Consider the following 57671-nt stretch of genomic DNA (forward strand, 5'->3'; position numbering starts at 1 on the left):
AGTAGGGCTTTTTCTACGACTTTTTCTGTTAAAAATGGGCTTAGCTAGTCTAAATATGCGGTTTCTTTTAATTGTAAACCGTTTAAAACATCGCTAGTTTTCATTCTTCGCTTACCAGAAAGTTGTATTTCTAGTAGTTTTAGGTAGCCATTAGGTACAGCAACTTTTATTGTTTTTTTATCAAAAATTAATTTTCCCGGTTTTAAATTGTGAGCTTCTTCTTCTAATTCTGTAGCGTAAATTTTTAAATCAGTTTTGTTGTCATCATTATATAAGGTTGTCCAAGCTGCCGGGTAAGGACTAAGTCCTCTTATTAGATTGTAGGTTTTTGTGGCATCAGCTGTCCAGTCTATTTTACAAGTGTCTTTGTGTATTTTGTAAGCTAACTTTAAATTACTATGATCTTCTTGTTTTTTAGTAGTTACATTTCCTTTTTCAATTAGTTCTACGGTTTCTATAACAAGTTCTGCCCCTAAATGCATTAATCTGTCGTGTAAAGTACCTGCATTTTCTGTAGAAGAGATGTTTGTTTTTTTATGAAGAATAGTTTCTCCTGTATCAATCTTATCATCAATAAAAAAAGTAGTAGCACCTGTTTCTGTTTCTCCGTTTATAATAGCCCAGTTAATAGGAGCAGCACCACGGTATTGTGGTAATAAAGAAGCATGCAGGTTAAATGTACCGTATTTAGGCATTTGCCAAACTACTTTGGGTAACATTCTAAAAGCAACCACAATTTGCAGGTTAGCATCTAATGCTTTTAGTTCTGCTACAAAATCTGGATTTTTTAAGTTTGTTGGTTGTAATATATTAAGGTTGTTTTTTTCTGCATATTGTTTTACGGCAGAAGTGTGTATTTTTCTGCCACGACCCGCTGGCTTGTCTGGAGCAGTAATAACACCAACTACGTTATATTTATGTTGTACTAAACTATCTAAAATGGTAACGGCAAAGTCTGGCGTTCCCATAAAAACAATGCGTAAATTGCTCATATTATTGTAGGGTATATTTATTTTGTGTGTTTATATCTATTTTTTGATCTTCTAGTAAAGACTGCAGTGTTTCTAAAACAACTTCTTGTTTATAGGGTAGTAGTTGTATTAACTCTCTAGAGCTTAAATTAGTAGATTTTAATTTTGTGATTATTTCTGTAGAAACAAGATCTATAATACTACTATTGGTAGATGGGCCTTTGCTTAGGCAAACATCACACTTACCACACCTTTTCTTTTTTTCTCCAAAATAAGCAAGGAGTTGTACGTTTCTGCAAATGCTATCATTATTAATGTATTGTAGTATTGCTTCTATATTATTTACCTTAACTTGTTGTAGCTCTTTTACTTTTTTAGAGAACGAATTAATAGTTTGGTCATCTTCTCTAGGTACAAGAAAAGTTATTTCTAAATCGCTATTTTGAGCAGTGTAATTAATTATTTCATCTTTTTGTAATTTTTCTAACGCTTGTAAAATAGTGTTTTCATCAATATTTATTTTATTAGATAAAAGTGCTGTGTTAATTTTTATTGGAAACTCAAAAATACCACCATATGTTCTTAGTAGGGTTTGTATAATTGGCACTAGTTTATGGTGTGTACTTAAATATTGATTTAAAGTTGGTTTTGTTGCTGTAAATTGTACAGTTGCCTGCTTGTTATAATTTTCTGTTAATGTTAATACAGAATGCTGATCTAAAACTTTTAGAGCATTATATGTTAACATTCCTTTTAACTTATAGGTGTTGCAAAAATTATTAAAATTTAGTTGAAACGTTTCCTGAGTATCTTCACCATAAGATATCTGGAAATAATTATTTAACTTATTGTACAATAATTTTAAAAACTTAACATCTGGTAAAACACTTAAAAACTGTTGTTTTACTTGGTTTTCATCTTCTTTGTTTAAAATTAAAACGGCGCTAGACTCTTGTTGGTCTCTACCGGCTCTACCAGCTTCTTGGTAGTAGTTTTCTATACTATCTGGAATTTGATAATGCACAACCAAACGCACATCTGGTTTATCTATACCCATACCAAAAGCATTGGTTGCTACAATAATTTTAGTTTTGTTTTTAAGCCAATTTGTGAGTAATGTTTTTTTGTCTTTTTTGGGTACTCCTCCGTGAAAAAATGTAGTAGAAAAACCGTTTGTGTTAAGGTAGTTAGATATTTGTTCTGCCAAACGTCTTGTTCTAACGTATACTATTGCACTGTTGTTACTGTCTTTACAAAGTTGTTTTAATTGATAAAGTTTATCCTCTGTCCATATAACCTTGTAGGTAATATTATCTCTAGAAAAAGAATCTTTTATAATTAAGGAGTCTCTAAATTGAAGATTTTCTACAATGTCTGATGCTACTTTTTTTGTAGCTGTAGCGGTTAAAGCAATTACAGGTACAATAGGAAAAATATCTCTTAAAACACTACAGTTTTGGTAAGCAGGTCTAAAATCGTTTCCCCATTGAGATATACAGTGAGCCTCATCAATAGCAATAAGGTTTACATTCATTTGTAATAGGCGTTCTTTAACCAAATCTTGTTGTAAGCGTTCTGGAGATAAGTATAAAAACTTATAATTACCAAAAACACAATTGTCTAAAAGGTTATTTACCTCCTCAAAAGAAATACCGCCAGTAAGTGCTAAAGCTTTTATGCCTTTTTCTTTAAGACTATTTACTTGGTCTTCAATTAAAGCAATTAAAGGAGACACAACTATACAAATGCCTTCTTGTAAAAGAGCAGGTACTTGGTAGCATACAGATTTTCCTCCGCCAGTAGGTAATAAAGCTAAAACATCTTTTTGCTCTAAAACAGTAGTAATAATTTTTTCTTGCGAGCCTCTAAAGCTGGCATAGCCCCAGTATTGTTGTAAAATATCTTGCGGACTTTTATGCACTAGCTAATGTTTAAAGTATTTAAAATAAAGTTAGTACGTTCCTCTACAGTTCCGGTAGGTACAATAATAGGTGTGTAGCCATAATCTCTATATGTTTGGTCTAGTAGACTGTGCAGCCGTTTTGCCTCATCAAAATCCTCATACCTTTCATTGTCATTAGAATGTATTTCTTCCCACGGTGGAAAAATAAAAATAACATCGTACTTTGTATTTGTACATGCTTGGTTGTAGTTTTCTCCATATTTAATGTCTGTGCCGTTTAAGTAGGCAACAACATCTGGTACGCCACGATCTAGAAAAACAATATCTTTTTCTAAGCTATTAGCGTTATGGTATTGATTTACACGTCCTTCTAATAATTTATCGCTAAAAAGCAAAGGATTGGTTAAAAAAAGCTGTGTAATACCTTCTTCTCTGGCAGCCAAGGTAACATCTCTAGATATCTCGTGTAAACAAGTGTACCCAAGAGCATCAATCTTATTAATAACTGTTGTTTTTCCTGTACTAGGACCGCCTGTAATAACTATTTTTTTTGGTTTCAATATACTAGATTAAAGTAACAAAGATAACTAAAATAGGAACTACACAAAAAGTAGTATAAAATATAGCATTACATTATCTTTGTAAAAAATAAAGTATGAATACAGATAACCCAGAAGAATTTTACGCAAGGCTAAAAGAGCAACTAGAGTTAAATAACAGTTGGCCATTTAATTACCTGTATAAATTTATTATTCCTACAGATGAAGAAAAGTTTAAGCAAATAGAACAGATTTTTAATAATACAGGAGCAGTTATAGAGTCTAAAAAGTCTAAAAACGGCAAATATACAAGTGTTTCTATTACTGTAAATATGAAAAATCCGGATGCTGTTATTGCTAAATATGTAGAAGTTGGTAAGGTAAAAGGAGTAATATCTTTATAAAACTACCCATAAATGGTGTTTGTTTTATTTATTTTAGTACTTTGCAGAACATAAGCGTATAACTTCACGTTTAGAATATAAATTAGCATAAATCTTTTTTAGTTTGAATTTAGTAGAAAACTTACAGTATAATACTGAGCGTGATCAGCTCATTATTCCAGAATATGGTCGTCATTTTCAAAAAATGGTAGACTACGCCGTATCTATAGAAGATGCAGAGGAGCGTAATAAAGTAGCTAAGGCTATTATTAGCGTAATGGGTAATTTGCAGCCTCATCTTAGAGATGTACCAGATTTTCAGCACAAACTTTGGGATCAGCTATTTATAATGTCAGATTTTAAATTAGATGTAGAATCTCCTTTTCCTATTACAACAAAGGAAATGTTGCAAGAACGTCCAGAGCCATTAGATTATCCTCAAAATTTTCCAAAATACAGGTTTTACGGTAATAACATTAAACGTATGATTGATGTTGCTGTAGAGTGGGAAAAAGGTGATATGAGAGATGGTTTAGAGTATGCAATTGCAAACCATATGAAAAAATGTTACTTAAACTGGAATAAAGATGTTGTAGATGATACAGCTATTTTTAAACATTTATATGAGTTGAGTGACGGAAGAATAGATTTAGCTGCAAAAAATGAAGTACTTACTGATAGTGGTCAGTTTTTAAAGAACAAAGTAGCAAAATCTAACACGAGATATACAAACTCAAAAAACAATCAAAGAAATAACAACAACCGAGGTAAAAAACGGTACTAAATAATAGAATCTTAAATGGGGACATTTAAAATTGAAGGCGGTCAACGTCTACAAGGAGAAATTACTCCGCAAGGAGCTAAAAACGAAGCTTTACAAATACTTTGCGCGGTGTTACTTACACCAGAGGAAGTGCAAATAAATAATATACCAGACATTGTAGATGTTAATAAACTTATAGCTTTATTGGAAGATTTGGGTGTAAAAATTCAAAAAAGAGGTAAAGGTTCTTATACGTTTAAAGCAGATGATGTAAACCTAGACTACTTACAGTCAGACCAGTTTAAAGAAGATGGTCGTGGTTTGCGTGGGTCTATAATGCTAGTAGGTCCACTATTAGCACGTTTTGGTAAGGGATATATTCCTAAACCAGGAGGGGATAAAATTGGGCGTCGTAGATTAGATACTCATTTTGAGGGCTTTATTAACCTAGGAGCAAAGTTTAGATACAATAAAGAAGAATACTTTTATGGTGTAGAAGCAGATAAGCTAAAAGGAACATATATGCTTTTAGATGAAGCTTCTGTAACTGGTACAGCAAACATAGTAATGGCAGCTGTTTTAGCAGAGGGTACAACTACTATATATAATGCAGCTTGTGAACCGTATTTGCAGCAATTGTGTAAAATGCTTAACCGTATGGGGGCAAAAATCACAGGTGTAGGTTCTAACCTTTTAGTAATTGAAGGAGTAGATGCACTAGGTGGCACAGAGCACAGAATGTTGCCAGATATGATAGAAATTGGTAGTTGGATTGGTCTTGCAGCTATGACAAAAAGTGAACTTACAATTAAAAATGTAAGTTGGGACGATTTGGGACAAATACCTACTGTTTTTAGAAAATTAGGTATTACACTAGAGCGTAAAGGAGATGATATTTATATACCAGAGCATAAAGATGGTTACGAGATTCAGAACTACATAGATGGTTCTATCTTAACAATATCCGATGCGCCTTGGCCAGGATTAACACCAGACTTATTAAGTATTATTTTGGTTGTTGCTACACAGGCAAGAGGAGAAGTTTTAATACATCAAAAAATGTTTGAGAGTCGCTTATTTTTTGTAGATAAGTTACTAGATATGGGGGCAAAAGTTATTTTGTGTGATCCGCACAGAGCAACAATAATTGGGCACGACTTTAAATCTACGTTAAAGGCTACAACTATGGTATCTCCAGATATTAGAGCCGGTGTATCTTTGTTAATTGCAGCATTATCTGCAAAAGGAACATCTACAATACACAATATAGAACAAATAGACAGAGGTTACGAAAATATAGACGAGCGTTTAAGAGCTATAGGAGCAAAAATTACACGAGTATAATTTTTATTATAACCACATAGTAGTACTTTGTATAGTATTATAAATAGTCCAACCTAGTAAGAATGTAATTATAACTATTCTTACTAGGTTTTGTTTTGCTATACTTTTTCTTATTTCTTCAGAAGAATCTACTCCTGCTATTATTTTACCGTGTTTTGGTTCTATAATTACAATGTGCTGAAACCACATAAAAGCAATACATAAAACGCTAACTATTGTATACATATTTTGTCTGTCTATAAGTTGTAAAACAGAGGTAATTAGGTGTCCTGGAGTTAGTATAATAGCAAATATAAATATACGGTCCCTACCAGAATGATACCATTTTATTAGTTCTTCTCTTGAATAAAACATTAAAGAAGGATAAACTATAAGCTGTAGCATACTAAATACAATTACAGCACAAAATTCAAACACTAATCTAAGTATGTCTATCATTTACACTTATTTTAAATGCAGTAGTCTTAAAAAAAGGAATACTGTTAAAATTTAAACGAAAATAAAAGATACTCAAAAAAAACAGAATAACAATTGTAATAGAAATATAATGCTACCTACTATTTGTTATACACTCCAAAAAGAGCTTCTAGTTTTTCTTTTCTATAGTTAAAAATTTCTTCAAGTTTTGGTTTAACTAAAAATGGCTGAACTAGTTGTCCTAAAATTCCAAACGGAACCTTGTAGTCTATGATATCTTCCATTTCTACGCCACCATCTATCTCTTTTATAAAATGTTTATGGTGCCATAACGCATACGGACCAAAACGTTGCTCATCTACAAAATATTTGTTCTCTACCATATGGGTAATTTCTGTAACCCATTTGGTTTTTATACCTAAAACAGGAGTAACAATATATTGTATTATTTGTCCTTGATACATTGGCCTGTCTGCACCAGATAATATAATAAATCCCATATAGTCTGGAGTTATTGTTTTTAAATTTTCTGGTTTTGATAAAAACTCCCAAGCCTGTTCTACGCTTATAGGAAGTTTTTGTTTTTTATGTAGTGTGTAAATCTTCATACTTAGTTATAAATTAAGATATAAGCGTTTAAAGATGTTGCTATAAACAGCCAAATTATGTAGGGTAAAAGTAAAAGTGATTTATATTTTAAAACGTTTTTGTATTTAGTTGATATATAAAGTATTAAAAAAGTTAAAGCTGTAATTATAACAAGGCCAATACTAATATTATGTTGATTAAAAAAAGCAAAGTTCCAACCTACGTTTAAAAACCACTGAATAACAAATAAGAAGATAAACTTAAAATTTTTACTAAGTTTTGCTAAAATTCCCAAGTAGATAGAAAAACAAACCATAATGATTGTCCAAGCTGCACCAAAAACCCATCCTGGAGGCGTCCAAGGAGCTTTATTTAGTTGTAAATACCAATTAGATTGTGCACCATTATCCATTAATAAAACACCTAGTGCAAGCGCACCAAAGTTTAGTACTAAAAATAGAATAATGTATTTAGCTAGTTTCATTGGTTTTTTTCATTAATAAAGCAATTTTATCTTGTATAGCTTCTGCTTCTGCAAATTTGGCATCACTAGCTCCACGGTTACTGGTAGAAAGAGCGTGGTACTCTTTCATTAATTGCTGATATTGCTTTTGTAGCTTTTCTATGGGTGATTTCTTTTTAAATAATCCAAACATAATTTATGGTGTTAAATGCTTTGTTATTTTTTTACTAAGCGGATTTGTAGTAGAGTAGTAGTAGTCTACAAATTTGCCTTCTTCGTCTACCAAATACTTTTGGAAATTCCATTTTACAGAGGTGCTAGAGTTTCCGTTTAATTCTTTTTTAGTTAACCAAGCGTATAAAGGGTGTTGTTGATCTCCTTTTACATTTAACTTTTCGGTCATTAAAAAAGTGACGCCATAGTTTCTCTGACAAAAAGTTTTTATTTCCTCTTCAGTTCCAGATTCTTGACTTCCAAATTGGTTACAAGGAGCGCCAATTATCATTAAATTATCTTTGTAAGTATCATAAAGCTTCTGTAGTTCTTCATACTGACCTGTGAATCCACATTTAGAAGCAACATTTACAAAAAGTATCTTTTTACCCTTAAAGTCAGATAAATTAATAGGTTTGCCCTCTAAACCAGTTACTTTAATATCGTAAATACTTGTTTTAGGTTCTGCTTTTTGCTTGGACGCACAAGAAGAAAATATAGTAAGTAATGTAATCATAGCTAATTGTTTCATTTATAATTTAAAATTTACAATTCCGCAATCTACTTCTAAAATTTGACCAGAAATGCTTCTTGCTTTTTCACTAATTAGAAAGCTAGCCATATGTGCTACATCTGTAGGATCTAAAAAACGCTTTAAAGGATGTCTGTCCTTAATGTTTTCTATCATTTTATCATTACGAAGTAACTTAGCTGCTAAATCTGTATTTGTAACTGTAGGTGCTATGGCGTTTACACGCACTGTAGGTGCTAATTCAGCTCCTAAAGACTTAACAAGGCCTTCTACACCAGATTTTGATGTTGCAACACTAGCATGGTAAGGCATTCCTAATTTTGTAGCTACAGTACTAAATAGTGTAATAGATGGTGCATTTCCCTTTTTTACAGTGTTTAAATAATGCTTGATTGTTTTTACTGCACCAATAACATTAATTTCAAAATCTTGCTTAAAGTCTTCTATGCTTAAGCGTCCTATGGGTTTTAAATTGATGCTCCCGGGACAATAAATAAGGTTGTCTACAGTCTCTAATTCTGGTAAATTGTCTGTAAGCACATCACAGGTGTAATGTTTAAGATTTTGATGTTCTAATTCTGGCGCAGTTCTGCTAATTACAACAACTTTATGGGTAGCAATAAGTTCTTTTGTAATAGCAAAACCTATTCCTTTGCTACCACCAATAATAACGGTAGTTTTCATCAATAATTATTTAAATTTGAGCAAAGGTATACCTGTTGGACAAGTAAAATTTGCCAATTATTTGTAGATATTTACGGGTGTTTTATGGTAACAACACTATGGTAGCGGCTGCATATTTAGCCTTTTTTCTACTTTACGTTTAATTGCAGTAAGGCGCTTCATTAAATCCATAATCTCTTCGTCCTTATTTTCTTTGTAAATAGTATTAAGCTCAAGAATAAGGGATTTAGCTTCGCGAGAAATTTCTACTCTTTCGCTGTTAGATAATGACTTCATCTTTCTCTTCTCAAACTCTAATGCTCTATCTATAATCTCCATATTGTTAATGTTTTAAATAGTTTTGTATTTCTGTTATTTTGGTAGCGTTATTAAACTCGCCACCGTAAAAAGCTGTTACTGTGGTAGAGGTGTCATCCTTTACACCTCTAGATGCTACACATAAATGTTTTGCATCTATTATAACAGCAACGTCTTCTGTTTTTAATATTTTTTGAAGCTCTACACCAATTTGGTTGGTTAAGCGCTCTTGTACTTGTGGTCTTTTAGCATAGTATTGTACAATTCTGTTTAATTTAGACAACCCTATTACGTTACCAGATGATTTGTAGGCAACATGCGCTTTACCTATAATTGGAACAAAATGGTGCTCACAATTAGAGTAAAAAGTAATGTTTTTTTCAACAAGTATTTGGTTATATTGGTATTTATTTTCAAATAAAGCAATTTTTGGCTTATTTTTTGGGTTTAAACCACAAAATATTTCATCAATATACATTTTTGCAACACGTTTTGGTGTTCCTTGCAGAGAATCATCTGTTAAATCTAATCCCATAACATCCATAATTTGCCCAAAAAGGTTTTCTATTTTTTCCTTTTTTTGCTCATCGGATAACGCAAAAGCATCTGATTTTAAGGGAGTTTCTAAACCTGTAAACAGGTGGTCATCTCCAATATCCTCTACAGAAACCTTATCTGTTGTACTCATTAAATTTATAGTATCTATACTCATTATAATTTATAAAATTATTTTTACAATAAACCACTTATTATTTAGATAAAACAGTTTGTTTAATATCTTTTGCTTATAGTGTTATTGGTAATTTGTTTTTGCCTGCTACATTTAAAACGTCCGCTAACAAAAGTTCTAAGTTTTGCGTGCTTGGTTTTGCGCCCTTGCACTCTTTTACGCCACATTTTAAAACTGCTAGGTTTCATTTCTGTGCGCATAATTGTTATTACTTCTTTTTCAGACAAGCCAAACTGATGTTTTATAGCATCAAAAGTAGTTCTGTCTTCCCAAGCCATTTCAATTACACGGTCTATTTGTAGTGTGGTTAAACTCATTTTTATGCTACTAATTTGTTTATCATTCCGTTAAAAATAAATATATGAAAAGGTAAAACACTGTACCAGTATAATCTACCTCCCAAACCTCTTGGTCTAAAGGTGGCTGTTTGTTTAAGTACATTATCTTCAATTTTAAACTCTAGCCAAGCTTCTCCAGGTAATTTCATTTCTGCATATAATAACAATTTTTGTTGTTCTTTATCAGCATAAATAACACGCCAAAAATCTAAAGCATCACCTGCACTTAAATCTGTAGTGCTAGTTCTTCCTCTACGCAAGCCTATACCACCAAATAACTTATCTAAATAACCTCTAAATTTCCAAAGAATAGTGCCGTAATACCATCCTGTAGATCCTCCTATAGCCCAAATTTTATTAATAGTCTTATTTTTATCTGTAACCTTACGCTCTTTATAATCTGTAAAACAACCGTATTTAGGCACATTTACATATTTATGTAAGTTACCTTTAAGTCTACCACTACTAACAAGAGAATCTTTCCAGCTAGATACTATACTATTTTGTTCTATTTTTTCAAAAGCCAATTCTACTGCCTCTTTGTAGCTAATTGGTTCTATGTTTAAAATTGAATTAATATCACTTGGTTTACCTATAATTTCTACTCCCATACTCTTTACTAGGGTAGAGGCTAGTTTGTATGATGTTGATGTTACAAAATACAACCAGTATGATGATAATTTAGGTGTCATTACAGGCACGGTAATAATGCTTCTTTTTAAGCCTCTTACTGCTGCAAATTGTAATAACATTTGTTTATATGTAAGTACATTTGGTCCAAAAATATCTATTCCTTTGTTGTAAATTTCTTTTTTTAATATGGCTTTAGATAAAAATAATAACACATCTCTTACTGCTAACGGTTGTGTTTTAGTATCTAACCATTTAGGAGCAATCATTACAGGTAATTTTTCTACTAAATCTCTAATAATTTCAAAAGAAGAACTACCAGAACCTACAATAATACCAGCTCTAAAGGTTGTTAATGCATATTTTTTAGAAGCTAAAGTTTCTTCAACCAATTTTCTTGAAGATAAATGCATAGACAATTTAGGGTCATTTGTTATTCCGCTTAAATATATTACTTGTTGCGTATTTGTACCTTCAATATACTTTTTAAAATTTATGGCGCATTGCTCCTCTAAAGATTTAAAATTATTTGAGGAATTAGACATAGAGTGTATTAAATAATAAGCAATGTCTATATCTTTAGGAATATTAGAAAGCGTATTTTCTTGTAAAAAATCTGCTTCTACAACAGTAATTAGGGGCTCGTTTTTATACCATTCTTCTGCACGTAACTTGTCTCTAACAGCGCATACAACATTATGCCCTTCTTCTATTAAAAGGGGCACTAGTCTTTTGCCTATGTAGCCTGTTGTACCTGTTACTAGTATTTTCATTTATTTATTTTGGTCTTTGGTATGTAAATCTTTTGTTTGTTTTAGGAACCGCATAGGCGTCTAGGCCATTAATTGCAGCTACTTTCCCTTTTGTTAAATCTATTAATCCATCTTTTTGTAAAAGGTCTTCATTAACATATAAATTCATTATTTCACCAATAACCAAAATAGTATTGTTAGCAGCTATAGGCATTTCTTCTATAAACTTGAGTTCTAATTGTACTGGAGCACCTTTTAAAAATGGAGCAATACAATTGTCTTTATACTCTGGTACTAATTTAGTCTTTGTAAATTCTGATACCTCTTCTGGATATTTGGCAGAAGTGTGGTGAGCATCTTCTAAAATATCCTGATGTATATGATTAATGGTGTATATTTTTGTTTCCTTAATATTTTTATAAGTATGTCTAGGTACAGTAGTTGGTCTACAAATAAAGCCTAATAAAGCAGGGTTAGAACCTAAATGAATAACAGAGCTAAATACTGCAATATTTTCTTGTCCGTTAACAGACTTAGTACCAATTAAATTGGCAGACTTATAGCCCGAGGCACTATTTATCAAATTAATTTTAAATAAATGCTCTAGCTCTTTTATATTGTCATTAGTATATTTTATCATTTACTTAAAGAGATAGATAATTATTGATTTTAATGTTTTTTGATTTTAAATCGAACATTAAATTATACAGTCCAAAAAATGTTCTGTTAATGTAAATAAAGTGCTTAGAACCTCTGTTTCCGTTCATTTTACGTAGTTCTGTACTTTTACTATATTTTTCTCCTAATTCTGCAATTTGATTAAAGAAAACTGGGTCAGAAAAATCAAACGTATCATTATGAAAAGGTTTTGTAAACAGGCTTAACATCTCATAAAAAAGATCAGAAAAGAAGGCAATTTCTTCTTTAGAGTCATCTTCTTTTAAAATTTCTAATTCGTGCATTTTCTGAGAAAATAATACAGGATTATTAATAACCTCTGGTTTAGCCAACTCAAAATAGGGTACGTAAAAGTTTGTAGGCACTTCTTTAATACATCCAAAATCTAAAGCAATTAGCTCAATCTCTTTAGAAATTAAAAAATTGCCAGGATGAGGATCTGCGTGTACTTTACGTAACACGTGCATTTGGTACATATAAAAATCCCATAATGCTTGCCCTATTTTATCTGCTTTTTCTTGGTCTGTATTATGGGCTGTAAACTCGCTCAAATGCTCACCAACCATCCAATCCATAGAAATAATACGTTCCGATGAAAATTGCTCATAATACTGCGGAAACTTTAAGTTTGGTATGTGTTCGCAAGCTTTTGCCATTTCCTTGCTTTGCTTTATTTCTAGCAAGTAATTGGTCTCTTCTATTAGTTTGTTTTCTACTTCAGCAAAATACTTATCAGAGTCTTTACCCTTTATATTAAACATTTTAATAGCTATAGGTTTTACCATAGCTAAATCTGTAGAAATGCTATCTGCTACACCAGGATACTGAATTTTAACCGCTAATTTTTTACCATTAGCTTCAGCATAATGTACTTGTCCAATACTAGCTGCATTTACAGAGTTAACATTAAAAGTGTCAAATATTTCATTTGGTGTTTTACCAAAGTATTTTTTAAATGTTTTTTGTACTAAAGGAGCAGACAAAGGGGGAACAGAAAACTGAGCTAAAGAAAATTTTTCTACATATGCCTGTGGCAATATGCTTTTTTCCATACTTAGCATCTGTGCTACTTTTAGCGCACTACCTTTTAATTGCTTTAGACTATCGTAAATATCCTCAGCATTGTTCTTATTTAGGCGTTCTTTTGCTTCTATTTCTGTTTTAGTTAGCTTATCACCATAATATTTAAGGTAATTAACACCAACTTTAGCACCAGTAGTAACTAATTTGCTGGCACGTTGTATTTTAGATGTAGGTATTTTGTCTATAGTTTTCATAGGCTACAAGTTCATATTAATTTTTTCTTTATAAATAAACTTTCCTAGATCTATAATGCTTTGTAAGGGTTTGGTATCTAGTAGGTCAAACGTAGTGTTAACGCTTTTTTCGATAAAAATATCTGTTTTTTCAAAAGATGAAGAAGTATCATCTAACCAAAATTTAATTGTAATTAACAACTGTATCCAAGCAGATTCTTTTAATGTTTTTTGCTGAATTTTCTCTAATTTTTCCTGCTTTAAATCAATTGTATCTATATCTAAACCAGTAATATAGTCGCTAAAACTATTTTTAAGATTAGACAACATACTTACAGATTTTAATTTGTTTTTGTGTTTATTTAAAGCATAAACTACATAACTTCTATTAGCAGTTAGCATTTCAAAAAAGGTATAATAAAAACTTAGAAGTTTAGTTCTACTGTCAAACTCGCTATAAGCTTGGTCTGTTTCTAAAGCTTTGATAGTATGATTATAAAAAGCGTTAAATATGTGTTTTTCTAAGGTATCAAAGGAATTAAAGAAGTTGTAAAAAATGGATTCTTCAAAATTATTAATTTTAGAAAATTTATAGACAGAAGACGGTTGCTTTTCGTTTTCTAGTACAAAATCCATATAAAAACTGATAATATCCTCTGCTGTTACATTCTTTTTCTTTGCCATAATTTCTTTATTTCTAAAACAAAGATACAAAAATGTCTAACTATTTTAGTTAAAGATTAGACAAAAATATAATTATACCTGTTTTACAGGGTTTTATTTACCTAAATGTTAGTGTTTACTTAAATATATATAATGTTTTAATTGTTACCCTTAGCTTTGCATTTTATTAAAAATTAAGTATCTACTAATGAAGATTAAAATAATACTCATATATGTGTCTGCCTTAACTGCAGGTCTAATTTTTGGACAGTTTAGTAGCTCGTTGGTAGGGGTTTTGCCAGAGGCTGTATCAGAATCTTCCGGATTAATACTATACAATGATTTATTAATTACACACAACGATTCTGGTAACACACCAACTTTATATTTTTTGAATAAAAACAGTTTTAAGGTTGAAAAAAAAGTAGAGGTAATAAACGCAAAGAATATAGACTGGGAAGACATTACACAAGATAAAGACTATGTATATGTTGGCGATTTTGGAAATTATTGGGGAGATAGAGAAGATCTTGTTATTTATAGAATAGCTAAAAAAGACCTAAAGTCATTAGATAAGGTTACTGCAGAAAAAATTTACTTTAACTATTCTGATAAAACAAGTAATACACGAAAAAGTAGAAGTAATTATGATGCGGAATCTCTTTTTTACAAAGGAGGGGAGCTGTATATTTTAACAAAGCAATGGAGGTCTAAAGGTACTGTTGCTTATAAAATACCTGCAAAACCAGGCAAACACATAGCATCTAAAGTAGGGAAATATAATACAAACGGTATGGTAACAGGAGCAACATATAACAATAGTAATAACAAGATTGTTTTAGTTGGTTACAATATGTTTATGTTGCCATTTGTAATAGAAATAGAAAATAGTACAGCATCTAATTTATTTGCAGGTACAGTTAAAAAAACACCATTAGAAATAGGTTTTGCTCAAATAGAAGGAATTACAAAGTTTAATGATGATACATATTATTTATCTTCAGAATCTTTTACAAAACTAGGGGCTAATGCAAGTATTTATAAGCTAAAATAGCTTAAACAGTATTTTTTCATCTAATTTGAGCTCTTAAAATTTAAGATTTTGTTAACATTTAAAGGAGTGTGTGTACCTTAATTTTGAGGAAACTTAATAAACTACAAACAAAATGAAAAAAATTGCATTAGTATTAATTGCAGTGTTTGCTTTAACAGGAGTACAAGCACAGATTGAAACACCACAGCCAAGTCCGTTTACTAAAATGGAACAAAAAGTAGGTTTAACAGATGTTACTTTAGAGTATTCTAGACCATCTGCAAGAGGTAGAGAAGTTTTTGGTAATCTAGTACCTTTTTCTAAATTATGGAGAACGGGAGCTAATAAAAATACTGTTATTACATTTAGTAATAATGTAACTATTGGCGGTAAAGAAGTAAAAGCTGGTTCTTACGCTATATTTACTAAGCCAGGAGAAACTTCTTGGGAAGTAATATTTTACGCAGATACAAATAACTGGGGAACACCAAGAGAGTGGGACCAGTCTAAAGTTGCTGCTACAATTAAAGCAGATGTTGTAAAAATGCCAATGAAAATAGAAACTTTTACAATGACTTTTGACGATTTAACTTCTGGTTCTGCTGTATTGGGTATTTTATGGGAAGATGTATATGTAGGTGCTAAATTTGAAGTTCCTACAGATAAAACTGTTTCTGCTGCTATTGCAAAAACTATGAATGGTCCTAGCGCACAAGATTATTATGCAGCTGCTGTATATTACAAAGAATCTGGTAAAGATATTAACCAAGCAAAAACTTGGATGGAAAAAGCTATGAGTATGATGGAGAAACCTGCATTTTACCAATTAAGACAATTATCTTTAATTTACGCTAAAGCAGGAGATAAGAAAAAAGCTATTGAGACAGCTAAAAAATCTTTAGTTGGTTCTAAAGCGGCTGGTAACGCAGACTACGTTAAAATGAATGAAGATTCTTTAAAAGAGTGGGGAGCAAAATAAGCTCTGTTTTTAAAATAGTAAAAGCCCGTAAAACAATTGTTTTACGGGCTTTTTTTATATCGTCTAGTTGTTTGTTATATTTTCATTTCATTTTCGGTTTTCATCATTCTGTCAAAACCTTCTAAAAGCATAGCAATAGATACAACTAAAGCACAGCCAAAAGCATTTAACCATAGGTAAGACATCCAGTCTAACCACCAGCCAATAATTACTATTACTTGAGTTATAATTGCAGCAACAAATACAGCATTACCCTTAACATATTTAAAAAAGAATGCCAGTAAAAATATTCCTAATACATTACCGTAAAATATAGATCCTATAATGTTTACTAGTTGTATTAAATTATCAAACAAGCTAGCAACACAGGCAATTAAAATGGCTATAATACCCCAAATTAAAGTAAGTACTTTTGAAGCTTTAACATAGTGTTCTTCTGTTTGTCCTTGTTTAATACTTCTTTTATAAATATCTAAGGCGCTTATGGTGCCTAAAGCATTTAATTCTGATGCAGTAGAAGACATAGCAGCAGATAATATTACCGCTAACAAAAGACCAATAATACCTTGTGGTAGGTAGTTTAGTATAAAATGAATAAATACATAATCTGTATCATTGGTTTCTACAGAGGCATCTGCTTGTGTAATTAATGTTTTTGCGGCATCTCTACCTAGTTTTTCTTTAGCATTTAAAGCAATAATTTTGTTTTTAGCATTAGTTTGCGCTGCTGTATTGTTATTGTCTAATGCTTCAGATAATTTGTTTTGTATAATTACTCTTTGTTCTGCAATTACCTTATGTTCTTTTTCTAATAGTTTGTAATCTTCTGCGTAAACAGAATTTTCTACTTTAGAAGTAGCTGCAGGATTAAAGTTTAGAGGTGATGAGTTGTATTGATAAAAAACAAAAACCATTACACCTACCAATAAAATAAAGAATTGCATTGGTATTTTTAAAATACCATTAAAAATTAAGCCAAGTTGACTCTCTCTTACAGATTTACCAGACAAGTAACGCTGTACCTGACTTTGGTCTGTACCAAAGTAAGACATAAACAAGAAAAATCCGCCTGTTAGCCCGCTCCAAACAGTATATCTACTTTGAGTGTCTAAACTAAAATCTAAAATATTTAATTTATCACTTGCACTAGCAACTTTTAAGGCTTTGCTAAACGTAATATCATCTGGTAGGTAATCTAAAATAAAGTAAAATGCAACAAACATTCCCAGCATTATTATAAACATTTGTTGTTTTTGGGTAACACTTACTGCTTTTGTACCACCAGAAACAGTGTATATAATTACCAAAATACCAATTAAAATATTTAATATTCTTAAATCCCAACCAAGTACAGCAGATAATATTATAGACGGAGCATAAATGGTAATACCAGCGGCCAAACCACGCTGAATTAAAAATAAAAATGCTGCTAACGTTCTAGTTTTAACATCAAACCTGTTTTCTAGAAACTCATAAGCTGTATAAACTTTTAATTTGTGGTATAATGGTACAAATACCATACATATAACCACCATAGCTAAAGGCAAACCAAAGTAAAACTGAACAAAGCCCATACCGTCGTGGTATGCTTGTCCTGGTGTAGATAAAAATGTAATTGCACTGGCTTGTGTAGCCATTACAGAGAGTCCAATTGTCCACCATTTTGACTGGTTTCCTCCTAAAACGTAATCGTTTACATTTTTACTTCCTTTTGTTTTATATACCCCAAAGCCAACAATAAATAATAATGTTCCTATAAGTAAGTACCAATCTATACTAGCCATATTAATTGTAAGTTTTCATTATAATAAAAAATACAATCGCATACATTAAATTTAAAAGTAAGACCCAAGAATATTCCTTTTTCCAAACAAATTTATCTTCCATAGTGTCTTAGTTGTTTTTAGGTAATGATAATAAGTTAGCAAACAGTTTGTAAGCACCAGGAACACCGGCAGGTAACTCTCTAAAAAAGCTTATGCCTGTATATACGTAGTTTCCTTTGCCATAAGGAGCAATTAAAAGACTACCTTTTTTAGCATCTTCTCCTTTATCTGCCATAGATAAAATAGGTGTAAACTCTTTTCCCCATTTATTAGGAAAGTATAAGCCGCGTTCTTGTACCCAATTATTAAAGTCAGTAGGTACAATTTTATTAGGAGTATTAACTACAGGATGGTTTTTTGCTAAAATGCTAACCTCTGCAAATTCATTTGTAACCCTATCTCTAGATAGCTCTAGAGAATAAGGAGCAAGGTTATCTAAATCTAAACCTCTACGGCCAGCAGTATTATATTGTATAACTAAGTTGCCTCCGTTTTTTACGTAATCTAATAAAAAATGTTGTTTAAATTTTAATTGATTAACAACATTGTAGGCTCTAATACCAACTACAATAGCATCAAAACCTTTTAAAGATTCTGTAGTAATATTGTCTGGATCTATGGTAGACACATTGTAGCCTATTTGTGTTAAGCTTTCTGGTATTTTGTCGCCAGCACCAGTAATATAACCAATATTTTTTCCTGTTTTTTTAATGTCCAAACGTACCACTTTAGCTTCAGATGGTAGTAAAACAGACTGTGTTGGGATATGGTCATAAGAAATAACAACCAACTCTTTACTAAGTTTTTTACCGTTAATTGTTACAGATGGTGAAATGGTACTCTGTGCTTCAGTGGCAGGAGGAGTAACAGTAAACATAAATGTTTTTGTGTCTCCTCTTTTAGCAATAGTAAAAGGCAGTTTTGCATTATTAACTTTCCACCCTTTAGAAAAGCCTAATTCTAATTCTCCTGTAATATCATCTTTTAAAGCTTTAATAGTAACAGGAATTTGCTTAGCAGATCCGTCAGAGAAAATAAAAACCTTGTCCTTTATGCTAACACTAGCTTCTGGTAAAACCTCAAAAGGTCTGTATAGTTCTCCTTTATCTGGTTTAGAGTAGTGGTAAACTACAGGTTTAGTAATGGTTAATGTATAATTATTAATACTAAGTTTAAAATCAGCATTAAAAGCTCTAGGAGTTTCTGGTTTGCCAATTAATTTTTTATCTGCAACAGTGTACATACCTAATGTACCTTTTTTCATAAGCCAATAAGGACTTGTGTAATTTGTATTTGCAGGTACTGCAATATCTAAAACTAGGTTTTCTTTAGTGTTGTTTTTTAAAGAAATATTAGGAGATAGGCTAGTAGTCGCAACTCTTACAGATTTTAATATAATGTTTGTATTACTTCTATTTAAAGCTTCTATAGATACTTTAAAACTGCCAGATGGTGTACTATTTGTGATGCTTGCATTAGCCTCTAAATATAAACCAGCTACAGCAGAAATCATATTTTCTAGTTCTTTAGACTTAATATTTTTCCAGTGTGTATCTGTAGATTTTTGTAATAACTTATAAGCTTCTATAAGTTCTGGTAAGTGCAAAGAAGGATTTTTAAAATTGAAGTTTTCTTCAACCTTATTTAATATTTTTCCAATAGCAACACCACCATCTATTCTAGACCACGTAGTATTTATGCCTTCAAAAATATCATCACCTTTAGGCATATCACCTTTTAAAAGCTCAATATACTCATCTTGGCTTCCTCTTGTAGATATACGGCCAAAACCTTGACATAAATGCTGACTACTGGCAAGTGATGCAATCTCGTTGTTAGAAACACCTAGCATTGGGTAAAAAACACCAACATCTAACTTCATTAGTTTACTTTTATCTGCTTTGTTAAAAGCTTCCTCACTACCATAAAACCACCAAGAAGTGTTAAGAAACATACGTTTTGGTTGCCAGGTTTCTGTTAGTTTTAGTTGTTCTGGGTATGCTTTTGGGTCGTTAACCAAGTCAAAAGCTTCTACACTTAACATTGCAGAGGCAGTATGGTGACCGTGTGTAGTTCCTGGTGTTCTGTGGTTAAATCTGTTTATAATAACATCTGGCTTGTACTGTCTTATAATTTGTACAACATCTGCTAAAACCTCTTTTTTGTCCCAAATATCTAATGTTTCATCTGGGTGTTTAGAGTAGCCAAAATCGTTTGCTCTAGAAAAAAATTGTTCTCCACCATCTTTGCTACGTGCACCAAGTAATTCTTGTGTACGTAATACACCTAATTGCTCTCTAATTTCTGGTCCAATTAAATTTTGTCCTCCGTCTCCACGGGTTAAAGACAAGTAAGCAGTTTTAGCTTTTACATTATTAGATAAGTAAGATATTAACCTTGTGTTTTCGTCATCTGGATGTGCTGCAATGTATAATGCAGAACCTAAGAAGTTTAACTTTTGTAAAGAATGGTAAATTTCTGCAGATGAACTTTTTTTAGGAGCTTGTGAAAACCCTAAGTTGATGCATAATGCAGAAATTATGCAAGATACCAGTAGTTGGCGCATAAATGTTAATTTTGGTTGATGCTCAAATATAACAAGTTCTACGCTTTAGAATGTCAATTTTAAAGGTTCTTTAACAACGTTTTTAAGCGGGTTATTAACATTTGATGATTTTAAAGAAGAATTGTTAGAACCATTTTTTTCTGTTGATAAAAAATATGGACACCAGAGAAATTAAAACCATTACGCCTAAAAGTATAAAATAACCATATTCCGTATGTAATTCGGGCATATTTTTAAAGTTCATACCGTAAATACCTGCTAAAAAAGTAAGCGGTATAAAAATCACAGAAAATATAGTCAAGGTTTTCATTACCTCGTTTAATCTGTGGTTTTGAATACTAAACATTAAGTTTAAAGAACTCTCTAGTTGACTAAGGTTAAAATCAATTTCATCTCCCATTAAACCAATTTGTTCTTTAATTTCAATAAAATACTTTATGTCAAAGTCAAAACAATCTATATTTTCTAATTGGTTAATAGCATCTTTTATGCTTATAGTCATTCTTTTAATTTGGTTAAGTTGCCTTTTCTTGTTTTCAACTTTAATTGCAAATTCGGGAGTTGGTTTAGTCTCATTTAAGTTATCTAAACCAATATTAGCCTTTGTTAACTTATCATAAGCAATGTAATAATTATCTATAATAGCTTCCATTAGTAAGTAAAACAGGTAATCTGCTCCTTTTTTTCTTATAACACCTAAGTTTTTTTCTATTCGTTCTCTTAAATGTTGAAAATGATCGCCTGCAACCTCTTGTATACTCCAAACGTAAGTTTCACCAACAATAAAAACCATTTGTTCAAATTTTGTTTCACTGCTTTCTGCAGAGTAATAAGGAGATTTTAAGGTTAAAAAGAAACAATCGTCTAGTTCTATTACTTTATTTCTGTGATTGTTGTCTATAACAAGGTTTATTAAAAACTCATCCATATTATTGTTCGCAATTATTTTGCGTACAGCTTGTGAATGCTGAAAACCATAAATGTTTAACCAAGAAATAACCGAAGTATCTTTTGTTATAGATATTTCATTTAATTCTTCTCCTTTTAATAAATGACAACTTTCTTTAGAGTAGGTTATTAAAGATGAATTAGCTTTAAATTCTTCAATATTAAAAGTTTTTTTATCAGAATACGGGTTTACTTTACGTCTGTTTTTTCTTTTCATACAATTACTTTTAAATGTAATCTCCTTCTGTAGTATCGTCGTTATCTTCTTTATTAATAAGTACAACACCTTTTTGTAAAAGTAAATTGTTTGGGTAGGTAAGTAGTTCTCCGTTGTCTTTTTTTAGATAAATATGATAAGCTTTTATGTCTAAAATATCAACTTCCTCAGCAAAATCGCCATCTAATATTTTTATACGATCACCTATTTTAAAAGGGAATGAAAAAAATAAAATTACACCAGCAGTAACATTACTTAAAATAGACCAAGAAGCAAATAGAGCCACACCTAACACAGCAAATACAGATGAAAATATAATGCCTAAATCCTCAAAATTTACCTGCCAAATGTAAACAAGAACTATAAAACTTATTGCCATAATTAATATGGTAACATATCTAATTATAAGCTTTGTGCGTACTTTATTTATGTCGCTAATTCTTCCTATTTTACTAATTGCTTTTGCAGTAACAAAACGCAGTACTATAAAGCCCAAAATACAAATTAAGCTGTTTATTAATTGATTTTGATGTGTGTCTATAAATTCATTCATAATCCTAAGCTATCTCTAAAATGTAAATCTTTATTTCCGTTTTGTTGCCAATAGGCTGTTTGTATTCTTTTATTTAAAGTTGCAGTAGTTGTTAGTGTTTTTTTATTTGACCCAAAACCACTTTTATGTGTTTCTGTAAAACTTTCTATAGTGTGCGGAAAAGCTGTAGAGAACGTTATTGTTAAGTTGCGCTGCAAATCAGGATAATCTAAACTATAAATGGTTACATTATCTTTAGTGGTTTTAGTAACCTTTGCTGCATATGCTTTTAATTTTTTATGAGAAAACCTAATGTATGTAAAAGACGGAATAATTTGTAAATTGCCCGTTGGTAAACTATCTGGGTTAATTCTAATTTTTGCCCAAAGATCGTTCTCTAAAATATTTTTTTCAAGGGTGAAATTTTCATCTCCTTCGCTTTCAAAATAAGAAAAAGAAGAAACCTCAAATTTTTCTTTATTGTTTAGCTGAGAAAATACTTGTCCGCACCATTCTTGTACAGAGTTTGTAATTTTTAATGAAGCAGAATTATCACCAACAGGATAAAAAGTGCTAGACATTACAGAATAGGGGTAAATACCAGTTAAAAATTTCTTGGTACTATTTAATTTTAAAACAGGAATGTTTGTATTACTAGGTAGATCTGCTTTTACCTGTTTTTTAGCGCTAAAAGGCTCTGTTACAAAAACCAAAACAGCAGAACCTTTCCTTAATTCGCCATACCTAGCTTGTTCTAAATTGTATGATGTTATTTCTGCAGTGCCATTATACCAATATTTTTTAAATTGGTTAGATACTGGCTTTGGCTTTTCTTTTTTTATAACTTTTTTAGGAGTAGTAACAGCTATATCTTGGTTGTGTACTTTTTCTTTACAGGCATTAGACATTAATAGCGTAATTGCTATTATACCCAATTCAGCTAATTTTTTCATAACAAATACATTTTAAGTAAAATTACTTAAAATGTTATGCATTAGCTATAGTTAGCAAAGTTTTATAAACTAAATGCGTAGGTAGGCCAACAACGTTAGGGTAGGAGCCAATAATTTCTTCAATGGCAATTAAGCCAATCCACTCTTGTATACCATAAGCTCCAGCTTTATCTAGTGGTTTGTAGTTTTCTACATAATACGTAATTTCATCCAAGCTAAGCTCTTTAAATTTTACTTTTGTAATATGACTTTCTGTAATTTGCTTATTTTTAGATGTAAAACAGACAGATGTAGCTACTTGGTGCCAAGAGTTAGATAGTTTTGTAAGCATAGCAATAGCATCTGCAGTGCTTTTGGGTTTGCCTAGCTGCTCATTATTGTGCCAAACAATAGTATCAGATGTTATTAAAATATCTTTCTCTTGGAGTGATTTTTTAAAAGGTTCTGCTTTTAAAGCAGCTAAATAATCTGTAATTTCTTCAGCTTGTAAATGATTAGGAAAAACCTCTTCAATAGGTCTAACATCAACCTTAAAGTTAATATCTAATTCTTTAAAAAACTGATGCCTTCTTGGGGAACCAGAAGCCAATATAATGTTGTAATCTTTTAATTTTTCAGAAAGCATTTAGTCGTTTTTAGCGCTGTAATTATCATTCCATTTACCTTGTGCTTTTAAAACTTGCTCAATAACATCTCTAGCGCAGCCTTTACCGCCATTTTTTTGAGAAATATACTTGCTTACAGCTTTTATTTCAGGTATAGCATCTTGCGGACAAGTAGGCATACCAACTAATTGCATAGGTGGCACGTCTGGCATATCATCACCCATATATAAAACATTTTTTGGGTCTATATTGTTGGTAGATAAATACTCTTTTATAGGTTCTATTTTTAAGTGAGCGCCTAAATAAATATCCTTTACGCCTAAACCTTTAAATCTAGTGCGTACACCTTCACTAGTGCCACCAGATATTATACAAACATTAAAACCTTTTTGTATAGCAGTTTTAAGGGCGTAACCATCTTTAACATTCATTTTACGTAGTAATTCTCCGTTTTCGGTAATAAGTACATTTCCGTCTGTAAAAACACCGTCTACATCAAAAACAAAAGTGGTAATATTATGTAAGTATTCTTTATAACTTTTTTCCATAAGTGTTGGTAATAGATTTGCTAATAACGCTATATATTTCTTTATGCGTATTGTTTGTTAATTGGGTTAAGTGACGTTGCATTGTACCTATGTCATTACGTTTTGCTGGTCCTGTTTGTGCATCGTAAGGAGATAGTTTGTGTAGCTTTGTAACGGTTTCTTGTATTAAGGGTGATAAAATTGAAAAAGGAACCTTATTTTCTTCACAAATTTCTTGTCCAATTTGGTACATATGATTGCTAAAATTATTGACAAAAACGGCAGCCAAATGTATAGATTTTCTTTGTTCTGATGATATTTTATGCACACTGTTAGAGACACTTTCTGCTAGTTGAAGTAGTAATGTTTCATCAGTTTTGTTTTCTGCTTCAATACAAATAGGAATTTCTTTAAAATTTACAGTAGCTCCTTTGCTAAACGTCTGTAGTGGATAAAAAGATCCTTTTCGGTTTTTATCATTTAAAGCAGCAATAGCAACACTGCCAGAGGTATGCACTACTAATTTATTTTCTAAGACTAATTGTGAAGATATATTGGCAATACTATCATCTGTGGTAGCAATAATATATATATCTGCATTAGGTAAATCATTAATGTCAGTAGTTGTATTTATACTATTTTTTAAAGGGAGTAATGCTGTTTCTGTACGGTTGTATACCATTGCAATAGATACATTTTTTAGCTCACTAAATGCATTATATAAATGTGTGCCAATATTCCCTAATCCTATAATTACTACACTAATCATATTGCAAAAGTACAGTTAATCTGTCAAAAAAAATTATTCTTTACAACCAATTGTTATAGCGTGTGTGTGTCCTGCATTTGTACTTGCAGCTATAGTTATAGCATTATTAGTTTTTAAGGTTGCAAAATTTTCTGTTGTAACGGTAAGCATATGCTCGTGTCCTGTAGCGCCAATTAATGGGTATACTTTTGTGGAGCCACTAATTATGTCTTGCGTAGGAATTTCTAAGGTATGATTGTGATTGCCTGTAATAGTAATTTCAGCTCCATTTTCTATGCAATTTCCTTTTGGCCCCTCTTCTGCATCAGTGCCAGAATTATCATCACTAGAACAACTAAAATTTACAAGAATGGGAAGAGCAATAAGAGCAAAACAAAGAATTTTTTTTAAGGGTGTAATGCTAATCATAATAATACTTTTTTTGTCTTTTATTAATACTTTGTTGCTTAATTTTGTGACTAATGCATTCATAATTATTTGCTAATGTATTAAATAGAATTTGTAATATGAAAAAACTAGAGCTCACAACAAAAGAGAATGTACATACATTAGTCTCTGCATTCTATGATAAAATACGAAAGGATGAAACTTTAGGTCCAATTTTTAACGGTATAATTACAGATTGGGACCATCATTTACAACACCTTACTAATTTTTGGAGCAATCAGTTATTTATAGAGCGGGGTACATACAAAGGTAACCCTATTGCTGTGCATAATAAAGTAGATAATTTTACAGGTAATACCATAAACGAAATGCATTTTGGTATTTGGCTTAATCATTGGTTTGCAACTTTAGATGAACTTTTTGAAGGCGATAATGTAAATATTGCTAAAAACAGGGCTCGTAATATGGGGTCTAACATTCATATTCATATTTTTAATGCTAGACCAAAGACTAGCTAATAAATAGTTAAATATTAGGGTTTCATTAACACATTTATTGTTGTTTTAGGTACAAAAAAACACAAAAAGGGCGTATTTTTGCAAACCAAATTCACATAGTATTATCCAAGATGGTAAATTTAATTAAGAAGTTCTTTTTCTCTACACGTTTAATGTCATTTCTCTTTATTGCTTTTGCAACAGCATTAGCTCTTGGGACATTTATAGAAAGCTGGTATAGCACAGATACAGCAAGGATTTGGATCTACAATACCACTTGGTTTGAAGCTATAATGGCCTTTTTTGTAATTAACTTTTTAGGAAACATTTCTAGATATAAATTATTGCGTAAAGAAAAATGGGCAGTATTGTTGTTACACCTTTCTTGGATATTTATAATAATTGGTGCATTTGTAACAAGATACATTAGTTTTGAGGGGATGATGCCTATACGTGAAGGCGAAACTGAAAATGTATTTTATTCTGATAAAACATACATTTCTACTATAGTTTATGGTGAAAAAGACGGAGTAAAAATGCAGAAAAAGCAAGAGTATCCTATTCTTGTAACAGCAGAAGGTTTAAAGTCTAGTTTGCCAATTCATACAAATTTTGATAAAACAGAATACAGTATTAAATATGCTGGTTTTATTGATGGAGCTAAAGAAGGATTAATTATTGGTGAAGAAGGAAAAAACTTTTTAAAAATAGTAGAATCTAGTAGTGGTGGTCGTCACGATCATTATCTAGAAGAAGGTGTTGTACAAAGCATACATAATATTTTATTTGCTTTAAATAAGCCAACCAAAGGTGCTATTAATATTACGGCAACAGACTCTAGTTACACTATACAATCTCCGTTTGAAGGTACTTTTATGCGAATGGCAGATAGGTTACAAGGTGGCGTTAAAAAAGATACGGTACAAAAACTGCAATTACGCTCTTTATATCAAATGGCAGATATGCAATTTGTAATGCCAGACTCTTTGGTTAAAGGTAAAAACGGAATTATACCTATACCAAAAGAGGAACGTACAAAAAATATGGCAGATGCCTTAATTTTAGATGTTACTGTAAATGGTAAAACTGTACGTAAAAAATTACTAGGGTCTAAAGGTATGTTGCAGTTTGCAGATCCTTTTAAAATTGGCGATTTAGAGTTTAGGATGGCTTATGGTTCTAAAATGTACGAATTGCCTTTTGCTATTAAGTTGAATGATTTTATAGCAGAAAAATATCCTGGTACAGAAAAAGGGTATGCGTCTTTTATGAGTAAGGTTACTATTGAAGATGAAAAGCCATTTGACTATGATATTTTTATGAATCATATATTAGATCACAAGGGATATCGTTTTTTTCAAGCAAGTTTTGATCCTGATGAAAAAGGGACGAAACTATCTGTTAATCACGACCAATGGGGAACTTGGATTACTTATATTGGTTATTTTATGTTATATGCAGGTTTAATGGGTATTATGTTTTTTGGAAAAACAAGATTTAAAGATTTAGCGGTTTCTTTGGACAAAATTAAAGCTAAAAAAGCAAAACTTACGTCTGTTTTAGTTTTAGGTGCTTTGTTGAGTTTAACTTCTCAAAGTGTAAATGCACAACAGCATAGTCCTGGCGATGGTCATAACCACGCAGCAGTACCTAGTCAAGAAGTTGTAGATTCTATTATTTTAGCAACTGCAGTATCTAAAGAACATGCAGAGGAGTTTGGTAAGCTAGTGATTCAAGATGAAGGTGGACGTATGAAGCCTTTAAACACATTTACATCAGAATTACTACGTAAATTAAGTTTAAAAGATAAATACTTAGGCTTAACATCAGATCAAGTGTTTTTATCTATGATGACTAACCAACAATTGTGGGCTAATGCACATATTATTGCTATTGATAAAAAAGGGTATAATGATAGTATACGTAAAGTTATAGGTGTGCCAGCTGGGCAACGATATGCAACTTTAATGGACTTTTTTGATGAAAAGCAAAGTTACAAGTTAGATCCGTTTTTGGTAGAAGCTACTGCAACTAATAATCCTAATAAATTTCAGCAAGATTATAAAGATGTTAACATTAGATTAGGGCTTTTAAACAGAGCTTTAAGTGGAGAAATTTTAAAGGTTTTTCCGCTATTAAATGTAGATAATAATAAATGGATATCTGCTTTAGAATATAGAAGTAACAATGGTCAGTTTCCTGTCCAAGAAGAATTGTACGATAATTTTATAAAAAATGCTATACCATATTATTTATTAGAATTGCAAAAAGCAAGAGAATCTGAAGATTATACAAAAGCTAATACAATGTTAGCTGGTTTAAAACAAAATCAAATAAACCACGGAAAAGAAGTATTACCGTCAGACAGAAAAATAAATATAGAAGTAATTTACAATAAGCTTAATATTTTTAATGTGCTATATAAGTCATACGCTGTTGTGGGCTTATTTTTATTTATTATTTTAATTTTTCAAATATTTAAAGATCGTAGTGTTTGGCGTGTAGCTGTTTACTTTTTTAAAGGGACAATTTGGTTGTTGTTTTTATGGCATACAGCAGGCTTAATATTACGTTGGTATATATCTGGACACGCACCGTGGAGTGATGCTTACGAGAGCATTATTTACGTAGCTTGGGCTACTTTAGGTATGGGCTTATTATTTGCACGTAAAAGTAATTTAACAATTGCAGCGGCTACTTTTGTTACTGCTATGTTATTGTGGATAGCACACCAAAACTGGGTAGATCCATCAATATCTAACCTAGTGCCAGTTTTAGATAGTTATTGGTTAATGATACACGTTGCGGTAATTGTGGGTAGTTATGGACCATTAACCGTTGGGATGATCCTAGGGGTTACATCATTAATACTAATTATACTAACAACCAAGAAAAACAAAGAGCGTATGGATCTTAACTTGAAAGAGTTAACCATAATTAATGAGCTTGTTTTAACAACAGGACTTGTTATGCTTACTATAGGTAACTTTTTAGGAGGTATGTGGGCTAACGAAAGTTGGGGACGTTATTGGGGTTGGGATCCAAAAGAAACTTGGGCATTAGTATCTATTATGATTTATGCTTTTGTTGTGCATATGAGAATTGTACCTGGTTTACGTAGCAAGTGGTTGTTTAACTTTGCAAGTATTGTTGCTTTTGCAAGTATTATGATGACGTATTTTGGAGTAAACTTTTACTTAGCAGGTTTGCATAGTTATGCTAGTGGAGCTCAAGTTATTACCCCTATGTTTATATGGTATACAGCAGCTGGTGTTGTGGTACTTGGTTTAATAAGTTACTGGAGATATAAAGTAAACTATTCTAAATAGTTTACTTTCCGCCATTGGCTTTTAGGTCTGCAATACATTGTGGATCTAACGTTGGTATTTGTCCTCCTGTAATAGAGTTTAAAAGTCCTTCTCCTGTTTCTGCAGTCCAGTACACTAAGCAATTGTCTACATCACAATGCTTACCGTGTGCTATGTCTTGGTGGTCTGTTTGCATTTCAGATCCAACATTAACTAAACCAAGTAAGTGTCCAAATTCGTGATTTAAAACGGTAGTAGATAATACTGTTCTGCTTGGAGCTAGTGGTTTGTTACTAAAAGTTTTTACAGTGTTTTCAAAAATAGCAAAAGATGTGTTTTGGTAGGCAATTCCTAAAACAGAGCCATTTTCTGTATTTCCGGCATATTTTGCATCTAAATAAATACCAAAAACAGCAATTTTATCATTTGTATTATACTGAGTACGCAAGTTGTTTTCCATAGCAATAATATCATCAACCGTGTAAGCAGATTTTGCGGGTACAGTAATTTCTTCAAGTCGAATTTCCCAACCTTTAGATTTATTTAATCGTTCTGTAACAAAAGTTTTAAAATTTTCTACAGTTTCATCTGTAGGTTTATAATCTTTTACGTAGAATATTTCAAAAACAGTAGATTTATATTTGTCATTAGCCAGTAAATCGTTTGCTGAGTCACCTACATTTTTTCTATTTCTGTCTTTCATTTCTTCAGTAATAACTTCGTTGTTATTATCAGTAGATGATGCGTCAGATTCGCTATCTGTAGAGCAAGCGCTAAATAAGCTAATTATTAAAAGGAAATAAACAGTTGTTTTAAGGTTCATTATGTTGTTATTTATTCAAATTATAATAGTGTTGTTAAATTTATATACGTCTAATAATGCCAAATAGTTTTGTTAGGTTGTTTAGGTTCTAAATTTGTAACTTTGGTAGAGCAACTAAATAACACTAAAACTAAAAAAATGAAGCAATCTAAAGCAGGGTTAAACACAATATGCACACATACAGGAGAGGTAGAAGATAAACAGTTTAAAGGCGCTGTATCTCCTTTATATATGAGTTCTTCCTATGCTTTTGAAGGCGTAGATGTTAAGCGTTACCCAAGGTATTTTAATACACCAAACCAAGAGGCTCTTTGCAGAAAGGTAGCAGCATTAGAACATACAGAAGCCGGATTAATTTTTGGAAGTGGAATGGCAGCTGTAAGTACATCTTTATTGGCTTTTTTGCACGCTGGAGACCACGTTGTACTCCAAAAAACATTATATGGTGGCACGTATAACTTAATACAAGAAGAGTTTACTAAGTTTGGAATAGAATACTCTTTAACAGAGGGTTTAAAGGCTGAAGATTTTGAAGCTAAAATAAAAGAAAATACAAAGGTTGTTTATATTGAAACACCATCTAATCCTTTGCTTACGATTACAGATTTAAAGGCGGTTGCAAATTTGGCTAAAAAGCACAATTTAATATCTATGATAGATAATACTTTTGCAAGTCCTGTAAATCAAAACCCAATAGATTTTGGAATAGATATAGTTATACACAGTGCTACAAAATATATGGGAGGACATTCTGATATTTGTGCAGGTGCTGTTGCATCTTCAGCAGAATATATAGATAAGATTTTTCAATTAGCAAAGAATTTTGGAGGTAGCTTAAGTGATTATACAGTTTGGTTGTTAGAACGTAGTATGAAAACGATGGGAATTAGAGTAAAAGCTCAGAATGAAAATGCACAAAAAATGGCAGAATATTTACATCAAAATAAAGATGTAGAAGTTGTGTATTATCCTGGTTTAGAGTCGCATCCAGACCACGAACTAGCAAAGTCACAAATGAAAGGTTTTGGAGGTATGTTATCTTTTGAGCTTAAGGACGACATAAATGCTATGAACTTTCAAAATGCATTAGAACTTATAAAACCATCTATGAGTTTGGCAGGGGTAGAGAGTACTGTTTTGTCTCCAACGCAAACATCTCATTCTTTATTAAGTGCAGAAGAAAGAGAAAAACAAGGCATTAAGGATGGTTTAATTCGTTTTTCTGTTGGTATAGAAGAAGTAGAAGATTTAATAGCTGATATAGAACAAGCATTAGCTAAGGTAAAATAGATTAGAATAAAATGAAGTTAGATATATTAGTTTTTGGGGCGCACCCAGATGATGCAGAGCTGGGAGCAGGAGCTACAATAGCAAAAGAAATTGCAAATGGTAAAAAAGTTGGTATTGTAGATTTAACACGAGGTGAATTAGGTACTAGAGGAACAGCACAAACTAGAGATGAGGAGGCTACAGAAGCTGCTAAAATTTTAGGTGTTTCTGTTAGAGAAAATTTAGCTTTTAAAGATGGTTTTTTTGTAAACGATAAAGCGCACCAATTAGAAGTAATTAAAATGGTACGTAAATACCAGCCAGAAATTGTATTATGCAATGCTATTGATGATAGGCATATAGATCACGGTAAAGGTAGTAAACTTGTTAGTGATGCTTGTTTTTTAAGCGGGTTGTTAAAAATAGAAACAACAATAAATGGAGAAGCTCAGGAAAAATGGAGGCCTAAAAACGTTTATCATTATATACAGTGGAAAAATATAGAGCCAGATTTTGTGGTAGATGTTACGGGCTTTATAGATACCAAAGTAAAGTCTGTTTTAGCATACAAAACTCAGTTTTACGATACAAATAGTAATGCACCACAAACACCTATTACGAGTCAGAATTTTTTACAAAGTGTAACTTATAGAGCTCAAGATTTAGGGCGTTTAATAGGGGTAGACCACGCAGAAGGTTTTACTGTAGAGCGCTTTGTAGCTGTAAATAGTTTGGATGACTTAATTTAAGGGATTAAATCTCTTCTTTTGGTAATTCAAAATAAAATGTACTACCAATACCTAAGGTGCTTTCTATCCAGATTGTGCCTTTGTTATTGGTGATCATTTCTTTACACAAAGGAAGTCCTAGTCCTGTACCTTTTTCATTATTGGTACCATAAGACACTGCTATTGCACTTTCGTTGGTAAATAGCTCTTCAATTAATTCTGGTTTAATTCCTATGCCAGAATCTTTTACGCTAACAATCCAGGTGTTTTCAGTTTCTTTAGCGTTTAAAACTATGTTGCCATCTGTTTTAGTAAACTTTATAGCATTACTAAGTAGATTGCGTATAACAACACTCGTTTGGTTTTTATCTGCCCAAACAATAGCGTTTGCAGGTATGTTATTTGTGATACTAATGTTTTTATTTTCAGCGAGCTCAGCTAATAAGTTAATATTGTTTTGAGTAAGGTTGTTTATTTTGGCTTTTGAAGGAGAAGTAGAGCCGCCGTTCATTTGTGTTCTACTCCAAGATAACAGATTTGTTAGCGTAAAAAATAAAGCATCAACATCACTCTTTAGTTTTGGTATAAAACGTATAAAATCTTCTGCTTCTACATCTTTAGAAACAAACATATCTAAAAGACTTTGTAAAGCAGCAATAGGATTTCTAAGATCGTGACCAATAATAGAAAATAGTTTATCTTTTGTTTTATTTATGTTTTCTAATTCGTTCTCTCTCTTTTTTAATATTTCGGTTTGCTCTATAAGCTGGTTGTATAATTTTTTTCTAGTATTAGCTTGTATTTTTATAAGTAGTAAAATAAAACTTAATACAACTAAAGCTGCAATTGCTATATAAAGGTAATTTTGATGTTTGTCTATTTCTTTTTTAGCATCTGCCTCTGTATCTCTTTTTTGCCTTTCGTATTCTGTTCTTGTTTTAAATGCACCTAAGCTGTTGCTGTTTTCTCTTCTTAATATAGAATCAGAAGTTTTTTTAAACAATTCCAGACTTTCTAATGCTAAATCTGTTTTATTATTTTGTTTGTGTATTTGGTAAAGTGTTTCGTAAGATTCCTCTAGTTCTTCTAGTAGTTTAAATCTTGTTCCTATTTCAATAGCTTTGTTAACGGCAGTTTCAGCTTTGTTCATCTGCTTTAGACTTAAGTAAGCTTTAGCTTTTGCGTTCTCTAAAGACATTACAGTTCTATCGTCTGTTAATTCTTTTAAAATATTTTCACTAATACTTAGCCATTTTAAAGCTAACTCCGGCTGTTTTTGTTCAATTAATATTCTTCCTTTATTTATATAGCAATAAGATAGCCATTCTTTATCCCCTTTTTTTTCAAAAGTGGCAATACTATTATCTATATATTTAGTGGCTAAGTCTAATTCATTTACTCTTATGTAAATGTCAGACATGTTGGCGTATGTTTCTGCAATGTATATAGGGTTGCCTATTTCTTTGTTTAGCTTGTCTACTTCTTTATATAAGGCAATACTTTGTTTGTAGTCTTTTTGGGAAGCATATAAACTAGCGGTGTTATCTTTTATGAAAGATAAAAGTACTTTTTCATCGTTTTCTAGAGCTAAATCTGCACCTTTTAAATAAGCTTTTAAAGCTTCTCCATTTTTTCCAATATATGCATATTCAGAACCAAGTTGATTAGATAAACTAATTTGACCATCTATATAATCAATTTTCTCTGCTATGTTTAAAGCTTCTGTAATTTGTTTTATGGCTAAATCAAAGTCTCCTTGGTAAGAGTTGTAGTATGCAAAATGAGATAAAGCATCTGTTTTACCTTTGCTGTAGTTTATAGTTTCACTTAGTTTGTATACTCTGTCAGATATAGCTTTTAAGCTATCTACGTTTTCATACCTGTAATAACTAGCTAAAGATGTAAGTAAATCTATGTAGTTTTGTTTGTCTTCTTTAGTTTTTAATTTTTCAGATGCATTTTCTACTAATGCTCTAATACTGTCTATTTTAGATTGAGAATTTGCAGATAGCACAGAAAAGCATACAAGTGTAAGTGTAATTATTTTTTTAAGTAAATTACTTTGTAAACTATTGTTCATGTGACAGTGAAAAATGTATAAAAATGCCTAGCAATATATTGATAACGAACTAGTTTAACAAGTTTTTAAGTTAAAAAATATGGTATAACTAGTAAATGTAATCCTGTATTATGAATTTAAAAATTTTAGTATTAATTATAGTGTGTATTGATAATTGTCTTCTCCCTTTGGAACAGTAAAATAAAATATAGTTCCTTTTCCTAATTTACTTTTTGCCCATAAATTACCTCCATTATTTTCTACCATTTCTTTACTTAAAGAGATGCCCAAGCCTGTTCCTTTTTCATTATCAGTGCCAAAGGTAGTGTGACTTTGGTTTGGGGTAAATACTTTACTTAAGTCTTCTTCACTCATCCCTATGCCAGTATCTTTTATGGTAACTTCAATAAATTGATATTTTTCTTGTGCGTCTATTGTTATTTTTCCTCCTTTAGGAGTAAACTTAAGTGCATTGCTAATTATGTTTCTAATAACAATATCTATTTGGTTTGGATCAGAAAATATCATAGTATTTTCTGGAATTTCATTTACTAACGTAATAGATTTCTTTTTAGCAGTTTCGCCTAATAAATTTATGTTGTTCTCTGCTAAAGTATTTAATTCTGCTAATGTAGTATTGGTAGTTGCACCATTCATCTGTGTTTGTCCCCATGATAGTAAGTTGTTTAATGTAAAAGATATATGATCTACATCTTTTATAAGTTTAGGAACAAAGTCTCTAAACTCTGTTATGGCTAAATCGCCAGACTTCATCATTTTTAAAACATCTAATAATGCACCTATTGGGCCTCTTAAATCATGTGCAATAATAGAGAATAATTTATCTTTTGTTTCATTAATCTCTTGCAGTTCTTCTTCTCTGTTTTCTAAAACAACTTGCTTTAATTGCAACTCTGTATTAAGCTTTTTATGAGCTTTTCTACTTTTAGACATCATATAGGTTATAATACCCCATATTATTAAAATAGAGATGCCTATGTAAATAGCACTCCTAATTCTGGCATTCTCCAGTTTATCTACAACTTCTTTAGTTTCTTTTAGTTTATCTCTCTCAATTTTTGTTTGAAGCATTAATAAACTACGCTTGTTCTCTTTTCTGGATAAAGAGTCTGTTACTTTTTTATATAGTTCATGAAAAAACAATGATTTTTCAAAGTCTTTTTTGTTTTTATTTATTTTATATAAGATGTCAGAAGCGCTTTCTATATTTTTAATAGAGTTAAGTTCTTTTGCGTTATTGTAAGCTGTAAGTGCGTATAATTCTGCTGTATCTGTATTTTTGTTGCCAAAATGTGCATATGCTAAACCGCTAAGTAAATTTAGCTTGTCTCTGTTGTTTTTTATTTGGTCATATAAATGAAAGCTTTGGTCATACCAACGTATAGCCCAAGTGTATTTTTTTTGTTTTAAGTAAATATCTCCCTTTACTCTATAGGCCTTTGCTATCCATCTAATGTTGTTGTATTCTTCAAAAATGCTAATACTCTTATTAATGTTAAACATAGCATTATTAATGTTGCCTATTTCACTTTGTAAATAAGCATAATTACATAACGTTTTTGCAGAGTAAAAATCATCCTTAATGATAAGGTTTAGTTTTATAGATTTTTCTAAGAACAATAATGCTTGTTTGTAATCTTTTTGAGCAGAGTAGAGGTTGGCAATATTTTCGTTCATTACAGAAAGCATTCTGTTGTTATTGCTTTTTTCTGCTAATTCTACTCCCTCTAAATATATTGCCAAAGAATTGGCGTAGTTACCAAAATAATAATAAGACTTTGCAAAATTATTCATTATAGACAATTGTAAATTACTGTCTGTTGTCTTTTTGCTTTCTTCTAGAGCTTTTATATATAATGTATTTGCTTTTTCACTATTACCGGCATCAGAATAGTAATTGGCTGTTTGTAAAAGAGCATTGCTTATACCGTAACTGTATTCTAATTCTTCGCTAAGTTTTAAAGACTCATTAGCTAAAATTAGTAAACTGTCAGAATTATAAAAACGAAGTCTTTCTGCTTTGTTTATTAAGGCATTTACATAAATTGTGTCTTTTTTAACCAAGTCACTACTAATAGTAGGAGTATTGACACCATTTGCTTTTGTAATACAGCAGAATAATAGTGTACAAAGTAAAGACAGTAGATAATACGGCCTTCTTATATTTAAACAATACACTTTATATTGTGATTTTATAACCATTAATTTTATTGCTATTCTGTATTTGTAACTAAAACGTGAATTTAATAGTAAGCATATGCATTGGCTAATTAATGTTGTGAAATAACATATTTTGTGTGTTTGAACTGCTTTTTTGTACTTGTTAACGACTGCCGAAAAATAATAAACAGGGGCTAAACTACGATAAATATTGATAATTAGTACGTTACAATCTATTTTTTAAATATATTAAAATATGATGCAAAATATTTTGATAGATAAAATAAAAAAAATTATCTTTGCATCCGCTTACAAATGGTGGATGTAGCTCAGCTGGTTAGAGTATCGGTTTGTGGTACCGAGGGTCGCCGGTTCGAACCCGGTCTTCCACCCAAAAGCAAAGCCTTATCAATTTTGATAAGGCTTTTTTGATTTTAATAGATGAATAATAAATAAAAAACCCTTTACTAATTATTTAGTAAAGGGTTTACTTGTTTTAAAAAGCTAGGTTTTTAATCTATTCTGTAGGTTTATCTACAACTAGTTTGTTTGCTCTGTTAGCAATTTCCCATGCTGTGTAAAAAACTAATCTAGTTCTGTTCTCTAATAGATCGTAGTTAATCTTATCTGGAGTATCAGATGGTTGATGATAATCATCATGAGTACCGTTAAAATAGAAAATAATAGGGATGTTGTTTTTAGCAAAGTTATAGTGATCACTTCTGTAGTAAAAACGGTTGGGATCATTTTCATCATTATAAGTATAATCTAAAACAACATTGGTGTATTTTTTATTTACTTCTTCAGATAAGTTGTGCAATTCTGTACTTAATTTATCAGATCCAATAAGGTAAATATAGTTTCTGTCTCCTTCACGCTTAGGGTCAATTCTACCAACCATATCAATATTTAAATCAGCAACAGTATTTTCTAAAGGAAAAATTGGATCTACATCTGTATAGTGTTGAGAACCTAATAGACCTTTTTCTTCACCAGTAACGTGTAAAAATACAACAGAACGTTTTGGTCCGTTACCATCTAATTCTGCCTTTCTAAAAGCTTCAGCAATTTCTAGTAATGCAACAGTACCAGAACCATCATCATCAGCACCATTATTAACTTGTCCGTCTGCAGATACACCAATGTGGTCTAAGTGAGAAGATATAACAAGATATTCATCTGGTTTCTCAGAACCTTTAATGTAAGCAACTACATTTTCAGACTTTACATCTTTATTGCCGCTTTTTAAATCTACATTTAAAGTAGTGTTAACAACTTTAGGTGTGTTATCTGTAGCAATGTTTTTAACAATGGCGTTTGCTAATTTAGAATTAACTAAAATTGTTGCAAACTTATTAGGTGTTGCAGGTTTAGGAGAAATTCTTTCTCTACCGCTTTTTTTCATTTGAGCAAAATATTGCTGGTATCTTGGGTAGTTGTTTTCGTCGTAAAAAATAATACCTACTGCACCTTTTTCTTTTGCAGTTTCAACTCTTTTTGCTAATGCTTCAGAAGGGTTGTTCCAAGAAGATTTTTCTTTAGAACCAGACAATACATAAGTACCATCATCATTTTTAGGTTCTCCTACTTTAGCTATAATAATTTTATCTGTAACGTCTAGGTTTTTATAGTCAGAGTAGTTTTCTTCTTCTATACCAAAACCTACATATACAACATTAGTGTAGTCTCCAGAAGCAGCAGTAGTAGCAACATAATCCTCTCCTAATTTGTATTCCGTTCCGTTTATGCTAAGAGAACCTGTAGGTAGTTTAGATATCTCTAAAGGAACATCTTGAAAGTAGTTGCCATCTGCTTTAGCTGGTTTAATACCTAAACCTATATATTCTTTTTTAATGTATTCTATTGCCTTTTTTTGTCCAGGTTTTCCTGTCTCACGGCCTTCAAATTCATCAGAAGCATAAGTGTATAAGTGTGTTTTTAATTCAGCTTCGGTAATAGTGTTACCATAAGTTTCTGGATTAGCTTCCACAGCCTTTTCCGTTTTCTTTTCGCCTGTAGTTTTCTGAGTCGAATTACAGCTTACAGCCAAAGCTAAGGCCATAAATGCTAGTTTTTTCATATTTGGATTTTTAATTGTTCTTGTATTTTGAAAAGTACTAAAAAATGGGCAATTATAAGTTATGCTTTAGGTTGTTTGTTAACATTTTAATAACAATGCTCTTTTGTTGTGTTTTTGCAAGTGTAGGTTGTTTTTACGCATGTTATTGTTAGTTTTATAATTAAATTTATAGTAATAATGTGTTTTTGTTTATTCTGTTACAGTCTTTTTTTAAAGGCTTTACAGTGGTTTTAATGGTTATTTAAGTCTTTGTTAGATAACTTCTTGTTTTTTATTAATATTTCAGCTTTTGTATTAACCTTTAGTTAATAAAATTACTTCTGTTGCAATATTTTAATGTATTTTGTGTTATTTAACATATTAAATAGTAAGTATTTATACCTTTAATAAAAGTTAGTTATTACCACTGCTTTTAGGTGCATAACTAATTATTTGATTAAAATTTTACTAAGCAATAATACATATTGTAATTGTTTTAAAATGGAAGAGATTATGTTGGGGTTTACAGCAGGTGTAAAATAATTGATATTATTAATGTTAGAATAAAAAATAAAAACAACCCATAACAAAACCTCTAACCAACCTTTCTTTATGAAGAATTCTTTTTCTGAACGCTTAAACTACAAGGCAGAACGCTTTTTAAGCAAAGGAGGCTCATCAATCTTTAAGAGTCTTTTAATTATATTTATCGTTGTATTTGTATTTCTGGTAGGATTGCGATTATTACTTATAAATCTTTTTCCTAGTCTAGATTATACAGGAAACATTTTTAGAGATATTTGGGTTACTTTTTTAGAAATGACAGATCCTGGTAATATGAATCAGGATAATGATGCACCAACTTTTTTAAAGGTTTTAACGGTTTTATCTGGCTTAACCGGTGTTATTTTGCTGTCTATGCTTATAGGTTTTATTACAACTGCCTTAGATACAATGTTGTATGATTTTAGAAAAGGTAGGGGTAAGGTTATAGAAAGTAACCACACTATTATTTTAGGATGGAATGAGCGTGTAGTAGATGTTATAAGAGAATTGATTTTAGCTAATGAGAGCGAGTCTAAAGCGTCTGTTGTTATTTTATCTAACACAGATAAAGAAGAAATGGATAACTTAATTACTAAGCGTTTGCCAGATATGATGACGACAGAGGTAATTACAACTCAAGGAGATTATGCCAATATTAACGAGCTAAAACGTATTAATTTACACTCGGCTAGGTCTATTATAATACTTGCTGGTTGTTCTGAAAGTGCAACTTTAAGTAAAAAGAAAGCTAGTGATGTACAATCTGTTAAATCTATCTTGGCAATTACAGCCTGTCAAAATGGTAAAAACGAGTTGCCAATTATTGCAGAGATTTTTACCAAAGAAAAAAGAGATATTATAAGCTTTTTTGAAGATGATAATATTATTGCTATTGATAGCTGGAATATTATGGGTAAACTTTTAATACAGACATCGTTAACAAGTGGTTTGGATTCTGTTTATAAAGAGATTTTATCTTTTGATGGCTGTGAAATATACTTTTATGAAGATGATTGGAATAAGGTGCCTTTTGGAGAATTAAGTTATTATTTAAAAGACGGTATTCCGTTGGGTATTTACTCAGAGGAAGAAGGTTTGGTGCTTAGGCCTCCAGTAGATAAAGTACTAAACAATGGAGATTCTGTTGTAATTTTAGCAGAAGATGATTCTACAATATCTTTTGAGGGGAAGCAATACTTTTTTCCTAATAGAGATAAAAAAATTATTGATGTTCGTTTAGAGCAGAAGAAAAAACGAATTTTAATCTTAGGTTGGCATAAAGTGGCTGAAGTTTTTATAGAGGAGGCTACGGATTACTTATTGGAAGGTTCAGATTTTGATATTTTGTTTGATGAACCTACGGATGAATTAACGCAGATAGTTACAGATATTAAAGGTTTATATCCAGATTTTAATATCAATTTGCATAATTCTAATCCTTTAGATCTACACAAGCTTGAAGAAATTAATCCAGAGGGTTATGATACTGTTGTAATATTGTCTCAGAGTATGGAAGAGCAATCTGCAGATAAAATAGATTCTGATACCCTAATTATTTTACTGTTACTACGTAAACTAGTACAAAGCGCAGACGGACTACATATAATTACTCAGGTTTTAAATTCTGAAAATCAAGAAATAATTACACAAACAAATGTAGATGATTTTATAATTAGTAATAAGCTAATTACAATGATATTGGCGCAATTAAGTGAAGAGGCTTTAATGAAGACTTTTTACGATGATATTTTCTCTGAAGATGGAAGTGAAATTTATGTAAAACCAGCAACACTTTATTTTGATACTTTTCCGCAGAAAATAACTTTTGCAGATGCTATTTTTTGTGCACAACAGAGAGATGAAATTTGTTTAGGAATTAGAAAAGGTAATTTAAGCAAAAGCTTAGAAAATAATTTTGGTATTACTTTAAACTTATCTAAAGACACAGAAATAGAATTATTAGAAGATGATTTCTTAATTGTATTATCAGAAGACGAACTGTAAAATAGTAACTTTAAAACATTAAAAAGGAGTTTGTTTTACAAAATAAACTCCTTTTTTTATATGATACATTATCTTAAATAATACTCGTAAACCAGTGTGATATATGAGATAGACCATTAGAAACTTCATTAATTAAAGGAATGTCATAGCTTAAACCTTTGCCAACAGAATATATTACAAATAACACATAAAGTAGTAATAGTAACTTTGCGTGTATTCCTTTTATGCCTTTTTTAGAAAGTATAAATATAAAAAATACAATTACGGTTAGTATTAAAAGTAGCACTCGCAATTGCCCTATGTTTTCAATAGTATCTGCACTCATTTCTATAGGTCCGTATATTAATGTAAACAAGAATAAAGGAAAACCCAAAGCAAAGCAAACATCAAATATGTTACTACCTAAAGCATTAGCAACAGCGTCATCATAATTACCTTTCATTGCATCTTTGTAAGATATAATAGTGTCTGGTACACTTGTAGCAGCAGATGCTAAAACAACAGAAACAAAGTAAATAGGCATACCAGTTGCAGCACCAAATTCCTGGCAAGCTTCTACCAGCCAAAAACAAGCTAATCCTATAAATAAAACGGAAACAATTAGTAATCCAATAGCTTTTACTTGGTTTATTTTAGAATCTCCAAGAACAACAGTAGCTAAATCACCTTTAAATAAGGCAACAGCTCTGTTGCCGCCATCAGCCTCTTCTTCGTAGTCGTTTTCTACTTCACCTGGTCCTTGACTAAGTAGCATATAGCCAACGTAAACAAAGTAAAGTGCCATTAAAATTAAACCGTGGATCCAATTTAAAGATGTACCGCTAATTACAAATATTAAAGCTAACTCTGCTAAAATTAATGCTATACCATCTCTGTATATTACTTTTTTAGAAACTTCTATTTTAGAAGTTATCTTTTTTCCTATTACAACTAAAATTACAACCGCAGGTATAATCATTGCATTAAAAACAGCGCTACCAGCTGTTGTGCCAATACCACCAGAAAACCCGTCTTTATCTTTTAATACAAACAAAAAAAACAGTGTAGTAAATAATTCTGGTAAGCTGCTACCTATGGCGTTTATAGTGGCGCCTTTTATACCTTCTTTCATGTTTCTGCCTAGGTAATTAGATGCCATTTCAAAGCCATCACAGGCTCTCCAAATTATAATACAGGTTATTAATATTAGTCCTAGTGAAGTTAAAATTGCCATAAATAGTTTGTTGGTTTTGGGTAAATTTAAATAAATAAAATAGAAAATGTTTAAAAATATTATTGGGTGGCATCAAATGCAATTAATATGTAACATTTGTTACGTTCTATTTGTTAGAAAATATAGATATTTACGACTCTTAATTGTAGTATGACAAAATATTTAGATGCTTTTATTAGTGCTTTTTCAGGTTCTTTAAGTTGGACCTGGAAGTCTATAATTTTTGATGTGCCTTGGTACACCAACTATTTTTGGGGGTTATTATTAATTTCGTTACTTGTTTGGAGTTTAGAAATTGTATTTCCTTGGCGTAAAAATCAGTCTATATTTAGAAAAGATTTTTGGTTAGATTTTTTCTATATGTTTTTTAATTTCTTTGTTTTTTCTATAGTTATTAGTGGTTTTTACAAAGTGCTAGAGTTATTGTTTAACTCTAGTGGTATTACAATTAAAAGCTTAGCTATTGTAGATTTGTCTAAGTTGCATATGGCTTGGCAATTATTAATTTTCTTTATAGTTCTAGACTTTGTGCAGTGGTTTACACATGTATTGTTGCATAAATTTCCTGTATTGTGGAACTTTCATAAAGTGCACCATAGTGTTAAAGAAATGGGTTTTGCTGCTCATTTACGTTACCATTGGATGGAAAACGTATTGTATAAGCCATTAAAAACCTTTGGTGTTTTAGTTTTAGGTGGTTTTGAGCCAGAACAAGCATATATAGTTCACTTTTTTGCAATTACTATAGGGCATTTTAATCATTCTAACATAAAAATTACGTGGGGACCATTAAAATATATATTTAATAATCCGGTAATGCACTTATATCATCATGCATACACAATACCAGAAGGTTCTTATGGTGTTAATTTTGGAATTAGTTTAAGTCTTTGGGATTATATTTTTAAAACAAACTACATACCAGAAGATAGTGGTACAATACGTTTAGGTTTTAAGGGTGATGATCATTTTCCTAAAGGATTTGTAAAGCAGAATTTATACGGTTTTACAAAAGATAAAAATGTAGAGTAGTGTTTATTGATTTTTATGGTTTAATTAAATTGTAATTATCTATAAAAAACCTTTTTTACATAAACTGTGGTATGTAAAAAAGGTTTTGTGTTTGTCTTAGTTACTCTTTAAATTACTTAACCCAAAGGCTGTCTGTAAAATAATGTTTACAATCTAAAAAGTTTGTAGCAAGAGTGTAACCTGTTTTTGTGGCTAAATCTTCAATCTCATTAAGGTCGTATTTTTTAGATAACTCTGTCCAAATAAGCTCGTTCTGATTAAAATTAATCACTTTATCTAATTTTTTAAGATAAACCTGTTGCTTTTTAAGGCTTACAATGTAACTTTTTACTTCTCCGTTAGTTGGGTTGTAATGGCAATAAAAATCAAAATCATCAATTTTAAAATCGGCTTCTAACTCTCTGTTAATACGTAGTAATAGGTTAAGGTTAAAACGTTTTGTAATTCCGTCTTTGTCAAAATACGCATTGTGTATGGTAATAGGGTTCTTTTTTAGATCTATGCCAATTAGTAACTTATCCTTAGGCTTCATATTCTTATTAAAAAGCTGTAGTAGCTCTGTGGCTTCATCATAAGCATAATTGCCAATATTACTTCCTAAAAACAGCAGTAAACTTGGTGTAGTGTCTTGTTTAAGCTCTTTAAGCATTTTAAAATAGTCGCCAATTTTAGGTTTAATAGATACATTTGGTAAGCGTTCTTTTAGTTTTTTGGTAAGCATATCTATTGCTTCTTTGCTGATATCTATTGGTATGTAGTGAAAAGCAATGTTGTTTTTCTCTAAATATTCTAATAGTTTAAAAGTTTTAAACCCGTCGCCAGCACCAAACTCTATAATGTTAAACGGTACTTTAAACTCTAGCGCATCAACAATTTGTTTTGCTTGAAGCGATAAAATCTCAAATTCACTATCTGTTAAATAGTATGATTGCATGTGCATAATTTCCTGAAAAATTCTGCTACCTGCATCATCGTAAAAGTATTTAGAAGAAAGGTGTTTTTTTGGCGTACTTAGGCCGTCTAATATATCTTTATCAAAAGTATAATCCATAATTTATTGTGCAAGTCTTATTCCAGAAAATAACCAACGCATATCTGGCTGAAAAAAGTTTCTGTATGTTTTTCTACTGTGGTTCTCTTGTGTTGCTATAGAGGCTCCTCTAAGCACGTGTTGGTTAATCATAAACTTACCATTATACTCACCTAAAGCACCTGGAGCTTTAGAAAAGTTAGGGTAAGGTAAATAGGCACTATTGGTCCATTCCCAAAGCTGACCGTAATTTAGGTATTCTGCGGCAACTTCCCATTCAAATTCTGTAGGTAAACGCATTTGTTTCCATTCCGCGTAGGCATAAGCTTCGTACATGCTAATGTGTGTAACCGGTTTATTGGGTTCTACAGGCTTAAAACCATCTAGCGTATAGTAATGCCAAACGTCTTTGACTTTGTGCCAGTATAGCGGTGCTGCAATTTCATTTTTAGTAATATAATCCCAGCCTTCTGCGTGCCAAAGGTTAAAGTTGGTGTAGCCGCCAGCCTCTATAAATGCAATATACTCTGCATTGGTGGTTAGGTTGTTGCTAATTTTAAAATTATGAATATAAGTTTTGTGTACACCTAATTCATTATCAAAACTAAAACCTGAAGAGTTGTAGCCTATTTGGTACACGCCTTCTTTTATGCATATAAACTCTTGTTTTTGCGTAATATTTTTTAAGGCTATATTATTCTCTAGAGTAGGGAATGTAGGCTGATTTCCAAAAATGTATTTAATATCATAATAAAATAACTCTTGGTGTTGTTGCTCGTGGTTTATACCTAGCTCTATAATTTCTAAGGCTTCTTTAGGTAGGTTATTATCCAAAAAGGCAATCATTTTGTTATCTACATAGTTTCTATAGGTATAAACTTCGTCTACAGTTGGCCTAGTCATTAATCCTCTATTAGGACGCAAAACACGTTCGCCAGCATTGTTATAGTAGCTATTAAAAAGATATGCAAAATCGTCATTATAAACGGTATATTCTGGGCTAAATTCTTTTAAAACAAACTGCTCAAAAAACCAAGTGGTATGTGCTAAATGCCATTTAGGTGGCGACACAAATTCTGTTGGTTGAACAGAGTAATCTTCAGTTTTTAGGCCTTTACATATGTCTGTAAATTTGTTACGAGTATTTAGGTATGCGTCTTTTATATTAGTCATTTACTATGGTTGTGTCTATAATAATATCACTTTGTAATGTTCTGTGAACAGGGCATTTAGAGGCTATCTCTTTAAGTCTTTGTTTTTGTATTTCATCTAGGTTGCCTATAAACTTTAATTTTTTAGAAAGATGGTCATATTTAGTTGGTTTATCAACATCTAGCATTAAATCTGCACTGTGTTTTTTTGCATACGTAATATAAACAAAAACTTCTTGTAAATCCCATTTTTTGCGCTGCGCATACATTTTTAAAGTCATTACGGTGCAAGCAGCTAAACCTGCACTCAGAAAATCGTAAGGAGACGGACCAAAGTCATCACCTATATCTTCTGGTTCATCTGCAATTAAAGTATGTTTTTTGGTTTGTATTGTTGTGGTAAAATTGTCTTCTAGTAAGTTAAGGTGTCCAACCAATTGTTCGCCATCTGTAGAGAGCATCTTATTCTCTTTAGGCTCAAAATAACGCTGTACCCAAGTACCAATTACATTACCAGCATAAACACTATCTTTTGGGTTGGTAAGTAGGTGGTCTGCTTGGTCTAAACTTACAAAGCTTTTAGGGTGGTGTGCGGTTAAATAAAGCTCCTGAGCGTTGTCTACACCAACTATGGTGTCTATAGGTGAGTGCAGTATTAAAATAGGTTTACGCAGCTCTTTCGTGATTTTAGGTAAATCGGTTTTACTAAAATCTTCAGCAAATTCTTTATTTATTTTAAATGGCCTGCCCCAATATTAACTTCAACAGCACCTTTTTCTGGTATACTACCAACATCGTGAGTAAATAAATGTGTAACGTGATTAGCTGTAGAAGGTGCGCCAATGGTAGCAACTGCCTTAATATTATCTAATTTTGATGCTGCTACAATAACGGCTGCCCCACCAAGTGAGTGTCCAACCAGTAGGGAGGGAGCGTCATAATGTTCTTCTAAGTAATTATTTACGGCAATAAGGTCTTCTACGTTGGCAGAAAAATGACTGTCTGCAAATTCTCCTTCACTACGTCCAAGCCCAGTGAAATCAAACCTAAGAACACCAAAACCGTGACTAGTTAAAGATCTACTAATGTTTTTTACTGCTGTTAATGTGCTACTACAAGTAAAACAATGAGCAAAAATGGCAAAGTAGTTTGGTTTTTGGTTTGCAGGCAGCTCTAAATATCCTTGTAGCTGTAATCCATTTTTATTTTTTATATGTAATCTAGTGCTCTTCATAAGTTAGTTTTGATGTGTTAACGTGCTTAGAAAACTTGTTTAGTAACAGTTGTACTTTATGTGTAATGTGTGTTTTGTAAAAGGGTTTATTAGTTTTTTTTGATAGTAATTTTTAAACTTTTTTTGTGGTGGTTAAAAGGTTAAAAATGTGTAAACTTTTGTGATAATTTCATTTTCAAACTTAGGTTGTAAATCGTTTACAGTGGTTTTAATTTAGTGATGGAAAACACATAAAATTCCGATCGGTATTTTTTATAAAACACATATTTTTTAATGTTTTATATTATTTTTAAAAATTTGTTAACCAGTACTTTAAAGGTTTTAATTTGAATATAAAGTTTAATAATGAATACTTGAGGTAAATTTGTATTTTATCCTATTGAAGAAATAAAAATTTGTTACACACTCTGCACCCCAATGAACAATTTATAAACAGCTTTTGTGCACAAATGGCATCTGCCATCTAATGCAATTATATAAAGTTGTTTTTCTATCATTCTAAACTAAAAGAAAAACTATTCTACAACTTCTACACCTTTCCAAAAAGCAACATAACCTTCTATTGGTTTTGCCATTTTTGACACCTCTGGGTAATGCCAAGCAGCATCTTTATTTTCCTTACCATCTACAGAAAGGCTATAGTAATGGGCTTTTCCTTTCCAAGGACATGTAGTATGTGTAGTTGATGCTGTAAAAAACTCTTGCTTAATGCTCTCTTTAGGAAAATAATGATTGTTTTCTATTACTATAGTATCGTTACTCTCAGCGATAACAGTGTTGTTCCAAATTGCTTTCATAAATGTGGTTTTTAATTTATTTGTTATTGTTGGTTATTTTGTCGGAAAAAAGGGTTTAAAATTACAGTGCAACTATGGTGTTGCTTAGCAGTTAATTAGCTGTTTTGTTATCGGTATTCGGGGTTTTCAAAGCTCCACTTTTTGCCATTATCCCAGCCTTCACGAGAATTACCATAACTTGGGTAACCACCTTGTTCTTTCAACATTTTTGCTAAATGCATAAGGTTGTAGGTCATAAAAGTGGTATTTCTGTTGGTAAAGTCAGACTGCAAGCCAACAGGGGTGTCTAGTTTTTCTCCTTTCCACTCGGTGTCTCCGTAGCTAGGTCCTGGGCCAACCTCACCAATCCAACCAGCATCTGCTTGTGGTGGTATAGAATATCCAATGTGCTGTAAAGAGTATAAAATACCCATTGCGCATTGCTTAACACCATCTTCGTTGCCTGTTATGATTGTGCCACCAACTTTTCCGTAGAACAAATACTGTCCCTTTTCATTTGTCATACCACTCATAGCGTATAGTCTTTCAATAAGTTTTTGAGCAATAGAAGACTTTTCTCCTAACCAAATGGGAGTCCCCATTATAAGGATATCTGCGTCTATAATTTTTTTAAATAGTTCTGGCCATTCATCTTTTTTCCAGCCATGTTCTGTCATATCTGGATAAACACCACTAGCAACATCGTGATCTACAAGTCGTAATTGATCTACAGTTACATTCTCTTTGCGCATTATTTGCTTAGAAACCTCCATAAGTTTAGAAGTATGACTTTCTGATGGTGATTTTTTTAGCGTACAGTTAATGTACATTGCCTTTAAATTACTAAAATCTGTTTTTTGCATAGGATCTGTTTTTTAGTTTTGACCAGATATTAAGAGCTACAGGATAGCATAGAACAACCTACTTTGTTTTTTGCCCAATCTGGTCTTTTGGCAAACCACTTTTGATGTTCTGGTTGTTCTTTGTACGGATTTTTTAATAGCTGATATAACTCATCTAACACACTATAATTTCCGTTATCAGCTGCGTCAATTGCTAATTGAGCCATATAGTTACGTAATACGTACTTAGGGTTGGTTAAATTCATCTTTACTTTACGTTCAGAATCTATAGTTTTTTCTAACTTTAACCTGCTCGCATATGCTGTAAACCAATTAATCCAATGTGCTTTGATGTCATTTGTAAGTGCAGTAGGAGTATACAAAGCTTCTTTAAGCTGTTTTAGAGCGTCTTTAGGAGCTTCTGTGTTAAATGCAGTTAAGTTTCTGTAAAAGATGGTCATATCGGTCTCTAAACGCTGCAAATTAGCTTCTAACTCTTCAATTAGTTTAAAGTCGGAATCAAATTCAGAATACAAACCAATTTTAGAACGCATCATTTTTAAAGAAGCTTTATCATAACCAAGTTTGTAATTGTCTAAAATGGCTTCTAGAGGAGCGGCCTCATTAACCAGCGGAAACAAAGCATTTGCCAATTGAAAAAGATTCCATAACCCAACATTAGGTTGATTGTTGTAACGGTAACGCCTATTTTCGGCGTCTGTAGTATTTGGTGTCCAGTCCGGATTATAATCGTCTAACCAGCCATAAGGACCATAATCTATAGTTAAACCTAAGATAGACATATTATCTGTGTTCATAACACCGTGCACAAAACCTACACGTTGCCAATGCACAATCATATCTAACGTACGTTCTGCAACTTCTTTAAAAAATGCAATGTATGTTTCTTTAGATGGGTTGCCTAAATGCGAAAAATGATTTTTAATAGTGTAGTCTACTAAGGTAGTTAGTGTAGAAATATCTTCTCTTGCTGCCAATAATTGAAAATTTCCAAAGCGTAAAAAACTTGGCGCAACTCTGGTAACAATAGCTCCTTTTTCATAAGCAGCATTACCATTGTACAACATATCTCTTAATACACTATCTCCTGTAAGTGCTAAAGATAAAGCTCTTGTAGTTGGTACACCTAAATGGTACATAGCTTCGCTACATAAATACTCTCTTACAGATGATCGCAATACAGCTAGACCATCTGCTGTTCTAGAATACGGAGTTTCTCCTGCTCCTTTAAGCTGTAAAGCCCATATTTTATTGTTGTGTTCTACCTCAGCAAGGTTAATAGCTCTACCATCTCCTAATTGTCCGGCCCAATTGCCAAATTGGTGTCCGCCATAACACATAGCATACGGTTTAGTGTCTGCCATAACGCTATTACCTGTAAACACGTTTAAAAACTCTTTAGTAGCACTATCTTTTTTAGTTAGCCCAAGAGTTTGCAACATATCATCAGACACGTGTATTAACTCTGGATTCGCTGTTTTTTTAGGTGTAACATAAGAAAAACAAGCATTGGAGACCTGTCTTCTAGAATTTTCTAAAATAGGATCTGCGGGTAATTGTGATGTGAATCTATTTTTTAAGTTAAATTTCATTACTTAAGCTTGTTCAATTATAGTATTCCACTTATCACTTCTTTTGGCAATAGCTTTTACATAGCCACAAACAGCTACAGCTTTGTACCCTTGTGCAGTAAGTAGCTCAAAAGTTTGTTCTACTAATACTTTACCAACGCCTTTTCCTCTTAAACTAGGAGGTACTTCAGAATAGACCAAGTACATTTTGCCATCTTTAAGTTTGTAATCTACAAATGCAGTGGCACCTTCTACATCCATAGTAAATTTTTGATTTTCTTTATTATGTATAACTTTCATTCTTTTTAAAATTTAAAAAACCTGCAAGTCATAAAGAATTACAGGTATTGTATGTTAAGCTGTTACGCTTTTTAATTTATCTGCGTGCATTTGTCGCAGTTTAGCTAATTTAGGATCTATAACTACCGTACAATAGCCCATTGTTTTATTGTTTTTATAAAAACTTTGGTGGTCTTCTTCGGCATCATAAAAAACACCTATGGGACTAAGTTCTGTTACAATAGGGTCTGCGTAATACGGAGCCATTTCTGCTAAAACAACCTCAGCAACCTCTTTTTGCATTTGGCTATGGTAATAAATTACAGATCTGTACTGTGTGCCAGCATCTGCACCTTGTCTGTTTAATGTAGTAGGGTTGTGGGTGGTCATAAATATAACCAGTAAATCTTGGTATGATATTTCTGCGGCATTGTAGGTAACCTGTACCACCTCTGCGTGCCCAGTTAAGCCAGAGCATATTTCTCTGTATGTTGGTCTACCAGGCGCAATACCACCTGTATATCCAGAAACTACCTTTTCTACACCTTTAACTTCATTAAAAACTGCTTCTGTACACCAAAAGCATCCTCCACCAACAGTTAACGTTTCTAATTTTCTATTCTTCATTCTTGTATTTCCTTTCTATTTTGTAATTGTAAAGCTTCTGAGTTTATGCAATAGCGTAAACCACTAGGTTCTGGTCCGTCTGGAAAAATATGACCTAAATGAGCATTGCATGTATTGCATAAAACTTCTACCCGTATCATTCCAAAACTACTATCTTTTACATATTTAATAGCATTTTCTTTAATGGGTTGTGTAAAACTAGGCCAACCAGAGTTAGACTTAAACTTAATGTCTGAGTTAAACAATGGCGTATTGCAACAAACACAATTATAGTTACCGTTTACAAAAGAACTACATAAAGCACCTGTGTGTGCTGGTTCGGTTCCTTTTTTACGTGTAATTCTGTATTGTTCTGGTGTTAACAACTGTTTCCACTCACTTTCCGACTTTTCAACTTTAAAATCTGGCTCTAAATTGCCTTTTACAGCAAAATGAATTACATTTTTCCAAGTTAGCATAAACCAATTTCCTTTCTACTTTACAATTGTTATGATACTGTTATATTAATTGTGTGTTTTGTCGTACTAAAAGCAAATTCCTATCAAATTAAAATAAAGAAGAAATTATGTTACAACACGTAAAACAGCAATAGTTTTAAAGATAAGAAGAACTGAATAGACTTAAGGCGTATTTAAGCTATCTTTAAGAGTTTTGTACTGTATATTAATTTTTTTAACTCCGTATTCTATCGCTTTTTCTACATCTACGCCCATATAAATGTCTATGCGGTTGCGCCATTTAGAGTGCATTTTATCTTTAACTAAAAATATACCACTAAAACCTTCTAATTTAACTTTGGTATCTCTTTTTAATCCCAATTGCAGTAAATCTTTAGAAACGGCTATGTATTTATCGCCAGGAGAAAGACTGTCTCCCCAAGCAGCAATAGTAGGTTGTGAAGATGTTTGGTACGCTAAAGAGTTGTATGCTGTTGCTTTAACATTTAAGGTTTTCCAAACATACGGATACTCTTTCTTTTTTAAGCTTGTGTTAGAACAAGAAAAGAGTGTTATACAGCATAAAATAAAGACAAGGTTCTTAATCATTAATTTAAATATACTATAAATTTCACAAAAATAGTATAGGTGCTTTAGGTTCATAAAAAATAAACCCACAACAAAAGCTGTGGGTTTACTAGGCGCAATAAAAATACCGTTTTTAAAAAGTTACGGAAACTTTAGCTTTTAAAAAGAAAGGAGTACCAGGTGTAAAGTGAATTTCATCTACAGGGTTAGTCTCACTAAACAATCTTGTTTCTGTAGCAAACTGACTCTCGTTCCACTCTGTGTCAAACAAGTTCTCTATAATAATTCCGTATGTCCAGTTTTTAGTATTGTAGCTTAGGTTAAAATCTGATAAAAAGTAACCATCTGCAACAATAGAGTTGTCTTCATTGGCAGGTCTGTCTTTTACATATCTGTAATTTAATCCACCAGAAAACTTACCAACGTTTTTAAAGGTTAAACCACCTGCAGCAGTTAAAGAAGGTGCTAGTGGTATGTAATCTTCACCATCTACTTCTTCTGTGCTTCTTGCGTAAGCGTAATTAGCATCACTATAAAAATATAAATTAGGAGTTATATTGTATCTAAAACCTAAGTCTACACCATAACGTTGTGTTTTTCCACTAGGTTCTACCACACCAGCATCACCAACATATACAAACTCTTGTTCTAGAAATAAGCTCCATAAAGCAGCATTAATAACTAGTTTTGATGATGGTTTAAGAATTACACCCAAATCATTGCCATAAGCAGCAGGTAATATTTCTTTACCATTGTTAGCTGTAACCACACGCGTGTCGTTAGAATGAAAACCAATACCCGATTTTAAAAATAATTGTACGCTAGGAGAAGCAGCATAAATAAAGTTTAACTTAGGACTAACAAAAACCTTGTCTTCACTTAAACTAGTATAAGCTGTTTGTAGCTTGTCTATATAATCGTTTTTAAAATAATCTAAACGTAAACCAGGATTAATTGTCCATTTGTTTTTCTTGTACGTAGCGTTTAAAAAACTATACATATTTACTTCATCAATATCACCTAAAGCGTACGTTTCTAATGTAGTTTGTCTGTTTGCAGTGTGAGATAACTCTACGTCATTTACATCATCATACCTAAAACCAACACCAGCTTCTAATTTTAATTGCGAATTGTCTTTATCAAAATGAAAATTATGAGCGTAAACAGATTCGGCTCCAAAAATACTACGAGACTCTTTTTGTTTTATTTGATCTCCGTTAACAGGATCATCTAAAAAGAAAGTAAAATTAGAGAACAGCTCAAAATCGTACTTAGATATAAATGCCTTAGAGGTAAGAGATTCGTGCTCGTTAAATTGTTTGGTATGATTAAACCATAGGTTAGATCTACTAGTTTTACCACCTTCTGTATCGTCTATTGCACCAAACCTGCCAATTAAACCTTGGTCTACTGCACGTTGTGGTATTTGACCAGAAGCATCCCATTTACTTTGAAAATGACTAGCCGTAATAGTAAACTCTTGATCTTTGTAATTATTAAAGTTATAGCGCCCCATTAAGTTTATTCTATTAAAATTCTGAGGAGAATCAAAAACACCATCTGTAAGTACAAGCTCAGAGGCTAAGTACATATTATTTTGTTCTTCATCTAATAACTTAAGCATACTTACAGCACGTAAACTGTTAAATTGTCCAGCTTCTACAGAAAGTAGATTTTTGTTTAACTTCTTTTTAGTTTTTAGGTTTACATACCCAGCAGTGTTAAAGTTACCAACGTTGGCATAGTAAGGACCTTTGCCAAAATCTATATTATCTACCGTTTCTGGTATAATAAAGTGCATATCTGCATATCCTTGTCCGTGTGCATGAGACACCATATTTACAGGTAAACCATCTACGCTTATGGCAACATCTGTACCATGATCAATATCAAAACCACGTAAAAATATTTGTTCTGCTTTACCGCCACCAGCGTGCTGACCAATAATTAGCCCAGGAACTTTACGTAAAATTTCTTGTGAAGACTTTACTGGGGTGGTTTTAACATCTACATTTAAAAACGTACTAAGGGAGTTTACTTTAGATACTAAAACCACTTGATCTAAAGAGACAGCGCTCTCTGTTAAGTTTACTTTTATAGTTGTGTTTAAATGCTCTTCAGTAATTATAATTTGTTTTGTAGCATACCCAAGGTTGTAAAAGAAAACAACATCGTTTAAAGAGACATCATTTAACTTAAAAAAACCAGAGGTGTTAGAGTAGGTGTAATTACCAGTTGTTTGGTTGTACACACTAACACCCTCTATAGGTGTATTGTTGTTAGACATTACAGTACCTTTTAGTTCGTGTGCTTGTATACTGCCAATGGTTGCCAAAAGCAGTAGTATTGTTATAATATATTTCATTTATTGTAGTTTGTTGTAAGCGGTATCCTGTATAGAACTATAACACAGTTTTACACTTAGATACCAGAATTGTAAACGCATAGTATAGCCATAGGTTGTTAAAACCTATAGTAGCTGGCGTTTCTTATATAAATAATTGTTCTTCTGCTTTATATAAGCAGTATTAAGCTAGTGCGCTTTTAGGAGGTTTTTCTACAATTGCTATATAGCCTTTTGCAGTTTTATTTGTACTAGTGTATATATAGTTAATGGTTAGTGTAGTGTTATTTTTAATGTTGTATGCAAATGTGTCTGCAATATGCTTGTCTATTTTAATATCTTGTACAAGACTATCATTAGAGTCGTTTTCTGGTGCGCCAAACAGGTCATTAAAAAAGGTTATAATTTGATGCTCATGATGTATGGCGTGAGAATGACTATGTGCTTTTGTTGAGGTATGGCTGTGCGAGTGTGTTGCAACTGTATTTTGTGCTTCTATTGCGTGAGAAATAGCGTGTAAACCATCTTTAATTTGGTGTTGCAACGGATGTAGCACGTACAACAAGCTAATGCTTATTGCTATAATTTGTACTAAAAGTTGCTTAATATTTGCCATTTTTTGCTTTAAAACACTATGTTATTGTTCTGTATTTAAGTGTTATTTTTGCAGCTACCAAAGCTATAAAAACTTATGCACTCTTGCCATACTAACGAGATAATTTGAGGTAGGGTTTTAAAAAAAGTAAAAAAAATATAAGTTTTTGTTTTTGGTATATGTAAAAGTGTTTAAAATTTAGCTAGTTATGGCAAAAAAAGGAAGAGAAAAGAATACATTAAATAAGGCAAAGCACACAAAGTTAATGGCCAGAAAAATTAATAAAAAGAAAAAAGAAGAGGCATTGCGTAAAGAACGCCTTAAAGCTATTATTAAAAAAGCACAACAAGAGAAAGAAAGTTAGGAAGTACTGAGTAAAACGCATTAAGTCTTATGTTGTGGCATTGTTTATTTAAAACAATGTAATATTACAATAGCCTAAAGCTTATTGTTAAAGGCTAGTTTTAGACACTATAAATAAATTATATTTTTGCAACTGCAGCTTCTACACATCTTTCGCCATCCATAGCTGCAGAAATTATACCACCTGCATAACCACCACCTTCTCCGCAAGGGAACAAGCCCTTTATCTCTGGGTGTTCTAATTTTTCTGTTCTTGGAATATTAACAGGAGATGAGGTTCTAGATTCTACACCAATTATATTAGCTTCAGAGGTGTAATAGCCGTTCATTTTATCTCCAAATGCTTTAAATCCGCCTCTTAAGCGACTGCCAATTAGTTTTGGAAATAGAGAGTGCATAGGAGCAGACTTTAATCCTGGTTGGTATGATGTTTCATTTAGTGTTGTAGATAATTTTCCTTCTACAAAGTCTGTTAATCGCTGTGCAGGTGCAACTTGACTTCTTCCGCCTGCTGTAAAAGCTAGTTTTTCTAAGTCTTTCTGGTATTCTAACCCTTTTAAAACGCCAAACTTATTGTATTTAGGAATATCCTCATCAACATTTATTTCTACAACAATACCAGAGTTTGCGTATAAATTATTTCGTTTAGATGGTGACATACCATTTACCACAACCTCTCCCGGAGCAGTTGCAGCAGGTACTATAAATCCGCCAGGGCACATACAAAAAGAGTATACACCTCTGCCTTTTACCTGTTCTACAAGGCTATATGCAGCAGCAGGCAATAACTCATCTCTTTGTCCACTGCAATGGTATTGTATGCTGTCTATTATGTGTTGTGGGTGTTCTACACGTACACCCATTGCAAAAGATTTTGCTTGTAGTGCAATTTCTTTTTTATGTAGTAAATAGTAAATATCTCTGGCCGAGTGTCCTGTAGCAAGAATTACACTATTTACAGGCATTTCATCACCATTTTCTAAGATAATAGCTTTTAAAGTATTGTTTTGTATATCAAAATCTACCACTTTAGTATCAAAATGTACTTCGCCACCATATTTTATAATGTTTTCTCTAATATTTTGTACAAGTTTAGGTAGTTTGTTGGTACCAATATGTGGGTGTGCATCTACCAAAATTTGGTCTGTTGCTCCGTGATACACTAGATTTTCAAAAATTCTACGTACATCACCACGCTTAAGACTACGAGTGTATAGTTTACCGTCTGAGTATGTGCCAGCACCACCTTCACCAAAGCAATAATTAGAGTCTTGGTTTACAATGTGCTCTTGGTTAATTGCTTTTAAATCTCTTCGTCTGTCTTGTACATTTTTACCACGCTCTAAAACAATAGGTTTGTAACCTAGCTCTATACAACGCAGTGCGGCATACATACCTGCAGGACCAAAACCAATAATATGAACTTCTTTGGCGTTAGAAACATCTTTATAGTCAAACGTATAATTACTGCTTTCTGGAGCAGGTTCTTTTATGTAAACAGATACTTTATAATTAAAGTAAATGGTAGGCTTACGTGCATCTATAGACTTACGATCTACTTTTACGGCTGTAATTTCTGATGTTGGAATACCTAAATATTCTGCAGCTTTTTTGGTTAGAATCCCTTTTATAGGTTCTTCTTTTAATGTTGTTCTAAGCTGAATGTTTCTTACCATACCGCAAAAGTACCATTTTAAAAGAATTTCTCTTTTTTTGTTTTTGAATTATTTTAGGTTGATGATGTAATTCCGTTTTCAATGTATAATAATTGCTATTTTTGTAAACTTAGTATTGTTAAAATAGTTGTTTTTAGATTCGTAGTTTTTTGAGAAAATCAATTTATATGTTTAAAATCATATATTTTAAATTATATGTTATATAGCATATAATTGTGTTTATATGTTAAATAGCATATATTTGATAAAAAATAAAAAATGATAGCAGTTATAACAGGTGATATTATTAATTCTAGAACAGAGGATGTAGCTGTTTGGTTGCCAGTACTTAAGTCAGAATTACAAAAAATAGGTACAGACCCTAATGATTGGGAAATATACAGAGGAGACAGTTTTCAATTAAAAACAACACCAAAGTTGGCGTTAAAAGTAGCTTTTAAACTAAAAACGGTACTAAAGCAGTTTAAAACATTAGATGTTAGAATGGCAATAGGAATAGGAGAAGAGAGCTATATTGCAGATAAGGTTACAGAAGCAAACGGTAGTGCTTATGTAAATTCTGGCGAGTGTTTTGAAGAGTTAAAAAAGCAAACTTTAGCAATAAAAACCCCTTGGAAAGATTTTAATGTAGTTTTAAATTTAGTGTTAGATGTGTTAGAGCTGACTGTTAATAATTGGACACCAAATTACGCGCTTTTAATAAAAGAAAGCTTAGAAGATACAACTGTAACACAAAAAGAGTTGGCAGAAAAACTAGATAAAAAACAAAGTAACATAAGTACTAGTTTAAAAAAAGCTGGCTTTGATGAGATTTTAAAAATATTAGATTACTATAACACACAAATAGAAAAACTATGTTAGTATTTACCTTAAAGTTGCTTTTAGCTCATATTTTAGGCGATTTTGTGTTGCAACCCAATAGTTGGATAAAA

The 57671-nt window shown here is 31.8% G+C and carries 56 protein-coding genes, 1 tRNA gene and 1 pseudogene (1 of these 58 running past the window's edge); 15 read left to right on the forward strand and 43 right to left on the reverse strand.

Annotated elements, in window-relative coordinates; genetic code table 11:
• Window positions 1–44: 44 nt before the first annotated feature.
• From fmt to AX016_RS11375, 3 genes are read right to left on the reverse strand one after another with little or no spacing between them, the layout of a single operon-like run.
• On the reverse strand, window positions 45–992 hold the full coding sequence (gene fmt / locus AX016_RS11365) for a methionyl-tRNA formyltransferase (protein ID WP_100895721.1): 948 nt from the start codon (window positions 990–992) through the stop codon (window positions 45–47).
• A 1-nt stretch (window position 993) separates the two neighbouring features.
• Window positions 994–2892: a RecQ family ATP-dependent DNA helicase gene (locus AX016_RS11370; protein WP_100895722.1), complete on the reverse strand. Its 1899-nt coding sequence runs from the start codon at window positions 2890–2892 to the stop codon at window positions 994–996.
• Window positions 2892–3434 (reverse strand): AAA family ATPase, encoded by a 543-nt coding sequence (locus tag AX016_RS11375; RefSeq protein ID WP_100895723.1) that lies wholly within the window; start codon window positions 3432–3434, stop codon window positions 2892–2894. The genes AX016_RS11370 and AX016_RS11375 overlap by 1 nt, the downstream gene beginning before the upstream one ends.
• A 95-nt stretch (window positions 3435–3529) precedes the next feature.
• Here AX016_RS11375 and AX016_RS11380 point away from each other — a divergent pair, with 95 nt between their 5' ends.
• From AX016_RS11380 to murA, 3 genes are all read left to right on the forward strand, one after another.
• On the forward strand, window positions 3530–3817 hold the full coding sequence (locus AX016_RS11380) for a DUF493 family protein (RefSeq protein WP_100895724.1): 288 nt from the start codon (window positions 3530–3532) through the stop codon (window positions 3815–3817).
• 103 nt (window positions 3818–3920) lie between these two features.
• Complete coding sequence (locus AX016_RS11385; protein ID WP_100895725.1) at window positions 3921–4580, forward strand: DUF4290 domain-containing protein; 660 nt, start codon at window positions 3921–3923, stop codon at window positions 4578–4580.
• Window positions 4581–4595: 15 nt separating this feature from the next.
• Window positions 4596–5903, forward strand: a complete 1308-nt coding sequence (murA, locus tag AX016_RS11390; RefSeq protein ID WP_100895726.1) for a UDP-N-acetylglucosamine 1-carboxyvinyltransferase — start codon at window positions 4596–4598, stop codon at window positions 5901–5903.
• 6 nt (window positions 5904–5909) lie between these two features.
• Here murA and AX016_RS11395 read toward each other — a convergent pair whose 3' ends face one another.
• The 13 genes from AX016_RS11395 to AX016_RS11455 all read right to left on the reverse strand — a co-directional run bounded on the left by AX016_RS11395 (window position 5910) and on the right by AX016_RS11455 (window position 14165).
• Window positions 5910–6341 (reverse strand): hypothetical protein, encoded by a 432-nt coding sequence (locus AX016_RS11395; protein WP_100895727.1) that lies wholly within the window; start codon window positions 6339–6341, stop codon window positions 5910–5912.
• A gap of 119 nt (window positions 6342–6460) precedes the next feature.
• Window positions 6461–6928, reverse strand: a complete 468-nt coding sequence (locus AX016_RS11400; RefSeq protein WP_100895728.1) for an SRPBCC family protein — start codon at window positions 6926–6928, stop codon at window positions 6461–6463.
• 2 nt (window positions 6929–6930) lie between these two features.
• Window positions 6931–7392 carry a TspO/MBR family protein gene (locus tag AX016_RS11405; protein ID WP_100895729.1) on the reverse strand — a complete coding sequence of 154 codons (462 nt, stop codon included), beginning with the start codon at window positions 7390–7392 and terminating at the stop codon, window positions 6931–6933.
• Window positions 7379–7564 carry a Lacal_2735 family protein gene (locus AX016_RS11410; protein WP_100895730.1) on the reverse strand — a complete coding sequence of 62 codons (186 nt, stop codon included), beginning with the start codon at window positions 7562–7564 and terminating at the stop codon, window positions 7379–7381. The genes AX016_RS11405 and AX016_RS11410 overlap by 14 nt, the downstream gene beginning before the upstream one ends.
• A 3-nt stretch (window positions 7565–7567) precedes the next feature.
• Entirely contained in the window at window positions 7568–8101 is a 534-nt protein-coding gene (locus AX016_RS11415) for a glutathione peroxidase (RefSeq protein ID WP_232732619.1), read from the reverse strand.
• Between the two features lie 15 nt (window positions 8102–8116).
• The gene (locus AX016_RS11420; protein ID WP_100895732.1) at window positions 8117–8800 is read right to left on the reverse strand and encodes an SDR family NAD(P)-dependent oxidoreductase; all 684 of its coding nucleotides are present in this window, start codon (window positions 8798–8800) and stop codon (window positions 8117–8119) included.
• A gap of 96 nt (window positions 8801–8896) precedes the next feature.
• The gene (locus AX016_RS11425) at window positions 8897–9118 is read right to left on the reverse strand and encodes a hypothetical protein (RefSeq protein WP_100895733.1); all 222 of its coding nucleotides are present in this window, start codon (window positions 9116–9118) and stop codon (window positions 8897–8899) included.
• A 4-nt stretch (window positions 9119–9122) separates the two neighbouring features.
• A complete protein-coding gene (gene folE, locus AX016_RS11430) occupies window positions 9123–9809 on the reverse strand; it encodes a GTP cyclohydrolase I FolE (protein ID WP_100895734.1) in 687 nt (228 codons plus the stop codon).
• A 59-nt stretch (window positions 9810–9868) separates the two neighbouring features.
• Complete coding sequence (locus AX016_RS11435; RefSeq protein ID WP_100895735.1) at window positions 9869–10144, reverse strand: TIGR03643 family protein; 276 nt, start codon at window positions 10142–10144, stop codon at window positions 9869–9871.
• Between the two features lie 2 nt (window positions 10145–10146).
• A complete protein-coding gene (locus AX016_RS11440; RefSeq protein ID WP_100895736.1) occupies window positions 10147–11568 on the reverse strand; it encodes an SDR family oxidoreductase in 1422 nt (473 codons plus the stop codon).
• A gap of 4 nt (window positions 11569–11572) precedes the next feature.
• The gene (locus AX016_RS11445) at window positions 11573–12187 is read right to left on the reverse strand and encodes a flavin reductase family protein (RefSeq protein ID WP_100895737.1); all 615 of its coding nucleotides are present in this window, start codon (window positions 12185–12187) and stop codon (window positions 11573–11575) included.
• Between the two features lie 4 nt (window positions 12188–12191).
• Window positions 12192–13502 (reverse strand): ABC1 kinase family protein, encoded by a 1311-nt coding sequence (locus AX016_RS11450; RefSeq protein WP_100895738.1) that lies wholly within the window; start codon window positions 13500–13502, stop codon window positions 12192–12194.
• Between the two features lie 3 nt (window positions 13503–13505).
• On the reverse strand, window positions 13506–14165 hold the full coding sequence (locus AX016_RS11455; RefSeq protein ID WP_100895739.1) for a TetR family transcriptional regulator C-terminal domain-containing protein: 660 nt from the start codon (window positions 14163–14165) through the stop codon (window positions 13506–13508).
• A 187-nt stretch (window positions 14166–14352) separates the two neighbouring features.
• Between AX016_RS11455 and AX016_RS11460 the strand changes: the two genes are divergently transcribed.
• Together AX016_RS11460 and AX016_RS11465 are read left to right on the forward strand one after the other, a co-directional pair.
• A complete protein-coding gene (locus tag AX016_RS11460) occupies window positions 14353–15198 on the forward strand; it encodes a secretion protein (RefSeq protein ID WP_100895740.1) in 846 nt (281 codons plus the stop codon).
• A gap of 112 nt (window positions 15199–15310) precedes the next feature.
• Window positions 15311–16156, forward strand: a complete 846-nt coding sequence (locus tag AX016_RS11465; protein ID WP_100895741.1) for a DUF2911 domain-containing protein — start codon at window positions 15311–15313, stop codon at window positions 16154–16156.
• A gap of 74 nt (window positions 16157–16230) precedes the next feature.
• On the opposite strand, the gene AX016_RS11470 is transcribed toward AX016_RS11465, so the two are convergent.
• The 9 genes from AX016_RS11470 to AX016_RS11510 form a co-directional block, all read right to left on the reverse strand.
• Complete coding sequence (locus AX016_RS11470; protein ID WP_100895742.1) at window positions 16231–17940, reverse strand: sodium:solute symporter; 1710 nt, start codon at window positions 17938–17940, stop codon at window positions 16231–16233.
• A 109-nt stretch (window positions 17941–18049) separates the two neighbouring features.
• The gene (locus AX016_RS11475) at window positions 18050–20548 is read right to left on the reverse strand and encodes a PIG-L family deacetylase (RefSeq protein ID WP_100895743.1); all 2499 of its coding nucleotides are present in this window, start codon (window positions 20546–20548) and stop codon (window positions 18050–18052) included.
• Between the two features lie 124 nt (window positions 20549–20672).
• Window positions 20673–21713 carry a magnesium and cobalt transport protein CorA gene (locus AX016_RS11480; protein ID WP_100895744.1) on the reverse strand — a complete coding sequence of 347 codons (1041 nt, stop codon included), beginning with the start codon at window positions 21711–21713 and terminating at the stop codon, window positions 20673–20675.
• Window positions 21714–21723: 10 nt separating this feature from the next.
• Window positions 21724–22266 (reverse strand): mechanosensitive ion channel domain-containing protein, encoded by a 543-nt coding sequence (locus AX016_RS11485; protein ID WP_100895745.1) that lies wholly within the window; start codon window positions 22264–22266, stop codon window positions 21724–21726.
• On the reverse strand, window positions 22263–23198 hold the full coding sequence (locus tag AX016_RS11490; protein ID WP_100895746.1) for a septum formation inhibitor Maf: 936 nt from the start codon (window positions 23196–23198) through the stop codon (window positions 22263–22265). The genes AX016_RS11485 and AX016_RS11490 overlap by 4 nt, the downstream gene beginning before the upstream one ends.
• 34 nt (window positions 23199–23232) lie before the next feature.
• A complete protein-coding gene (locus AX016_RS11495) occupies window positions 23233–23823 on the reverse strand; it encodes a Maf-like protein (protein WP_100895747.1) in 591 nt (196 codons plus the stop codon).
• Window positions 23824–24351 (reverse strand): KdsC family phosphatase, encoded by a 528-nt coding sequence (locus tag AX016_RS11500; RefSeq protein WP_100895748.1) that lies wholly within the window; start codon window positions 24349–24351, stop codon window positions 23824–23826.
• Window positions 24335–25099, reverse strand: coding sequence for a Rossmann-like and DUF2520 domain-containing protein (locus tag AX016_RS11505; protein ID WP_100895749.1), 765 nt, complete (start codon window positions 25097–25099; stop codon window positions 24335–24337). The genes AX016_RS11500 and AX016_RS11505 overlap by 17 nt, the downstream gene beginning before the upstream one ends.
• Before the next feature lie 33 nt (window positions 25100–25132).
• Entirely contained in the window at window positions 25133–25570 is a 438-nt protein-coding gene (locus tag AX016_RS11510; protein WP_100895750.1) for a hypothetical protein, read from the reverse strand.
• Between the two features lie 35 nt (window positions 25571–25605).
• On the opposite strand from AX016_RS11510, the gene AX016_RS11515 reads away from it, so the two are divergent.
• Entirely contained in the window at window positions 25606–26004 is a 399-nt protein-coding gene (locus AX016_RS11515) for a group III truncated hemoglobin (protein ID WP_100895751.1), read from the forward strand.
• Between the two features lie 110 nt (window positions 26005–26114).
• The gene (gene ccsA / locus AX016_RS11520; protein ID WP_198519432.1) at window positions 26115–29312 is read left to right on the forward strand and encodes a cytochrome c biogenesis protein CcsA; all 3198 of its coding nucleotides are present in this window, start codon (window positions 26115–26117) and stop codon (window positions 29310–29312) included.
• Between the two features lies 1 nt (window position 29313).
• Here ccsA and AX016_RS11525 read toward each other — a convergent pair whose 3' ends face one another.
• The gene (locus AX016_RS11525; protein ID WP_100895752.1) at window positions 29314–30114 is read right to left on the reverse strand and encodes a membrane metalloprotease; all 801 of its coding nucleotides are present in this window, start codon (window positions 30112–30114) and stop codon (window positions 29314–29316) included.
• A gap of 138 nt (window positions 30115–30252) precedes the next feature.
• Between AX016_RS11525 and AX016_RS11530 the strand changes: the two genes are divergently transcribed.
• Both AX016_RS11530 and bshB1 read left to right on the forward strand, forming a co-directional pair.
• Window positions 30253–31404, forward strand: coding sequence for a trans-sulfuration enzyme family protein (locus AX016_RS11530; protein ID WP_100896855.1), 1152 nt, complete (start codon window positions 30253–30255; stop codon window positions 31402–31404).
• An 11-nt stretch (window positions 31405–31415) separates the two neighbouring features.
• Entirely contained in the window at window positions 31416–32132 is a 717-nt protein-coding gene (bshB1, locus tag AX016_RS11535) for a bacillithiol biosynthesis deacetylase BshB1 (RefSeq protein WP_100895753.1), read from the forward strand.
• Window positions 32133–32136: 4 nt separating this feature from the next.
• Here the strand turns inward: bshB1 and AX016_RS11540 are convergent, their stop codons facing one another.
• Together AX016_RS11540 and AX016_RS11545 are read right to left on the reverse strand one after the other, a co-directional pair.
• Complete coding sequence (locus AX016_RS11540) at window positions 32137–34191, reverse strand: tetratricopeptide repeat-containing sensor histidine kinase (protein ID WP_100895754.1); 2055 nt, start codon at window positions 34189–34191, stop codon at window positions 32137–32139.
• Between the two features lie 135 nt (window positions 34192–34326).
• The gene (locus AX016_RS11545) at window positions 34327–36393 is read right to left on the reverse strand and encodes a tetratricopeptide repeat-containing sensor histidine kinase (RefSeq protein WP_100895755.1); all 2067 of its coding nucleotides are present in this window, start codon (window positions 36391–36393) and stop codon (window positions 34327–34329) included.
• A gap of 275 nt (window positions 36394–36668) precedes the next feature.
• On the opposite strand from AX016_RS11545, the gene AX016_RS11550 reads away from it, so the two are divergent.
• Window positions 36669–36744, forward strand: a tRNA-His gene (locus AX016_RS11550).
• A gap of 124 nt (window positions 36745–36868) precedes the next feature.
• Here the strand turns inward: AX016_RS11550 and AX016_RS11555 are convergent.
• Entirely contained in the window at window positions 36869–38431 is a 1563-nt protein-coding gene (locus AX016_RS11555) for a M28 family peptidase (protein WP_100895756.1), read from the reverse strand.
• Window positions 38432–39022: 591 nt separating this feature from the next.
• On the opposite strand from AX016_RS11555, the gene AX016_RS11560 reads away from it, so the two are divergent.
• Entirely contained in the window at window positions 39023–40960 is a 1938-nt protein-coding gene (locus AX016_RS11560; RefSeq protein WP_100895757.1) for a CASTOR/POLLUX-related putative ion channel, read from the forward strand.
• Between the two features lie 73 nt (window positions 40961–41033).
• On the opposite strand, the gene AX016_RS11565 is transcribed toward AX016_RS11560, so the two are convergent.
• Window positions 41034–42173, reverse strand: a complete 1140-nt coding sequence (locus AX016_RS11565; RefSeq protein ID WP_100895758.1) for a sodium:calcium antiporter — start codon at window positions 42171–42173, stop codon at window positions 41034–41036.
• Between the two features lie 150 nt (window positions 42174–42323).
• Between AX016_RS11565 and AX016_RS11570 the strand changes: the two genes are divergently transcribed.
• Window positions 42324–43205: a sterol desaturase family protein gene (locus AX016_RS11570; protein WP_100895759.1), complete on the forward strand. Its 882-nt coding sequence runs from the start codon at window positions 42324–42326 to the stop codon at window positions 43203–43205.
• A gap of 112 nt (window positions 43206–43317) precedes the next feature.
• On the opposite strand, the gene AX016_RS11575 is transcribed toward AX016_RS11570, so the two are convergent.
• From AX016_RS11575 to AX016_RS11630, 12 genes and pseudogenes are all read right to left on the reverse strand, one after another.
• Window positions 43318–44256, reverse strand: a complete 939-nt coding sequence (locus AX016_RS11575) for an L-histidine N(alpha)-methyltransferase (protein ID WP_100895760.1) — start codon at window positions 44254–44256, stop codon at window positions 43318–43320.
• A gap of 3 nt (window positions 44257–44259) precedes the next feature.
• Complete coding sequence (gene egtB, locus AX016_RS11580; RefSeq protein WP_100895761.1) at window positions 44260–45408, reverse strand: ergothioneine biosynthesis protein EgtB; 1149 nt, start codon at window positions 45406–45408, stop codon at window positions 44260–44262.
• Window positions 45401–46620 (reverse strand): annotated as a pseudogene (locus AX016_RS11585) (bifunctional alpha/beta hydrolase/OsmC family protein). The gene egtB and the pseudogene AX016_RS11585 overlap by 8 nt, the downstream one beginning before the upstream one ends.
• Before the next feature lie 515 nt (window positions 46621–47135).
• On the reverse strand, window positions 47136–47417 hold the full coding sequence (locus tag AX016_RS11590; protein ID WP_100895762.1) for a DUF427 domain-containing protein: 282 nt from the start codon (window positions 47415–47417) through the stop codon (window positions 47136–47138).
• A 107-nt stretch (window positions 47418–47524) separates the two neighbouring features.
• Entirely contained in the window at window positions 47525–48259 is a 735-nt protein-coding gene (locus AX016_RS11595) for a flavodoxin family protein (RefSeq protein WP_100895763.1), read from the reverse strand.
• A 29-nt stretch (window positions 48260–48288) separates the two neighbouring features.
• Window positions 48289–49851, reverse strand: coding sequence for a protein adenylyltransferase SelO (locus AX016_RS11600; protein ID WP_100895764.1), 1563 nt, complete (start codon window positions 49849–49851; stop codon window positions 48289–48291).
• 3 nt (window positions 49852–49854) lie between these two features.
• Window positions 49855–50130, reverse strand: coding sequence for a GNAT family N-acetyltransferase (locus AX016_RS11605; protein ID WP_100895765.1), 276 nt, complete (start codon window positions 50128–50130; stop codon window positions 49855–49857).
• A 54-nt stretch (window positions 50131–50184) separates the two neighbouring features.
• Window positions 50185–50736 carry a peptide-methionine (S)-S-oxide reductase MsrA gene (gene msrA, locus AX016_RS11610; RefSeq protein WP_100895766.1) on the reverse strand — a complete coding sequence of 184 codons (552 nt, stop codon included), beginning with the start codon at window positions 50734–50736 and terminating at the stop codon, window positions 50185–50187.
• Complete coding sequence (gene msrB / locus AX016_RS11615; RefSeq protein ID WP_100895767.1) at window positions 50733–51194, reverse strand: peptide-methionine (R)-S-oxide reductase MsrB; 462 nt, start codon at window positions 51192–51194, stop codon at window positions 50733–50735. The genes msrA and msrB overlap by 4 nt, the downstream gene beginning before the upstream one ends.
• Window positions 51195–51356: 162 nt before the next feature.
• Window positions 51357–51782, reverse strand: coding sequence for a 3D domain-containing protein (locus AX016_RS11620; RefSeq protein ID WP_100895768.1), 426 nt, complete (start codon window positions 51780–51782; stop codon window positions 51357–51359).
• A 112-nt stretch (window positions 51783–51894) separates the two neighbouring features.
• Window positions 51895–54126, reverse strand: coding sequence for a TonB-dependent receptor (locus AX016_RS11625; RefSeq protein ID WP_100895769.1), 2232 nt, complete (start codon window positions 54124–54126; stop codon window positions 51895–51897).
• A gap of 163 nt (window positions 54127–54289) precedes the next feature.
• Window positions 54290–54721: a hypothetical protein gene (locus AX016_RS11630; protein ID WP_100895770.1), complete on the reverse strand. Its 432-nt coding sequence runs from the start codon at window positions 54719–54721 to the stop codon at window positions 54290–54292.
• A gap of 187 nt (window positions 54722–54908) precedes the next feature.
• Here AX016_RS11630 and AX016_RS17295 point away from each other — a divergent pair, with 187 nt between their 5' ends.
• On the forward strand, window positions 54909–55064 hold the full coding sequence (locus AX016_RS17295) for a hypothetical protein (RefSeq protein WP_198519433.1): 156 nt from the start codon (window positions 54909–54911) through the stop codon (window positions 55062–55064).
• A gap of 118 nt (window positions 55065–55182) precedes the next feature.
• Here AX016_RS17295 and AX016_RS11635 read toward each other — a convergent pair whose 3' ends face one another.
• The gene (locus AX016_RS11635) at window positions 55183–56739 is read right to left on the reverse strand and encodes an NAD(P)/FAD-dependent oxidoreductase (protein ID WP_100895771.1); all 1557 of its coding nucleotides are present in this window, start codon (window positions 56737–56739) and stop codon (window positions 55183–55185) included.
• Between the two features lie 258 nt (window positions 56740–56997).
• Between AX016_RS11635 and AX016_RS11640 the strand changes: the two genes are divergently transcribed.
• Window positions 56998–57600, forward strand: a complete 603-nt coding sequence (locus AX016_RS11640) for a SatD family protein (protein WP_100895772.1) — start codon at window positions 56998–57000, stop codon at window positions 57598–57600.
• Window positions 57594–57671, forward strand: the 5' portion of a protein-coding gene (locus AX016_RS11645; RefSeq protein ID WP_100895773.1) for a DUF3307 domain-containing protein. 642 nt of this gene lie beyond the right edge of the window; 78 of the gene's 720 nt are visible here — the first part of the coding sequence; the start codon lies at window positions 57594–57596; its stop codon lies beyond the right edge, outside the window. The genes AX016_RS11640 and AX016_RS11645 overlap by 7 nt, the downstream gene beginning before the upstream one ends.

The sequence above is a fragment of the Cellulophaga sp. RHA19 genome (assembly GCF_002813425.1).
GTDB lineage: Bacteria > Bacteroidota > Bacteroidia > Flavobacteriales > Flavobacteriaceae > Cellulophaga.

Excerpts from the sequence above, each read along its gene's own strand:
- fmt (WP_100895721.1), bottom strand. The coding sequence starts at position 992 with ATGAGCAATTTACGCATTGTTTTTATGGGAACGCCAGACTTTGCCGTT.
- AX016_RS11380 (WP_100895724.1), top strand. The coding sequence starts at position 3,530 with ATGAATACAGATAACCCAGAAGAATTTTACGCAAGGCTAAAAGAGCAA.
- murA (WP_100895726.1), top strand. The coding sequence starts at position 4,596 with ATGGGGACATTTAAAATTGAAGGCGGTCAACGTCTACAAGGAGAAATT.
- AX016_RS11395 (WP_100895727.1), bottom strand. The coding sequence starts at position 6,341 with ATGATAGACATACTTAGATTAGTGTTTGAATTTTGTGCTGTAATTGTA.
- AX016_RS11400 (WP_100895728.1), bottom strand. The coding sequence starts at position 6,928 with ATGAAGATTTACACACTACATAAAAAACAAAAACTTCCTATAAGCGTA.
- AX016_RS11405 (WP_100895729.1), bottom strand. The coding sequence starts at position 7,392 with ATGAAACTAGCTAAATACATTATTCTATTTTTAGTACTAAACTTTGGT.
- AX016_RS11410 (WP_100895730.1), bottom strand. The coding sequence starts at position 7,564 with ATGTTTGGATTATTTAAAAAGAAATCACCCATAGAAAAGCTACAAAAG.
- AX016_RS11415 (WP_232732619.1), bottom strand. The coding sequence starts at position 8,101 with ATGATTACATTACTTACTATATTTTCTTCTTGTGCGTCCAAGCAAAAA.
- AX016_RS11420 (WP_100895732.1), bottom strand. The coding sequence starts at position 8,800 with ATGAAAACTACCGTTATTATTGGTGGTAGCAAAGGAATAGGTTTTGCT.
- AX016_RS11425 (WP_100895733.1), bottom strand. The coding sequence starts at position 9,118 with ATGGAGATTATAGATAGAGCATTAGAGTTTGAGAAGAGAAAGATGAAG.
- folE (WP_100895734.1), bottom strand. The coding sequence starts at position 9,809 with ATGAGTATAGATACTATAAATTTAATGAGTACAACAGATAAGGTTTCT.
- AX016_RS11435 (WP_100895735.1), bottom strand. The coding sequence starts at position 10,144 with ATGAGTTTAACCACACTACAAATAGACCGTGTAATTGAAATGGCTTGG.
- AX016_RS11440 (WP_100895736.1), bottom strand. The coding sequence starts at position 11,568 with ATGAAAATACTAGTAACAGGTACAACAGGCTACATAGGCAAAAGACTA.
- AX016_RS11445 (WP_100895737.1), bottom strand. The coding sequence starts at position 12,187 with ATGATAAAATATACTAATGACAATATAAAAGAGCTAGAGCATTTATTT.
- AX016_RS11450 (WP_100895738.1), bottom strand. The coding sequence starts at position 13,502 with ATGAAAACTATAGACAAAATACCTACATCTAAAATACAACGTGCCAGC.
- AX016_RS11455 (WP_100895739.1), bottom strand. The coding sequence starts at position 14,165 with ATGGCAAAGAAAAAGAATGTAACAGCAGAGGATATTATCAGTTTTTAT.
- AX016_RS11460 (WP_100895740.1), top strand. The coding sequence starts at position 14,353 with ATGAAGATTAAAATAATACTCATATATGTGTCTGCCTTAACTGCAGGT.
- AX016_RS11465 (WP_100895741.1), top strand. The coding sequence starts at position 15,311 with ATGAAAAAAATTGCATTAGTATTAATTGCAGTGTTTGCTTTAACAGGA.
- AX016_RS11470 (WP_100895742.1), bottom strand. The coding sequence starts at position 17,940 with ATGGCTAGTATAGATTGGTACTTACTTATAGGAACATTATTATTTATT.
- AX016_RS11475 (WP_100895743.1), bottom strand. The coding sequence starts at position 20,548 with ATGCGCCAACTACTGGTATCTTGCATAATTTCTGCATTATGCATCAAC.
- AX016_RS11480 (WP_100895744.1), bottom strand. The coding sequence starts at position 21,713 with ATGAAAAGAAAAAACAGACGTAAAGTAAACCCGTATTCTGATAAAAAA.
- AX016_RS11485 (WP_100895745.1), bottom strand. The coding sequence starts at position 22,266 with ATGAATGAATTTATAGACACACATCAAAATCAATTAATAAACAGCTTA.
- AX016_RS11490 (WP_100895746.1), bottom strand. The coding sequence starts at position 23,198 with ATGAAAAAATTAGCTGAATTGGGTATAATAGCAATTACGCTATTAATG.
- AX016_RS11495 (WP_100895747.1), bottom strand. The coding sequence starts at position 23,823 with ATGCTTTCTGAAAAATTAAAAGATTACAACATTATATTGGCTTCTGGT.
- AX016_RS11500 (WP_100895748.1), bottom strand. The coding sequence starts at position 24,351 with ATGGAAAAAAGTTATAAAGAATACTTACATAATATTACCACTTTTGTT.
- AX016_RS11505 (WP_100895749.1), bottom strand. The coding sequence starts at position 25,099 with ATGATTAGTGTAGTAATTATAGGATTAGGGAATATTGGCACACATTTA.
- AX016_RS11510 (WP_100895750.1), bottom strand. The coding sequence starts at position 25,570 with ATGAATGCATTAGTCACAAAATTAAGCAACAAAGTATTAATAAAAGAC.
- AX016_RS11515 (WP_100895751.1), top strand. The coding sequence starts at position 25,606 with ATGAAAAAACTAGAGCTCACAACAAAAGAGAATGTACATACATTAGTC.
- ccsA (WP_198519432.1), top strand. The coding sequence starts at position 26,115 with ATGGTAAATTTAATTAAGAAGTTCTTTTTCTCTACACGTTTAATGTCA.
- AX016_RS11525 (WP_100895752.1), bottom strand. The coding sequence starts at position 30,114 with ATGAACCTTAAAACAACTGTTTATTTCCTTTTAATAATTAGCTTATTT.
- AX016_RS11530 (WP_100896855.1), top strand. The coding sequence starts at position 30,253 with ATGAAGCAATCTAAAGCAGGGTTAAACACAATATGCACACATACAGGA.
- bshB1 (WP_100895753.1), top strand. The coding sequence starts at position 31,416 with ATGAAGTTAGATATATTAGTTTTTGGGGCGCACCCAGATGATGCAGAG.
- AX016_RS11540 (WP_100895754.1), bottom strand. The coding sequence starts at position 34,191 with ATGAACAATAGTTTACAAAGTAATTTACTTAAAAAAATAATTACACTT.
- AX016_RS11545 (WP_100895755.1), bottom strand. The coding sequence starts at position 36,393 with ATGGTTATAAAATCACAATATAAAGTGTATTGTTTAAATATAAGAAGG.
- AX016_RS11555 (WP_100895756.1), bottom strand. The coding sequence starts at position 38,431 with ATGAAAAAACTAGCATTTATGGCCTTAGCTTTGGCTGTAAGCTGTAAT.
- AX016_RS11560 (WP_100895757.1), top strand. The coding sequence starts at position 39,023 with ATGAAGAATTCTTTTTCTGAACGCTTAAACTACAAGGCAGAACGCTTT.
- AX016_RS11565 (WP_100895758.1), bottom strand. The coding sequence starts at position 42,173 with ATGGCAATTTTAACTTCACTAGGACTAATATTAATAACCTGTATTATA.
- AX016_RS11570 (WP_100895759.1), top strand. The coding sequence starts at position 42,324 with ATGACAAAATATTTAGATGCTTTTATTAGTGCTTTTTCAGGTTCTTTA.
- AX016_RS11575 (WP_100895760.1), bottom strand. The coding sequence starts at position 44,256 with ATGGATTATACTTTTGATAAAGATATATTAGACGGCCTAAGTACGCCA.
- egtB (WP_100895761.1), bottom strand. The coding sequence starts at position 45,408 with ATGACTAATATAAAAGACGCATACCTAAATACTCGTAACAAATTTACA.
- AX016_RS11590 (WP_100895762.1), bottom strand. The coding sequence starts at position 47,417 with ATGAAAGCAATTTGGAACAACACTGTTATCGCTGAGAGTAACGATACT.
- AX016_RS11595 (WP_100895763.1), bottom strand. The coding sequence starts at position 48,259 with ATGCAAAAAACAGATTTTAGTAATTTAAAGGCAATGTACATTAACTGT.
- AX016_RS11600 (WP_100895764.1), bottom strand. The coding sequence starts at position 49,851 with ATGAAATTTAACTTAAAAAATAGATTCACATCACAATTACCCGCAGAT.
- AX016_RS11605 (WP_100895765.1), bottom strand. The coding sequence starts at position 50,130 with ATGAAAGTTATACATAATAAAGAAAATCAAAAATTTACTATGGATGTA.
- msrA (WP_100895766.1), bottom strand. The coding sequence starts at position 50,736 with ATGAAGAATAGAAAATTAGAAACGTTAACTGTTGGTGGAGGATGCTTT.
- msrB (WP_100895767.1), bottom strand. The coding sequence starts at position 51,194 with ATGCTAACTTGGAAAAATGTAATTCATTTTGCTGTAAAAGGCAATTTA.
- AX016_RS11620 (WP_100895768.1), bottom strand. The coding sequence starts at position 51,782 with ATGATTAAGAACCTTGTCTTTATTTTATGCTGTATAACACTCTTTTCT.
- AX016_RS11625 (WP_100895769.1), bottom strand. The coding sequence starts at position 54,126 with ATGAAATATATTATAACAATACTACTGCTTTTGGCAACCATTGGCAGT.
- AX016_RS11630 (WP_100895770.1), bottom strand. The coding sequence starts at position 54,721 with ATGGCAAATATTAAGCAACTTTTAGTACAAATTATAGCAATAAGCATT.
- AX016_RS17295 (WP_198519433.1), top strand. The coding sequence starts at position 54,909 with ATGGCAAAAAAAGGAAGAGAAAAGAATACATTAAATAAGGCAAAGCAC.
- AX016_RS11635 (WP_100895771.1), bottom strand. The coding sequence starts at position 56,739 with ATGGTAAGAAACATTCAGCTTAGAACAACATTAAAAGAAGAACCTATA.
- AX016_RS11640 (WP_100895772.1), top strand. The coding sequence starts at position 56,998 with ATGATAGCAGTTATAACAGGTGATATTATTAATTCTAGAACAGAGGAT.